Annotated in this window: 26 protein-coding genes and 1 tRNA gene (1 of these 27 only partly in view); 5 read left to right on the plus strand and 22 right to left on the minus strand. The window is 52.1% G+C overall.

Annotated features, from left to right (window positions below):
* The 9 genes from AC1931_RS02840 to AC1931_RS02880 form a co-directional block, all read right to left on the minus strand.
* Positions 1-777 carry the 5' portion of a class I SAM-dependent RNA methyltransferase gene (locus AC1931_RS02840; protein ID WP_483875712.1) on the minus strand. Its footprint begins 540 nt before the window's first position, so 777 of the gene's 1,317 nt are visible here — the first part of the coding sequence; its start codon is at positions 775-777; its stop codon lies off the left edge, out of view.
* A gap of 8 nt (positions 778-785) precedes the next feature.
* A complete protein-coding gene (gene lysA, locus AC1931_RS02845) occupies positions 786-2,054 on the minus strand; it encodes a diaminopimelate decarboxylase (RefSeq protein WP_483875713.1) in 1,269 nt (422 codons plus the stop codon).
* 120 nt (positions 2,055-2,174) lie between these two features.
* Positions 2,175-3,143: a calcium/sodium antiporter gene (locus AC1931_RS02850; RefSeq protein ID WP_483875714.1), complete on the minus strand. Its 969-nt coding sequence runs from the start codon at positions 3,141-3,143 to the stop codon at positions 2,175-2,177.
* Positions 3,144-3,412: 269 nt separating this feature from the next.
* Positions 3,413-3,595, minus strand: coding sequence for a hypothetical protein (locus AC1931_RS02855; protein ID WP_483875715.1), 183 nt, complete (start codon positions 3,593-3,595; stop codon positions 3,413-3,415).
* Positions 3,596-3,935: 340 nt separating this feature from the next.
* Positions 3,936-7,841 (minus strand): translocation/assembly module TamB domain-containing protein, encoded by a 3,906-nt coding sequence (locus AC1931_RS02860; RefSeq protein ID WP_483875716.1) that lies wholly within the window; start codon positions 7,839-7,841, stop codon positions 3,936-3,938.
* Positions 7,835-9,580: an autotransporter assembly complex protein TamA gene (locus AC1931_RS02865; protein WP_483875717.1), complete on the minus strand. Its 1,746-nt coding sequence runs from the start codon at positions 9,578-9,580 to the stop codon at positions 7,835-7,837. The genes AC1931_RS02860 and AC1931_RS02865 overlap by 7 nt, the downstream gene beginning before the upstream one ends.
* A gap of 147 nt (positions 9,581-9,727) precedes the next feature.
* Positions 9,728-11,101, minus strand: coding sequence for a sodium:solute symporter family protein (locus AC1931_RS02870; RefSeq protein WP_483875718.1), 1,374 nt, complete (start codon positions 11,099-11,101; stop codon positions 9,728-9,730).
* A gap of 39 nt (positions 11,102-11,140) precedes the next feature.
* On the minus strand, positions 11,141-13,570 hold the full coding sequence (locus AC1931_RS02875; RefSeq protein WP_483875719.1) for a methionine synthase: 2,430 nt from the start codon (positions 13,568-13,570) through the stop codon (positions 11,141-11,143).
* On the minus strand, positions 13,567-14,490 hold the full coding sequence (locus AC1931_RS02880; RefSeq protein WP_483875720.1) for a homocysteine S-methyltransferase family protein: 924 nt from the start codon (positions 14,488-14,490) through the stop codon (positions 13,567-13,569). Before AC1931_RS02880 ends, AC1931_RS02875 begins: the two co-directional genes overlap by 4 nt.
* 231 nt (positions 14,491-14,721) lie before the next feature.
* Between AC1931_RS02880 and AC1931_RS02885 the strand changes: the two genes are divergently transcribed.
* The 5 genes from AC1931_RS02885 (at position 14,722) to AC1931_RS02905 (ending at position 19,956) form a co-directional block, all read left to right on the plus strand.
* On the plus strand, positions 14,722-16,260 hold the full coding sequence (locus tag AC1931_RS02885) for a sensor domain-containing diguanylate cyclase (protein WP_483875721.1): 1,539 nt from the start codon (positions 14,722-14,724) through the stop codon (positions 16,258-16,260).
* Between the two features lie 116 nt (positions 16,261-16,376).
* Positions 16,377-17,510 (plus strand): MlaE family ABC transporter permease, encoded by a 1,134-nt coding sequence (locus AC1931_RS02890; protein WP_483875722.1) that lies wholly within the window; start codon positions 16,377-16,379, stop codon positions 17,508-17,510.
* Complete coding sequence (locus AC1931_RS02895) at positions 17,510-18,259, plus strand: ABC transporter ATP-binding protein (RefSeq protein WP_483875723.1); 750 nt, start codon at positions 17,510-17,512, stop codon at positions 18,257-18,259. Before AC1931_RS02890 ends, AC1931_RS02895 begins: the two co-directional genes overlap by 1 nt.
* Positions 18,260-18,285: 26 nt before the next feature.
* Positions 18,286-19,368 carry an MlaD family protein gene (locus tag AC1931_RS02900; RefSeq protein ID WP_483875724.1) on the plus strand — a complete coding sequence of 361 codons (1,083 nt, stop codon included), beginning with the start codon at positions 18,286-18,288 and terminating at the stop codon, positions 19,366-19,368.
* Positions 19,369-19,956, plus strand: a complete 588-nt coding sequence (locus tag AC1931_RS02905) for a PqiC family protein (RefSeq protein WP_483875725.1) — start codon at positions 19,369-19,371, stop codon at positions 19,954-19,956.
* Between the two features lie 80 nt (positions 19,957-20,036).
* Here the strand turns inward: AC1931_RS02905 and gltX are convergent, their stop codons facing one another.
* The 13 genes from gltX to AC1931_RS02970 all read right to left on the minus strand — a co-directional run.
* Positions 20,037-21,440, minus strand: coding sequence for a glutamate--tRNA ligase (gene gltX, locus AC1931_RS02910; RefSeq protein WP_483875726.1), 1,404 nt, complete (start codon positions 21,438-21,440; stop codon positions 20,037-20,039).
* Positions 21,441-21,479: 39 nt separating this feature from the next.
* Complete coding sequence (amrB, locus tag AC1931_RS02915; protein ID WP_483875727.1) at positions 21,480-22,280, minus strand: AmmeMemoRadiSam system protein B; 801 nt, start codon at positions 22,278-22,280, stop codon at positions 21,480-21,482.
* Positions 22,281-22,306: 26 nt separating this feature from the next.
* The gene (locus AC1931_RS02920; RefSeq protein WP_483875728.1) at positions 22,307-23,125 is read right to left on the minus strand and encodes a sulfite exporter TauE/SafE family protein; all 819 of its coding nucleotides are present in this window, start codon (positions 23,123-23,125) and stop codon (positions 22,307-22,309) included.
* A gap of 55 nt (positions 23,126-23,180) precedes the next feature.
* Positions 23,181-23,254 (minus strand) — tRNA-Cys (locus AC1931_RS02925).
* Between the two features lie 102 nt (positions 23,255-23,356).
* On the minus strand, positions 23,357-24,736 hold the full coding sequence (locus AC1931_RS02930; RefSeq protein ID WP_483875729.1) for a PQQ-dependent sugar dehydrogenase: 1,380 nt from the start codon (positions 24,734-24,736) through the stop codon (positions 23,357-23,359).
* A gap of 36 nt (positions 24,737-24,772) precedes the next feature.
* Complete coding sequence (locus AC1931_RS02935; RefSeq protein WP_483875730.1) at positions 24,773-25,495, minus strand: 4'-phosphopantetheinyl transferase family protein; 723 nt, start codon at positions 25,493-25,495, stop codon at positions 24,773-24,775.
* Positions 25,496-25,538: 43 nt separating this feature from the next.
* Positions 25,539-27,002 carry a sensor domain-containing diguanylate cyclase gene (locus tag AC1931_RS02940; protein ID WP_483875731.1) on the minus strand — a complete coding sequence of 488 codons (1,464 nt, stop codon included), beginning with the start codon at positions 27,000-27,002 and terminating at the stop codon, positions 25,539-25,541.
* A gap of 276 nt (positions 27,003-27,278) precedes the next feature.
* Entirely contained in the window at positions 27,279-28,271 is a 993-nt protein-coding gene (locus AC1931_RS02945) for an NAD-dependent epimerase/dehydratase family protein (RefSeq protein ID WP_483875732.1), read from the minus strand.
* On the minus strand, positions 28,268-29,938 hold the full coding sequence (locus AC1931_RS02950) for a fatty acid CoA ligase family protein (protein ID WP_483875733.1): 1,671 nt from the start codon (positions 29,936-29,938) through the stop codon (positions 28,268-28,270). The genes AC1931_RS02945 and AC1931_RS02950 overlap by 4 nt, the downstream gene beginning before the upstream one ends.
* Positions 29,935-30,852 (minus strand): alpha/beta fold hydrolase, encoded by a 918-nt coding sequence (locus tag AC1931_RS02955; RefSeq protein ID WP_483875734.1) that lies wholly within the window; start codon positions 30,850-30,852, stop codon positions 29,935-29,937. The genes AC1931_RS02950 and AC1931_RS02955 overlap by 4 nt, the downstream gene beginning before the upstream one ends.
* Complete coding sequence (locus tag AC1931_RS02960) at positions 30,846-31,889, minus strand: 3-oxoacyl-ACP synthase III (protein WP_483875735.1); 1,044 nt, start codon at positions 31,887-31,889, stop codon at positions 30,846-30,848. Before AC1931_RS02960 ends, AC1931_RS02955 begins: the two co-directional genes overlap by 7 nt.
* Before the next feature lie 153 nt (positions 31,890-32,042).
* Positions 32,043-39,005 (minus strand): beta-ketoacyl synthase N-terminal-like domain-containing protein, encoded by a 6,963-nt coding sequence (locus AC1931_RS02965; protein WP_483875736.1) that lies wholly within the window; start codon positions 39,003-39,005, stop codon positions 32,043-32,045.
* 2 nt (positions 39,006-39,007) lie between these two features.
* A partial coding sequence (locus tag AC1931_RS02970) for an SDR family NAD(P)-dependent oxidoreductase (RefSeq protein WP_483875737.1) occupies positions 39,008-41,667 on the minus strand: 2,660 nt, incomplete at its 5' end.

Consider the following 41,667-nt stretch of genomic DNA (forward strand, 5'->3'; position numbering starts at 1 on the left):
TGGAGGATTATCGACATGAATCTCAAGCGTGCCGTCACCACAAATCGTTTGGAGGTTTTTTTTGGAACCAAACTGAACCAGCACATCGGCATTCAGGCCGGAATGGCGTAAGCGATCGATCAGACCGGATCGTTGCTCGCCAAAATAGTGCACAACTACTGCACATTTGCCGGCATCATCAACCGCCAGATCGATCTGGGGAATTTTATCAGCATAAACGGAAGCGTTGATCAGAACCCTGAGGTCAGCCAATAATTGGTTAAGGCGCTGATCCATGATCGGGCATTGATCGACAGAAACGACATAACGACTGTGTGAACGATAAAAACCGGTGATAAAACGATTGCCACGGTTAAAACATTTTACCTGAACTCGACTACGGTAATGCCACTGATCTGCAGAAGGGATGATTGGTTTGATGGCGGATGCGGCAACCTGGCACTGGTGACTCAAGGTTTCAACAAACAGCTGATGTTTCCAATGCAGTTGTTCGTCATAAGTGAGGTGTTGCCACTGACAACCACCGCACTCGCCGGCGACCGGGCAAACAGGAATGTGGCGGCCAGGGCCGGGTCGCAGCACCTCAAGCAGTTGCGTTTCCAGGTAATTCTTTTTGGAGCGCACGACCTTGGCGCGTACCAGATCACCGACACTGGTGTGGGGAATAAAAACAACGCGCCCGTCAAAACGTGCCAGACCGGAACCGCCATTGACCAGGGTTTCTACTGTCAATGGCGGCAAGATCTGATGTTCCAGCTGGGTGCGATGCTGTACCAACGACAAATCTATGCCCGGTTCGGCGAAAAATGGTCAGCGGCAAACTTCAGGGTAGCAAAGTAATCCTCAATCGTTTCGGCCCGACGGATCAGTTCAACGGTTCCATCAGTTTTGAGCAACAGCTCCTGTGGGCGCAAGCGGGCGTTGTACTGAAAACCCATTGAGTGACCATGGGCACCGGTATCATGAATTGCCAGGATATCCCCTTCTTCAATCCGTGGAAATGCACGCTGTATAGCAAATTTATCGTTGTTTTCGCACAAAGAGCCAACGATATCGTAGACCTGATCGGCCGGTTCGTTTTCTTTACCGATGACCTCGATATGATGATAGGCGTCATACATGCCCGGTCGCATGAGGGAAGACATACAGGCATCAACGCCAATATAGTCGCGATAGATATTTTTATGATTAATAGCGCTGGTCAACAGACAACCATGGGGACCGGTCATAAAGCGGCCGCTTTCCATGTACATTTTCGGGACATAGCCATGTTTGTCCTTGAATTCAGCAAAAATATCGCCAATCTCATGGGCCAAGGATGTAAGGTCAAGAGGCTTCTGTTTAGGTCGATAAGGGATACCGAAACCACCGCCGATATTGACAAATTCAAACCTGATATTGAGTTCATTGCTGACCATTTCAACCACATCCAGCACCATGCGCGCAGTTTCCACCATGTAGGTGTAATCCAGTTCGTTGGAGGCAACCATAGTATGCAGGCCGAACCTACTGGCCCCACGCTGTTTGGCCTGGCGATAGGCATCGACAATCTGCTCGTAGCTGACCCCATATTTAGCTTCAACCGGGTTACCTATGATAACGTTGCCCGATCTTCTCGGGCCCGGGTTGTACCGGAAACAAATCAGCTCGGGAAAGTCTTTGACTTTGTCGATCAGGGAGATATCATCCAGATTTAAAATACTACCACCATCGGCTAGAGCAGTTTCGAACTCTAATTGATTGGTGTTATTCGAGGTAAACATGATGTCTTCACCGCGCGCGCCAACCTGACGGCTTTGCAGCAATTCAGCAATGGAGCTGCAATCGAAACCAAAGCCCATTTCGGCCATTATTTGCAGGATGCGCGGGTTGGGCAAAGCTTTGACGGCATAATATTCGCGAAAACCATCCAGATGAGAAAATGCCTGTTTAAGCTGCTCACCGGTCTGGCGGATACCGACTTCATCATAAATATGAAAAGGCGTACCATAATGTTGAACAAGTTGCGCCGCAATGGGATACAAACGCGATTTAAAATCTGCAGAAACAGGCATGATGACTCCTTTATTGTTAATTTCTTGCGACTAAAATTTTAAGTGATAGAAAAAGTAAATTTATAATCCACTAAAATCATTCAAATTTAACGATGTGTCAAGGGGTGAGTCACTGATTTTTCACAGATAGCCAAGAATCTGCAATCCCAGCAACCCCAGATAGGCGACATAGCTCAACAACAGCATACTGCCAAACAAACGAGACAAACAATAGCGTCCGCGCCAGGCAGTACCAAAAAGGCAGCAGGTCAGAATACCCATAATCAGGCAGTCGCGGTAGAGAACCTCACCGCCGATATCAAGGGGGTGAATAAGACCGGCAATGCCGACGACCGCAAGGGTGTTGAAAATATTGGAGCCGATAATATTGCCCAACACCAGGTCGTGAGCTTTTTTGCGCGCGGCTGCAACAGCAGCAGCCAGTTCCGGCAAAGAGGTGCCTACCGCCACAATGGTCAAACCGATCATCAGATCACTGACTCCCAGAGAAGTGGCAATTTCTACCGCTCCCCAAACCAGCATACGGGAACTTGCGACCAACAGGATTAACCCGACAATCAACCAGAAAACTGCCGGTTTTAACGGCAAAAAAACATCATCGTCAGACTCTGATGCTGCCAGCAATTTCTCGGTATTCTTATGACGCAAAGCGATGATGATCCACCAGACAATGACCGCAGCAAAAGCCACCAGTAATATAATGGCATTAAATCGACTGATGGACAGGTTCCATAACAGCACAACTGTCAACAGAGTAATTGCCGCCAGCACCGGCAGTTCAGAACGCAGAATTTTGGCGGGAACCGGAATCGGGCTGATCAACGCTGTAACGCCAAGAATCAGGGCAATATTGGAAATATTCGAACCATAAGCATTCCCCAGCGCCAGGCCGGGATTCCCCTGGGTTGAGGCAATGGCCGAGATCAGCAATTCAGGTGCTGATGTGCCGAAGCCAATGACTACCATCCCGATCAGCAGCAGCGGCATACCGGCATGGCGCGCTGTCGCAGCGGCACCATCAACAAATCGATCAGCACTCCATACCAGCAATACCAGACCACATATCAGAGCAACAACAGGAAGGATCAAGGCAGTTTATCTCCAGAACAAAAGAAGAACAGGTTTACATATCAGATCAATACCAAAAGAGACCGTGGCATTGTCACCTCCCCTGCTCTGACGGCAGCATGCCCAGAAACAAACCAATCAGTGCTCCAAACAATGACCCTGACCAGGGACTGACAAAGGCACCTCAGGTACTGCCTGCACACTGGCCGAGATAACCGAAGAACGCTCCACCCAAACATCCACCGACAAAAAATATCAGCAATTTTATCATGCGATTTTTCATGGCTTAATTACTGGTATCCTTTTTTGGCGTTCGGACCCAATGGCAGCAATGCCACAATCAGGATGGCAAAAGGTCCGATCATCAACCCGATCGCAAACCAGAGACGACAGTTGCGCCCCCGGCTTTTGGCTACAGCATAAGCCCCACACGCCATGACAACCCATAAAACGAAAAAGGGTAAACTGTTCACACTAAAAAACCTTTCATTTCGAATCTGCCATTGAACCACGGCTGTTCAACAACCCATTCTTTTGCCGGTTGAAGGTACAGTAAAAAAAAAAATCGGTAAAGAAAAACCCATATTTTTCACTGGCCCCCCTCTTTGATTTTTTTTTGAAGTTCGCTATAATAAAAACAAATCAGAAAGGAGGAATGCCTATCGAAGACGACTCACAGCAGTTGAGAAGGTTTTCCACCCCACCGGTGTTATCAGACACCGGTATTTCCCGTGACAGGGATGATTCTGAAGTTAAAACACAGTAATCGTTGAAGGCCCGCTCTCTGTAGCGGGCCTTTCACTTTTTAAGCAGTTAATCCATTTCCAGGCGGTAAAAAAGATCAACGCCTGATTCCTGACCAAAGTTCGATTCCAGTTCCAGTCGGGACGAAAGCCGATAACGTATTCTGATTTCGTTACTATTATTAAACAGTGAATAACCGAGGCTCACATAAAGATCGGGGGTAATATATTTGCCGGTCGTAACAACGGCGTCATTGGTATCACCATTCCCGGCATTAAATTCAAGCACATCCAGACCCAATCGCCCCTTCAGGCGTTCCTGCAGAATAATGGATTCCCCTTGCGATAATAGTGCTCCTGTGGCGACCATCAACAGATCAGTATCGCCGCCACGGTTATCCAGGGGACGACCGAGCACGACATAAGACAACACATCCGCATCGGGCATAGCCGGCTCTGAATAGAGACTGATCTGTGGTTCCTGGGGTGTCCCGGTTACTCGCACTCCAGCCCGGATCTCACCGGCGCGACGTATCGCCAGGATGTCGAGGGCAGGGTACCGCAAAGGGACGCCGGCAAAATACAGATCACCACGCTCTATATCCAGGGAAACACCGTAGGTCGAAAAGCGCCCACGTTCTACAAATAATTGTCCCTGCGCTGCAAAATCCTGCTGCGCATCACTGTACAGACGCAAGGATCCGGCAATCCGCGCCTGTAACCCCGCAAAATTCAGCAATACCTGCTCCCCCAAAATAAGGCTTACATCTATATCGTGACGAAGGGTTGCTATTCGTCGTTCGGGTGTCTGACGATCAACAATAACCAGGTCCGGGCTGTTCTGAACCGCCTGGGAACGGGTTTGATCCTCGATCATCACCTGCGGGAATTGTAAACTGCCACGCACACGAATTGTATCAAAGTTACCATCAATTACCAGATCCGGGCTGACCTGAACTGCCAGACCACTTAAATTGATCAACTGGAAGTCGCTGCCCGACAAGGTAAAATAGTAACTGTCGGGGGACCATCCTTGCAAAGCCAACCGTCCCTGGCCGCTGACCGTCCCGGCTGCAGAAGTCATTCGCAGGGTCGATATGTTAAGCTGTTGTCTATCAAGTTGCGCTGCAGCATGAATGTCGGCAATACGAATTCCGGCAGCAGGCACATATAGTTCCCACCCTTGCAAGCCGAGAGATCCGGCAAACAACGGCTTACCGACGGTACCACTGATGGCTGCCGTCAGCTCGATTTCCCCTTTGCTGTCGTATACATACTGAGGGAAAAACACCGTCAGCAAGCCGCTTTCCTGCAGCAATAAACCGATATCTGCGGCAATCGGCGCGTCATCCAACAGATTGATAGGCACTTGAGCTGGAACTCCAACTTCAAGGTGGCTGTTGATATGGCCGAAATCATGGATCAGAGTCCCCTGAGCTTGAAGGATATTCTCCTGCCAGGACAATTCTAGTCCGGCTTTTTCAACAGCAACTTCCATTTCTTGTTCATCATCATACCAATACAGAGAACCAGCGCTGATGTCCGCTTTGCCATTCAGGGCAAACGCCTTGTCTGCGGACCACCAACCCTCCATATCGCAGGTAAAAACTCCCTGGGCAATGATATCCGCCGGCAACCAGGGCTGGATCAACTGCAAGGGCACCTGCCGGCACGCCAATACCATGTTGGTTATATCCGGCAGCACCAGTCCTGCCGGATCAGGAGAATCAAAGTTAAGCGTCAGATGGGCCGGTGAGCCGATATCGATACGGACATCGCCGGCCAGGCCATCCATCCCCCAATCCAGGGTCAATCTGGTGCTGGTATCCTGCAGATGCAACTGCCGATAATGAAGATCGGCATTTAATTGTGCAGCAAGGTGAAGTTGAGTGTTTTCTGGTTGATGAAGCACAGACAAGGATCCACCTGAGACCCCTTGCACTAAAGTGGGATCGAGCCAAAGACTAAAAAGGCTCAGGGGCAGATTCGACCAACCAAGATCCACCTCGAGGGACTCTTCCGCGGGCAAAAACACCCCCTGCAGACGGATGGACTGTTGCAACCCCGCATCGAGTAATACCTCGGAAACCCTGATAATCTGTGGTCCAACGCTAAGGGATGCAGGCTGATTAAGGCGCCATTGGCGCCCTGATGCATCAATGTTCAGTTGCTGCAGCAACGCCGTCCACAAGGATTCTGACCAGCTTGCCTGCAGGGTGGTTTTCATCCTGGTGTCTTGCGCCCGGGCGCTGATGTCGATCTGATGGCTGATCAGTGTTCCGTCCACCTGCAGATCTATCCCATCAATCAGCAGTAATTGGGCCTCGGAACCCAGTTGTCGCAATTGAGCCGTCGCAAAAAGGGTTTGATCGACATCTAGGAGTAAGTGAGAACTCAGTGCATCCAACTGCCACTGATCATAGACGAGATCTGTGCCGACAATCTGGAGATCTGCTGCACTGCCTTTGTTCCCGTGGTTAAACCATCCTTGCACCGACAGAACTCCTGCTACCGGTGGATAAAAATCGGCAACTTGCTGGAGTGTCAGGGTAAGATTGATGTTGTTCTGCAAATCGCCCTGCGCCTGCAGTTGGGCACTGTTACTAAGCAGAATCAACTGATGTAGAATCAGATTATGATTCTCGTAGTCTGCCGCAACAATACCGGACAGGGGGTATTCGTAAAGGGTTGAATCGTACAGTTCGATATGAATATTAGCCTGTGGTGATTGCACATCATGTCGGTAACTGGTCGACAGATTGGCATTGAGCAGACTGCTGCTGTCAGGGATAAAAGGTTCCAGGGAGAGATGTTCAACCCGCAGTTCCGCTGCCAGTTCCAGGGTTTTTGACCAATCGAGGTCAAGATTGCCGGTGATCTGTGCTGCCAGCCAGGAGGCATTGATCTGCTGCAGTTGCAGGTGCTGGTGATCACCGGAAACGCTAGTCGTCAGCGCAGACGCTACCAATTCATCACCCCGAGTCGTCAACTCAATCCGGCCCTGATACTGCATCCGGGCATACATCAAACCGATTTCTCCGTTCACCACCAGCGGCAGATTTGCTTCCTGACTTAAATCCAGATCCTGAGGGAAAACGTTGACGGTCAGCGCCGGCCCATCCTCATCAAACCGCAACTGTCCTGACGCTTTAACGGAACCCGACCGCCCGGCCTGGCGGAATAAAAGGTTTGAAAAAGCCAGGCTATTATCACCTAGCCTGACTTCCGTCTGCAGGAAAAAGGGTTCAAGTTCGACCAGCTGCAACTGCAGATCGATTGTCCCGGCGCTGGTGTCAGCAGCGACAGCGGCCAGTGAACATGCAACCATGATGTTCTCCCAGGATTGATTGGTCCTGGTATTTTCGACGGTTGCCGCCAGATCCAGGACCGAATCATTCATATCCAGAGTCAGGGTTGCAGTAACAAACAGATCATCTACACGTAAGCTCAGGTTGCTGACTGATAATCGTCTCTGGTGAAAACCTATAGCCGCATTCACTTCTTCTATCACCCTGGTATCATCACCCTGGATGATTGACATATTTTTCAAATCAAGTTGCGCGATATCGACGTTGAACAGATCGAAGATTCCCGGCAGCTTCGGAATCTGCAGCGCAAGATCGGGTTGTTGCCCGGTTGGTTCAGTCTGAGGCAAGCTCAGCCGAATATCTGCCAGAGCAAGGACAGGGAAGGATAAATGGAGAGGATAAAGGGATGAAACATCCGTGCCCAGTTCGATGTGGCGAGCTTGCAGGCTAACATCTGCGTGTTCGATCACCAGGTCCTTGATGCTGAACCCGCGCGCCAAAGAGCCGCTCAGCTGAGATATTTCAATCCGGGCATCAAGCTGCTGCGCTAAACGACGCAACGTGAAATCCGCGCCGGCTGAGGTAAAGAATAGCCAGATCGCAGCCCCGACGATCAGGCCGGCAACCAGACAAAAAACCACAAAGGTGACGGTCAAACTTCTTACCATGCCAACCCCAGGCTGAAATGCAGACGATAACCGTTGTCCCTTTCCCCCAGCTGCCTGGCCAGGTCAAGACGTATCGCACCGATCTGGGTGAAATAACGCAAACCGACCCCGGTCCCCTGCTTGAGTTGATAATCGTTGAAGGAATCAAAGGCATTACCAACATCGTAAAAGATGGCGGCTCCCCATTGTTGCAGAAACCGTTTCTCCAGCTCTACACTGCCCACCAGAAGATGCTTGCCACCGACAACTTCCCCTTCTTCATTGACGGGTCCGAGGGAATTGTATTTAAACCCTCTGACACTACGATCGCCACCGGCAAAATACCGCAACGAAACCGGCAGGGTGTTAAATTCATGACGGTGCCAGGTCGTCCCTCCACGTAAACGGATAAAAACGGAAAAACGCTGAGGCATGGGTATCAGTGTCGCGGCATCAACGGTGAGTTGCAGCAAGGAGGTATCAGAAAACCAGTTTTCATCAGCGCCCTGCACTTCAATCTGAACTTTGCTGCCGCGTTCCGGGGTCAAAGGATGATCCAGCTTTTGCCAGTCCAGGCGGAATCCCTGCAGTAATAATTGAGTACGTTTGTCGTTATCAGCAATGCGCGATTGTTCTGAGGTCATGCGTACAAACAATGATCCGTGGTAGCGTCGGCCAAAAGACCGCCGATATTCCGCTTCACCAAAAACCTCACGCCGATAATAGGTATCGACATCTTCCCGTTCAGTACCGATGGTCAACAGAGTCAGACTGTCAAGACGACGGCGATCAGGAATGATGTAGGTCGTCTCAAGCTGCTGGCGCCATTCAGCAATAAGCATTTTACCCACCAGCTCATGAGCCGCTCCCCATAGGTTCAAGTGGCGATAATCAAGAGAGATCCTGCCTCCGGTATCAGTGCCGTAGCCGATTCCCGGACGCAGACGATGGCGTGGCATTGGCAGCAACTCAATTTCCACCGGCACCTGAAAATTTTCGTGATCTTGCGAACTGGCCAGAACCGACACGGAGCGAAACAGATCAGCATCAATCAGATTTACCTGGGTTTTACCCAGCAGACGGTAAGAGAAAATATCGCCCTGGTTATAGCTGAGAAAACGCTTAAGGAATCGCTCAGGATAACCCGCCCGATCGACAAAATGGGTCGCGCCGAAATGATACCGCTCACCAGTTGCAAACCGCAGGTCGATCTCGGCCCGCCGTTCTTGCAGATGAATTTCAATCTTGTGGACGTCAAAGGAGGCATCCAGATAGCCAAGGGCAGCAGCTTCCTGACGCAGGCGGGTTTTCCCCTGCTCATAAAGATCCTGCCGTAAAATATCATTCACCTGTAAAGGGAACTGATTCAATAGCTTTTTCAGACCTGGATGTTCTGATCCTGAACCCGATATTTCCAGATTGAATTTGGTGATGTGCAACGGCTCCCCGCCGTCCACGTCGAGAATGATACGAAAGTGGTCTGCTGCAGGTTGCTGCAGGCGTGTTGTGACCGTACTGTAGAAATAACCGTAGGGTTCGATTATATCTTTAACCAATCGCGGCAGCTGGCGCTGATAAGATCCCAGACGTTGACGGTTAAGACGCTCATCGCCTACGGACAGAATCGGCGCATTCAGGGCATCTTTGACGATCTGCTGCAGAGTTGGCTCGCTGCTGCGCACATCCAGTTCAAGACGCGCAGCATAAGCTATTGACGTAGTGATGATGAAAAAAAACAGAAACAGATTAACAAGACGCATCAGGTGTCGAAAGCTCAGAGCCGAAATCGTTATTAGAATCGTCAGATAGCAGAATGAAAACCATTACTCAATATTATAACATTATTATGACCGGACTGTTGTGTTTCCAGGAAAAGGAGTTCATCGCTGCCTGCATGTTGGCAGGTGTTATCTCTTTGGCCCAGGCAAGAGCAGCGTCAACACAAAAACCGACAATGACAAACCCAGACCAGAAAACAAAGGAGGCAAGCCGATTATTGGGAAAAAGCCCAACAGCACAACAGCCGTGGGCGCAAACATAATCGAGATTAAACCGGCCTGACGCCAGTTGGTTTTCGGTAAGAACACGGCAAAAAGCAAAGGGAAACAGAGGGTGGCGCCGCGCAGTCCCATGGATAAAAAGCTCCAGTCCATAATCGCAGAGCCCATGTTGCTCAGCAAAAGGAGAAAAGCTGCGAATAAAACTGCCAGGGTGATTAACCGAAATATCAACAATTCTGATGGCTTGTTGTGCAGCCAGTAACGTAACAGATCGACTTTCAGGGTTGTCGCCACACCCAGGGCAAGGCCTGCCGCTGTTCCCACTGCTGCAATCAACAGGGTAGCAAAAGCAATGCCGGCAAAGCCCGGCGGCAAGTGCTGCAGGATAAAGGTCGGCAGCGCCAGGGCGCTCTGGATTTCCGGCATGGTCTGGCGCATAAACAAACCGACCAGGATACCGAACAGCCCTAAAGGGGGAATCAGCGCAGCACTGAGCAGGGCACCGCGCCGCGCCGCGCTGCTGTTGTTGGCTGAAAAAATTGCCTGCAGATAGGTCTGGGTCGATATAACACCTACCAGCATCGACACCAGATCAGAGACCCCCTCTTTTACCCCATAACCAAACAGGCTGAACCACGGCCAGGCGGAAAAACCGGCAGTCAAATCCCGCCAGCCACCGGCCAGTTTCAGGGCAACCAGGCCCGCCACTGCCATAGTCAGGTAGATCAGGAACATCTTGATTAAACCAGTAAAGCCGGCAGATTTCATCCCGCCACCAAGGGTAAAAAAAGCCACCAGCAGCCCGGAGATGATGGCACTGGCCACCATCGACAGGTCAAAAAGAACCGCCAGCACAGCACCACAGGCCAGTAGTTGGGCAACAATCTGGATAAACATCCCGGCGGCGGTAAAAAGACTGGCAGCAGTGCGTACCCGTTCACCATGGTACAGGGCAATAAATTCAGGGATGGTCTGGGCCTGACTCTGACGTAGAGGGACGGCAATGAATAATCCAAGGAATAAACAGGCCAATCCGGCGCCAAGGGTAAACCACCAGGCTGACAGGCCATACATAAAAGCCAGCTGGGCGGTACCGATGGTAGAGGAGCCACCAACGAGGGTGCCGGTAATTGCACCAAACACATTGAGGCTCGATGCCTTACGTCCGCTTAAGACGAAATCAGCACCGTTGATTGCCTTGGCCTTGCCACCCCAGGCCAGGTAAAAAATTCCGGCCAGGGTTGCAAAAAAAGCGAGAAGAAACGACAGATCCAGGGTCATGAGTCACCCAGAACCATCTCGTCGTTAACAGCAGGCAACTCAGACGGCAAAATATTTAGCCTGGGGGTGATAAGCAACAATCGCAGAGGTGGTCATCTCCGGCACCATTTCATATGACTCGGTTAAACTGACCCCGATCCGCTCGGGATGCAGTAAGTTAAACACGGGAACATGGGCAGCCAGGTCCGGGCAGGCCGGATAACCGAAACCGTAACGTGAACCCTGATACCCTTGAGCCACGTAGGACGCCATGTCGGTGCTTCCTGCCTGAATTCCCATCTCGATGCGCATCTGTTCATGCCAGTATTCGGCGAGGGCATCGGTCAGCTCGACGCCCAATCCATGGAGCATCAGATAATCGTGGTAACTGTCAGCAGCATAGAGTTCGCAAGTGACCCGCGCCAGCTTTTCGCCAATGGTCACGACAAAAAAGCCGGTCTTGTCCCCCCCCTCTTTCTCGCTGTGATAGAAATCGGCAATACACAAACCGGCAGCGCTTTGTTGGCGCGGAAAGTCGAATCGGTAGTCCTGGCCGTCATGCTGAACGATCAGCTGATTTTCCCGGCTGAAACAATTGAAGTAACCATAAGTTACCTTCGGCTCGAACCAGCCTTCATTTAAGCCTTCACTTTTGAGCCGCTCATAGAGGGGCAGCACCGTTTCTCGCTGCAGATGCTCGTAGTCTTCCTTAGCCATCTTCCCCCGCCGGTAACCCCAGCGGCCCCGGAACAGGGCCGGCTGATTGAGGTAATCAAAGAGTTTCTCCGGGTCAATGTCGAGCACTTGACGGTCACCGATAAAAGGAACCGCTGGAGATTCCCACCGGCGGTCAATGACGGCAATCTGCGCACCGGGGCGATTGGGTGCGACGGTGCTGTCGGACCAGCTTGTTGACGTGAGCTCCCCGGCTTCAAAAGCACGAATGGCCTTGAGGCCATCGAAAGCATCGGCACAGTAAACAACCGGAGCCTGATATTGTGGAACACAATCTTGAGCGACATATTTTCGGGTCAGTGCGGCACCACCAAGGAGCACCGGCAGGTTGAGGCCGACATCACCGAACTGGGTCAGATTATCTTTCATTAACAGGGCTGATTTGACCAGCAGTCCCGAAAGACCGATAACATCAACCTGATACTTTTTGGCTTTAGCGATGATTTCTTCGGCCGGAACCTTGATGCCGATATTGAACACCTTATAACCGTTATTCGTCAGAATGATATCAACCAGATTTTTACCGATATCGTGAACATCACCTGCAACTGTGGCAAGGAGCACCTTGACCTGCCCTTCCTGGTCGAGCTTTTCCATGTAAGGTTCGAGCAGAGCGACGCTGAGTTTCATGACCTCGGCGGACTGCAGAACAAAGGGGAGCAATAAATCGCCACGACCGAATAGATCACCGACCTCGCGCATTGCCGGTACCAGCAGGCGGTTAACAATATCCAGGGGTTTCCAGCGCCCACGCAATTCAGCAAGAAGATCTTCAAGACCATCTTTGTCACCCTTAAGGACCTTCTGACGCAGCTGTTCTTCGAGCAACAGCTGCGGGGTATCCTCCTCCTGATCTTTATCACCGGCCTGCTCAAAATAGTCGATAAACGTCATCAATGCATCAGGATGACGATCGAAGAGCAGATCAAAACAGATCTCGCGGTCTTCTTCACTGATGGCCGAATAAGGCAGCACCTTGGCGGCATCAACGATGGCGGTATTGAGCCCTGCCGCAACCGCCTCATGCAGAAAAACAGAATTGAGAACTTTGCGCGCTGCCGGGCGCAACCCGAAACTGACATTGCTGACGCCCAGAGTAAAGCCAACGCCGGGAAGCTCGCGGCGCACCAGTTTGATCGCTTCAATGGTTTCGATCGCTGAGCGACGCATCGTTTCATCGCCGGAGCCGACAGTAAAGGTCAACAGGTCAAACAGCAGATCCTGCGGCCGCAGCCCGTGGACAGTTACCGCGCGCTGATAAATTTCCTTGGCGACCGTCAGCTTCCGGGTCGAGGTCAAAGCCATCCCTTCCAGATCGATCACCAGAGCGACAACTGCTGCTCCATATTTTTTTGCCAGTTTGCAGATGCGATCGAGACTCTCACCGCCATCCTCAAGATTAATCGAATTGATGATGGCACGTCCCGGATACAACGGCAGTACTTTTTCAAGGGTATCGGGACTGGTAGAGTCAAACATCAGGGGAGCTTTGCAGGATCCGGCAAACAATCGTGTCAGACGCCTCATATCACTCAGCTCATCACGGCCGGCATAAGCAACACACAGGTCAATCACCTGGGCCCCACGTGCTTCCTGATCCAAAGCAACTTTCAGGCAGGCGTTATCATCTTCAGCGATCAGCGCTTCTTTAAACGCTTTGGACCCATTGGGATTGCAGCGCTCACCAATCAGCAACGGCGGTATCTCCTGGTTCAACTCGACGGCCTGATAAAGGCTGGCAACAGAAGCTTTCATTGATTCACCTCCCGCCGAGCCGGACTAGCGCCGTGAAGCCGCTCTGCCAACGCGGTAATATGGGCCGGGCTGGTGCCACAGCAACCACCGACAATACTGACCCCCTGTTGCGTAACAAAGCGCCACATCTGTTCAGCAAAATCCTCAGGGGCTAATGGATAGTGGGTTTTACCATCGACAACCTCGGGCATTCCCTGATTGGGAATCACCGAAATCCGTCCCGGCCAGTGCTGACTGAGATAATGAACGTGTGACACCATGTCCTTGGGACCAGTGGCACAATTAATTCCCAAAGAGAACAAAGGGAAGGGTTCCAGGGTCGCTACAACCGCGGCAATGTCGCTACCGACCAGCATCGTCCCCTGCTGTTCAATGGTCACTGAAGCCAGTACCGGTAGCGACAATCCGGAAACTTCAAGCATTTCAAATGCGGAAATCAAAGCGGTTTTGGTCTGGAGCATATCCTGGCAGGTTTCAATAATCAGACAGTCAACCCCGGCATCAAGCAGGGCAGCAATCTGCTCGCTCGTTGCCGTTTTGAGACTGTCAACATCAATGTGCCCCAGGGACGGCAGCTTGGTTCCCGGCCCTACAGATCCGGCAACGAAACGACCTTCCCTGCCGGCGATGGCCTTTCTGGCAATTGCTACTGCCTGCGTATTGATTTCCCGCACCTTGTCCTGTAAGCCATATTCAGCTAATACAATGCGTGAGGCTCCGAAGGTGTTGGTTTCAAGTACCATGGCACCGGCATTGAGCATCTCACAATGCAATCGCGCGATCTGGTGAGGTGCGCTGAGGTTGAGAATTTCGTTACACCCTTCGCAGTCATGCCATTGCGCCGGTAAAATATCAAAGAGTTGCAGATTGGTTCCGCAGGCACCATCAAATATCAGAACAGGACATTCCGTCAGTTTCATCAAAAGATCCATGGTTATGGGTGAAATTAAAAAAACACAGGAGAAGAGTTAGACAAAACTTTTTGCCGAACAAAATTGAGCCTGTATAGTAACCAGAGCCTTTACGCCTGTCCAGCATCAAGATTTATTCTCTTGACATATATTGATCAATTATTATTATTAAAACCTAACTATCTATGATATACTGCTGGTGATGAACTCCCGGAACCTCATAAGATTGGCGGAACTATCATGCAAGCAGGATTGCAGTACAAAAATATCATCAAGCTGATTGAAAATAATCTTCAATTGCCATCTCCTCCCGCCATTGCTGTCAATATCCTTAGCACCGTTCGAAAAGACGAGGCGCCACTCACGGCGTTGGGTGATGTGATTGCCAAAGACCCGGCATTAACCGCAAAGATGCTCAAGATTGCCAATTCAGGGATGTTCTGTTCAAAAGGCAATATAGCCAATATTCAACGAGCCATGATTGCTCTGGGAACCGATGTTATCAAAAACATTGCGCTCTCATTTGTGATCACTTCAAACTGCCGCAGCACTGGAAATGCCGGATTTAACATGGACCGGTTCTGGCAACAATCGGTCGCCGCGGCTGTGGCTGCAGAGCTTTTGGCACGTGCAGTGAATCAACAAAATGACAGTATTTTTGTCACCGCCCTGCTTCAAGACATCGGCATCCTGGTTATCTCCCAGGCAAAAGGCGACATATATAACAGGCTGATCACGGAAGTTAATGATAATGATAACCTGGTCGAAGCCGAAAACAACCTGTACGGATACAACCATGCCCAGGTTGGCTATGCACTACTGAAACACTGGAATCTGCCGGACAATGTCTGTGAGCCGATTTTATACCATGTCTGTCCGGATCGTGTTCCTGAAGAGAGTCAGCAAACTACTAGAATTCTCCATTTTGCCACCCAGATAGCTTCCTTGTGTCATGATTACGGTGCGCTGACTACCGCACCGGCACTTCAGGAACAGCTTGAAAATGATTACGGCCTGACAGACCAACAGACCTACCGGCTGCTCGATGAAGCGGCGACTAAAAGCAATGAAATTATCGAGTTTTTTGAGATTAAATCAGAACAAATGGTGCCTTATTCAGTCCTTTTGCAACAGGCCAATGCCGAGTTGACACGCATCAATCTGACCAAGGAACAGATGGTTCTGGAACTCAACGTTGCCCGGACAAAATCAGAACGGATGACGCGCCAGCTTCAAGAGAGCAATGCGCGTCTGCGGGAACTTGTCTACCGTGATGGCCTCACGGGACTTTATAACCACCGTTATTTTCATGAAACCCTGGACAAAGAACTGTCGCGCGCAAGACGTTATCATTCATCCTTGTCTTTGATCATTTTTGATATTGATTATTTCAAGAAAACCAATGATCGCCATGGTCACCCTGTAGGTGATGTCATCTTGATGAATATTGCCAAGGCCGTTTGTTCTGCGGTACGTCCCTGTGACATTGTTGCCCGCTATGGAGGAGATGAATTTGCCATCATTCTGCCTGAAACCGGAGCTGAAGGGGCACGGGTCTTCGCTTCACGTTTACGGCGCTGCGTTGAAGGGATTGCGACCAATCATCTGGATCAGGTGATTTACGTCACCATGAGTGCAGGGCTGACCACGACAACTCCGGAGACCAATGAGGTGACTAAGGATGAATTGATTTTAGCAACCGATCAGGCCCTGATGCTGTCGAAAAGCAGCGGCAGAAATCAGATATCATCTTTGGATATGCGACAGATTGAAAACTGATGATTTCTTCTGAACCAACTTCATTTCACACCACCTAGTTCGAACCAGCTGGATACGCAACCAGTAACATGGTAACCTCGTGAAGATTGTGATTGAATCTCCATAACAGGGTTAACATGGCTGAGTCAGTACCTGCACAATACCGGTTTGAAACCACTGAAAATAGCCTGTTGCTTCATCTTGTCGGCAACTGGTCATACTCTGCCGGCATGCCGGCAGCACCTCCTGTTTTAAGTCAGATCAACAGCACCAAAGCTACGACTGTCAGTTTCAACACTGAGCAACTTCAGGCTTGGGACAGCGGCTTGATGACCTTTCTGATCGAGCTGATCGATCACTGTCAACACAACAATATCCTCATTGACAAAACAAATCTGCCCCAGGGAGCAAGGCGTCTGTTGAACCTGGCCTATGCGGTTCCTGAACGTAAGGGAGCGCGCCGCACGTTACTGGGGCAACCGGTTCTGGCGAAAATCGGTAATGTGACGATTGAGATGCATCGCTCATGGAATGATATGCTGACCTTTGTGGGGGACCTGTATAAAGCGGCATACAACCTGCTGCGTGGACGGGCACGTTTGCGCATTTCTGATCTGTTCTATCAGATTGAAGCGGCCGGACCTTCCGCCCTGATGATTATCACCCTGATCAGCACCCTGGTAGGTATGATTCTGGCTTTTGTCGGCGCTGTCCAGTTGCGCCTTTTTGGTGCCGAAATTTTTATCGCCAACCTGGTAGGTCTCGGAATGGCGCGTGAAATGGGAGCCATGATGACGGCGATCATCATGGCCGGCCGTAGCGGATCAGCCTATGCCGCGCAAATCGGCACCATGCAGGTTAATGAAGAAATCGATGCCCTGAAAACCATGGGAATCTCCCCCATTGAATTTCTTGTTTTACCGCGCCTCTTGGCACTATGTATCACCATGCCGCTTCTATGTATCTATTCAATTTTTATGGGTATATTTGGTGGAGCCGTGGTCAGCGCCGGACTCTTTGACGTTTCCTTTTATCAGTATTATTTACAGATACAGGACTTTGTTGAATTAAAACATTTCGTTATCGGAATCTTAAAAGCTGCTGTTTTTGGTGTGCTGGTGGCCGGTTCCGGTTGTTTTCGGGGTTTACAGTGTGGCCGAAGTGCCTCAGCGGTTGGTTTTGCAGCCACCAGTGCGGTCGTCACCTCCCTGGTGCTGATTATCGTTGCCGATGCAATAATCACTGTTATCTGCCAGGTTCTGGGGGTTTAATGTCGCGGGCCACTCATCTTCAGGTAAAAAACCTGACCATGGCTTATGCTGATACGATTATTCAGCAGAACCTCAATTTCTGTGTTAAACGCGGTGACATATTTATTATTATGGGTGGCAGCGGATGCGGTAAAAGCACTCTGTTGCGTCATCTGATCGGTCTGATGGCGCCGGCCGCTGGAGACATCCTTATCGATGGTACCAATATCTGGGATACCACGTTTGAAGAACGCACACGCATGATCAGCCGCAGCGGTGTCCTCTACCAGAGTGGTGCCCTGTTCAGCTCCATGACCCTGGCTGAAAACATTGCGCTACCTCTCTCAGAGCACACCTCGTTGATTTCATCCCAGATTGAAAAAATTGTTTCCTATAAACTGTCGCTGGTTGGACTTGCCGGTTTTGAAGACTATTACCCCTCAGAAATCAGTGGAGGCATGCGCAAACGCGCCGGCCTTGCCAGAGCAATGGCGCTAGACCCCGATATCCTGTTTATTGATGAACCCTCGGCCGGACTCGATCCTATCAGCGCGAAACTGCTCGACCGACTGATCCTTGAACTGCGGGACAGCCTGGAGACAACGATCGTGATGGTTACTCATGAGCTCGAAAGTATTTTTTCGGTTGGTGATACAGCAATTTTTCTTGATACTGATGAAAAAACCATGATTGCATCGGGTCCGCCAAAACAACTTTTAAAAGAATCTGCAGATCCCAGAGTCCGCAATTTTCTGACCCGGAGCATTTAATGCGAAACAGAGGTTAAAGGAACACCATGCATACGAGAAAAAAAGTTGATCCGCGTACGATTGGAATCTTTGTTATCGGTGCAGTTGTCCTGATTGTTGGGGGGTTGGTTTTTTTCGGCCCCGGTGGATTTTTCACCGAAACCAGTCGTTACGTGATCTATTTTGAGAGCTCGGTGAAAGGCTTAAACGTCGGCTCACCGGTGCGTTTTCGCGGGGTCAGGATCGGCCAGGTCAGAGAAATCAGCATCAGGGTTCGTCCCAGCGATCTCGAATTTCATATTCCTGTGGTGATTGAACTGGATCCTAAAAAAATCCGGGCAGAAGGATCCGAGCAGGGACTTTTTGAAACATTAAAAACCAGCGTTCAGGGGGGAGACCCTATTTTACCCCTAATAGACGAGGGGTTAAGGGCTCAGCTGCAACTTGACAGCCTAGTGACCGGTCAGCTGTTTGTGAATCTGGATATGGTTCCGGAATCACCGGCCTCAAAAGTTGACCTGCCCGGCGACTACCCGCAGATTCCTGCTATCAGCTCAAGCCTGGCAGAGCTGACAAAAACTTTTGAGGATCTTCCCTGGCAGCAACTTGTCGATAAATTGATGCAATCTGCTGATGGTGTACAGCGGCTGGTCAACTCTTCACACCTTCACAATGCCGTTGAACAGTTTGATACCACCACCGTATTGCTCAATGAGCTTCTCATCGAGATGAATGCCGGTCTTCCAAGACTTATTGATAACGCCGAAGAGACCCTGAACCGATCGCAAAAAACCCTGACCGGCATCGATGCCAGCCTGGAGAGCGCGTTCAAAGATATTCAGCTCACCCTTGAGTCGGCCAGACTCTCCCTTGCCGCCATTGAGCAACGAGTTGACCCGCTGGCGGAAACCTTTGATCGCGGCATGGTTGCCTTTACCGAAGCGTCGGACAAAGTCACCGCGACCATGGGTCAGCTCGAATCCCTGACCACCGAAGACTCTCCCCTGCTACAGCAGTTCAGCATCACCATGCAGGAACTCAATCGTACCTTGCGCAGTCTGCGCACCCTGGTTGATGAAATTGAACGAAATCCGCAAATACTTTTGCGCGGCCGAACGGCGGAGGAATAAATGAAGATAAGTCGTTACCTGATCCTGACACTGCTGCTGGCATCAACATCGGCCTGTATCCAGTTGGGAGAATCCGTTGTTCCCAGCCAGTATTATGTTCTCGAATCCATGGACTCAAGCAGCGAAGAATTTTCAAATAAAACTTTAATTGTTGATATTGAATTGACTGAATTTCCAGAATATTTAAAGCGCCCCCAGGTTGTTCAACACCGGCAAAATGTGATTTATTTTACTGACACAAAACGTTGGGCGGCACCGCTCGAAGAACAGCTACTGTCCCAGCTGACCAACAATCTGGAACTATTACTGCCCCGGGCCACCATCGTGATCCGCCCCTGGCTGAGTCATCGTCAGCCAGATTTTTATCTGCAGTTATCAGTAAAAAAACTATCAGGGATATTGGGGCACCAGACCGATATTGATATTCGCTGGAACACTGTCAACAAGAATGGTGAACACCGCAGCGGTCAATTCATTGACCACCGAACCATCAATAACAGTTATGAGGAACTTGTCGGATCATTGAATCGTAGCCTGGAAGAATTGAGCAAAACATTGGCACAGGAACTGGCGGAGCCGGAAAATTGAAAGTTCCGGCTCCGCGCATCAACAAAACTGATATTGTGTCCGCACGTTAGAAAAACGAATCCTGGTCAGAATAACACGACTCAACCATTGGCGATCAACGTCAACGCGCGTTCCAGCCGCTTGATTGAGCGCTCCTTACCAAGAATCTGAAGAATGTCATAGATGCCGGGACTGGCCGTTCCACCGGTCAACACCACCCGCAGGGGCTGACCAATCTTGCCGAACTTCAGCCCGGTGGCTGCCATCACGTTGGCAAGGGCTTTTTCGATGGCATCGTGATCAAAAGCATTTTGTTGCGCCAGCTCATCCCGCACACTGGTCAGCATGCTTTGTTGCTCTGTCGAAATAAATTTAATTCTGGCTGCCTCGTCAAAGACAACTTCATCACGATAGTAAAAAGCAGCCCCGGCTGCCATTTCAACCAGCGTGGCAGCGCGTTCCTGCAAGCTTTTGACGGCCCCAACCAGATCGGGGCCACCTTCAACGCTGACCCCTTGGGCAGCAAGGAATGGGAGCAACAGTTTTGCCAGGCGCTCGGGATCACCGGTTTTAATATAATGGCTGTTGAGCCACAGCAGTTTTTCCGGGTTGAATACGCCGGCGGAGCGCCCTACCCCATCCAGACTGAATTTTTCAATCAGATCGGTCATGCTGAAGATCTCTTCATCACCCAACGACCAGCCCAGGCGCACCAGGTAGTTAACCAGCGCTTCCGGCAGATAACCCAGGTCTTTGTAGGCCATCACCGAGGTCGCACCGTGGCGCTTGGACAGCCGCTTCTTGTCGGAACCTAGAATCATCGGGACATGAGCAAACTCAGGAACCTGGTAGCCCAGTGCCTGATACAGCAGAATCTGTCGTGGGGTATTATTGAGATGATCATCACCGCGGATCACCAGGGTGATCCCCATCTCCGCATCGTCAACGACAACAACAAAATTGTACGTAGGACTACCATCGCTGCGCTGAATGATCAGGTCGTCCAGTTCTTCATTGCGGAAGGTCACTGTGCCCTTGATCCGGTCAGCAACAACCGTTTCACCTTCCGGGTCGGGCAGCTTGAAACGGACAACGTGTGGGGCATCAGGATGATCGCTGCGTTTGCGACAGGTACCGTCATACTTGGGTTTATGTCCCTGTGCCAGCGCCAGTTCACGCTTGGCATCGAGAGCTTCCGGGGTGCAATAGCAACGGTAAGCCTTGCCTTCGTTCAGCAACTGCATGACTTTTTGCTGGTAAAGTCCAAAACGTTCGCTCTGATAATAAGGGCCCTCATCACAGCGCAAACCGAGCCATTCCATGGCATCGAGAATAGCCTGCACCGATTCTTCCGTTGAACGCGCCAGATCGGTATCCTCAATTCTCAAGACAAAGGTACCCTGCTCTTTTTTTGCCAGCAGATAGTTGAACAGCGCGGTTCTGGCGCCACCGATATGCAGATATCCAGTCGGACTGGGAGCAAAACGTACACGCAATATTGACATGAAATCTCCTTAAGTAGATGACCTTGAAATAGTCAAAATCTAATTCATTAACAAACCCGCATAGCCGACCACCCGACTGTTATCACCGCTCTTTTCACCGGAATGGTGGTAGCGGACCAGTTCACAATTCTTGGCACCCAACAGTTTGGCTGCAGCCATCACTGCAACCACAGCAAACACACCACACATACTGATCTGCTGATCAACCACCACCTGATAGAGCCGCTGCGGATCAAAGGCGGTCATGGCATCAATGGCCAGGGCATCAAGCCGGATATTTTCCGCAGCCGGCAGGAAATGATTCATATCGCTGCTGGCAACCAGCAGGACAGGTTCCTTCCAGTTCTTAATAGCTCGGGCAATACCTGCCCCCAGCTCAATTAACTGTGTCGGGCCGGAATGTTGTAACGCGACGGGGACAACTTCCACCTGCGGCTGTACATATTGAAGAAAAGGAAGCAGCACTTCAAGGGAATGTTCCTGCTGATGTGCACGGTCATCGAGTTCCAGCTGTGGTATCTCGTCCAGCAGATGAGTACGCAAATCTGCTGCCACAGGAACGTCCCCCAAAGGGGTGGTCCAGGCATCAGCGGCGCTGACAGCCATCTGTTTTCCTCTGCCGTGATGATTGGGACCAAGCAAAACTATCTGTTTCGGTACTCTGATACGGGAAATCACCGCGCCGGCAACATCACCGGAATATACATAACCGGCATGAGGCAACACCACTGCTGTCGCCTGTTGCTGATCACCATCTGTAATTAAGGCCGCTAACTGGCGTTTTAGTTCAACAGCACTGGATGGATAAAAAAGTCCGGCAACAACGGGTTGACGAATCATGACACCTCCAGAGAATGATGATCTTGTTATAGATTGAAAACGATTTTAACGCCGATCAACATCAGTACTACGGCAAAAATCCGAATCAGTTTGGTTTGACTGGTCTTGCCGGCAAAGCGTACACCCAGGCGTGCGCTGATCATCGTCACCGGTGCCACCAGCAGCACTACCAGCCAGTTGACATAGCCGATGGAATAGGGGGCAACGGTTAACTGCTGCATGCCATGCCAGACATAACCTGTAACCGCAGCCAGGGAAGAAACGACAATCAAAGCGCTGGAATTGCCTACCGCCAACCGCATCGGCAGATGCAGCAACAACAGGAGCAACGGAACCGTCACAATTCCGCCGCCAATACCAAAAAAAGCGGAAAATGACCCCCCGATAAAGCCGACTGCAACAAATTGCCAGGGACGGGCACAGTCAATACATTCCGGCGGCAGATAGGGTTGTTTAAAAAACAGCAGTCGTACACTGATAACGATCTGCAGCAGACCAAAGCAGATTTTGAGGATGCTGCCGGAAACCAGGGATGCAATGGTGGCGCCAAGCAGACCACCAATAACCCCACCAATAGACAGGTACAGTATCATCTCACCGTGGATATTCCCACGTTTGCGATGACCGAGGGTACTGCTGACAGCCGTTGGCAGGATAATCGCGAGGCTGGTGCCAAAAGCGGTATGGACAACCAGCTCCGGAGAAAATCCGGCAATCGGAAAAAGCCACAAGAATAACGGCACCAGAATAACGCCGCCACCAATGCCCAGCAACCCGGCCAGAAAACCGGCGATTATGCCGAACGTGATGGTCAGACTGATAACCTGTGGAGTCAGAATATCCATGGAAAACAACCGAAAAAAAAGTGCCAGCCGTTGAAGGCTGGCACTTTTGAGTTACTGGAGGCCCCGAGCAGATTCGAACTGCTGATAAAGGTGTTGCAGACCTCTGCCTTACCACTTGGCGACGGGGCCGAAATGCGCCGATCCGGCGTGCAGATTGAAGTACCAAATAGACCGTAGAGTGTCAAGGAGAAAATCCTTCCGTTTACACCAAGTCGTGGATAACAGGTCAACTTAACGTCCTTGCTCTCCACCCTGATTCGACGCCACCGGCCAACCAACACGATAGATGGCTTGAGTTCTTTCATCACTGATAAATAAATCCCCCTGTTCTGAGACGGCCAGAGCAATCGGTGCCCCCCATTCGGGATCCCAACCACGTAAAAAATCCATCACTTTCCCGCTGATGTTACCCTGGTCATAGGGTAAACGGATAATTTTCGGGCCGGGACGGTTTGAGCGATCACTACTGCCACGACACAAAATGTAGATGCTGCTCTGATACTCCTCGGGGGCTCTCAGCCTGGAACCGAAGATGAGCCCCATGGGCCGGCACAGGGGGGGAAGATCAACGTTAGCCGGCACGGTATCACGACATAATTTTTCCGAACCCAGTTGCAGATCGGGCGTCTGTTGACCATAGCAATAAGGCCAGCCGTAGTGCTCCCCCGCTCTGATACGATTCAGTTCAGCGGGTGGAGAACCTCGTCCCTGCAGCTCACGGCTGATATCGGTTGCCCATAACTGACTGGTATCCGGGGCCACCGCCATGCCCACGCTGTTGCGTAAACCATAGGCATATTCACGAGCTTCACCGGTGTCGGGATCAATCCTGATAATGGTCGCCCGTCGTTGATCTTCCTCTTCGCAGGCATTGCAGCGTGAGCCGATGGAAAGATAAAGAAATCCGTCACTGTCACTGGTAAGTGTGCGCATCCAGTGACCACCATCATCCGGCAAGCCATCAAGCAGAATATCTTCTGCATCAACCAGCAGATCAAGATTGCTGTCGATCAGTTCAAGCACCTGATAAGGTTCAGCGACAAACAGTCGCCCGTTACTAAGGGCCAAACCGAAAGGGCGATCCAAACCGGAATGATAAAGTAACGGGTGATCCCTGGACTGCCCTGTGCTGATCTGATCAATCAGATAGATTGCACCAAGGTCCGACAAGGTCACATACATCCGGTCATCTACGATCAGCATCTGACGGGCCGGGGCCGGCAGCCGGGCAATCAGCTCGATGGTAACGGCTGATGAACTTTCAAGGAAACGTTCCGTCATGAACTCTGACAATTCATCAACGACAGGCACCTCAATGCTGACCGGAAAGAAGTCAGGACTTGTTCCCTTAAGAGCGGACAGGCGCGGAGTGTGTTGAGGAAAAAACTGATTGAGCAGCGCCAGGGCGGCGATAGCTGTGACCGCGAGGGTCAGTACGGTAGCCCGGATATGAGTCAGCTTGAGCATTAACCCCATCCCGCTGCCAAGCAGAAAAACCGGCAACAGCAGAGAGAGTGAGGCACGGCCAAACTGTCCAGTCACCAGAAAGGCACTGAGCCAGCCTAATAACAGCAGCAGAAACACCATCAGCCGTTGTAGCTGTTTTATCATAAATATGGCCTATGGAATCAGGTGATGATTTTAAGGTTAGCACAAAGGCGGGTTTAATAAAGGGGTATCTGCAATAGAAACAAGCTCATCATGATAGCGAATAATCCGTGATACATGACAAGCAACCGCAACGGCAGCGACATAGCCCTTTGCCGGAACAAAAAAACACCCGAACTCCGGCATGAACACTGTCTTCATCTCGCCCAGCCCGATTCCCAGCATTTTTAATCTGGCCTCTTTAGCTGTCCACAGGCGGTAAAAACCGCGATGTTTGCGGGTTACGGGAAACTCAGAAAATAATGTCATTTCAGCTTCATCAAAAGCATAGTTGCCTAGCTGCTGCAGATTGTCTTTCATCACTACTTCTTCGATATCAACACCGACATCAGGCCCGGAGGTCACAGCGAGGACGGCCCAGTCCCCCGAGTGGGATAAATTAAAACTGATTTCCGGACGATGCTCCCTGTCGAGGAAGGGTTTCCCCAATTGGCTGTAGGCAAAACGAACCGTAACAGGCGAGCACTGAAGATACCAACCGAGAATCCGCCGTAAATTGGAGCGCGCGGCAATGAATCTTCGCTGATGCAGAGGATTTATAAACCGATCAGCGCGTACAGATTCCTCTGCTGACAGCGATTGCCGCAAAACAGCCGCAGCTTGAACAGAAATGTCGATGCGAAAACGCCAGAGATGCAGTTCATCAGCCTTTATCAATAGCGACGTTGTTGGCGACTGCCAGAGTGAAATGTCAATGGTCACCAAACGCCTCCTGCTGTAACTACTTAGCGTTTAAACAAGTCTTTTAGCCATTTGCAGCCTCAGGGTCAACCGCTACGCGATTGCGTCCATCATTCTTGGCCCGATAAAGTGCCGCATCTGCACGATTTATGGTCTGATCCAGGGTTTCTAGACCATCATACTCACTGATGCCAAGACAAAGCGTCAGGGTTACTGTTCCGCTGTCCGTCTGCAAGCCGTATCCTGCGACCTTTACACGGATATCCTCAGCCAGGCGTTTAGCCTCCGACAAGGTACAACCTTTGAGCAGCAGCAGAAACTCTTCACCGCCCCACCGCACTGCCAGGTCCGATTCACGCAAACTGCTGCTGAGCAGGTTGGCTAACTGCCGCAAAGCCTCGTCACCACAACGGTGGCCAAAACGATCATTGATCAGTTTGAAATGATCAATATCGATCAACAGAATACTAAACGGACGCGGTTCACGGCGATAATCTTGCAGCAGTTTTTTAAAGAGGATTGATGATGCATGGCGATTAAGCAGGCCGGTCAACTCATCGGTGGAAGCCAGTCGCTCCAGCCGTTTCTGATAACGCACCAGTACCAGCTGGGTGATATAGACAACCACCAAGGTCACCACAAAACTGAATGCCAGATTAAAATAAAGGGTATTTCGGATGCCACTTAAGGCAACGGACTCATTCTGAATGACAAAGAGATGCCAGTTGAGTTCGGGCAAAAAATTAACGTGGAGAATAAAACGGTCTCCATCCACCTGATATTGATAGTGCCCGCGCATTTTACTGAGAATCTGATCCATCAACGGACCAAGACCGGCTGTAGCACGCAGGTCGACCTTCTTGATATGATCGCCAAAAACCACCATCTCGCCGGAGTCGTCAACAAAGTAGATGGTACGGTCAAAACGCGCCTGATATTCGTTAATCAGGCGTTGCACTGCCTCCACCGTCAAACCGACACCGGTTGCACCAATATATAGCCCTTCGTAATCAAAGATCCGGTAATTGATAAAAATTGTCAGGGCATCGGCATTGGCCAGATCAGGATCAACGTTGATCTCGTAGTCCTCACTCATTGAGCGTACCCGATAGTACCACTCATCCCGCAGGTCCTCGGGTGAAACCTGTTTCAGAATCCCCTCGCCGGTGTAATAATTACCGGTTTTATCCGACACCAGAAAACTGCTGAAGGCGCCGTGACGAGCCCGAACCTCCTGCAGGTAACGGACAATGTCCTGGGGATCCAACTCGCCACGCAGAATCCAGTCACGAACAAAGGTATCGTGGGCCATGGTATTTGAAATCAGCACCGGGCGAACCAGATCCTTCTGGATTTCAGAGTAAATATTACTTGAGGTTAAAGGTAGATCCTGATCAATGATGGTTGCTCGAATCGCCTGGCGGGAAACCTGGTAGCCCAGTAAAGAAATAGCCACAAACCCGATAGTCAGGAGTACCCACATGATGATGATCAGGCGATTGCGATCTTGCTGATAGGGATTTACCATGGCTGAGAACCTTGGAAACAGAAAAAAGTATTTTCACATGTTAAAGTCGGAATCTATAACGATCAGGTTGATTAATACAAGTCAAAGCTGACGTTGATAAAAACACCATCCGGCGCTATTGACTGAGTTGGATAGGATGATAATGACCTGGTGAATGCAAAAAATTCGGGACTTTATCTCAATGATTTTATCATGGCTGCCGAAACCCGACAGCTCCGCTAAAATCCGAAAGCCCGGTCGCATCTCGGCCGTGAATCCTTGACTGTGATCAAATGATCAAGCCCCCTCTTGCTGCAACCAGCGCCGTAAACGCTCCATCCCCTCTTTAATGCTGATTTGTGGTTGGTAGCCGAAATCACGTTGGGCGGCGGAAAGGTCAAACCAGTGAGCGGTGGCAAGCTCACGAGCGATAAAACGGGTCATGCGGGGCTCGCCCGCCAGGCGCAGGTGTTTGTAGATTGTCTCCAGCACAGCGCCGGCCAGATAGGCGAGCTGCGGTGAGATGGTTCTGGTGACCGGCGACAGATTACCGGCGGCGAGGATCTGATTAACCAGGTCCCACAATGGAATCGGCTCGTTGTTAGCGATAAAATACACCTTACCTGCAACGCGGGACCCGATCGACAGTTGTTGCGCTGCCTGCAGGTGGGCCACAGCTGCATTATCAATGTAGACTGCATCGATCAGATTATCCCCTTTACCGATGCGCCGCAGGTGCCCGCCACGTCCACGTTCCAGAATCCGTGGCACCAGATGATTGTCCCCCGGACCCCAGATCAGATGGGGACGCAGCGCCACGGTCGCCAGCTGATCACCATTAGCCGAAATAACCAGTTGTTCCGCTTGCGCTTTGGTCTGCGGATACGGGGCGTGAAAGTGACGCGGATAAGGAGCCGACTCGTCCACCCCTTCCATGTCGGAACCATCAAAGACAACACTGGGGGAGCTGGTATAAACCAGCCGCGTTACGTCTTGTTGGCGACAAGCGGCAATGACATTACGGGTACCAACCACATTAGCGTTGTAGAAATCCCGATAGTCTCCCCAGACCCCGGCTTTGGCTGCGACATGATAAACCAGCTCACACCCGTTAACGGCCCTGTCAACCTGCACCGGATCACTTAAGTCGCCGATAAACTGCTCAACTCCGGCAGTTGCAAGCCGTGGACAATGGTGGCGCGCCAGCGAACGCACCGACTTGCCCTGTTCAAGCAACATCTTGACGATCGCGCCGCCAAGAAAACCACGCCCCCCGGTGACGAGAATCATTGGGACACCTTCTGCTGCGCCCAGACCGCCAGTTTTTCCCGGAAAATCTTGGCATTGTGACGGATATCTACGGGGAAGGACGGATGAATCAGAAATCGCTCAATCTGCGCGGTGTGCGGGAATCTGCAGGCCAGATCGCGCAGATCGGCAATAATCCGCTGATGCTGTTTTTGATCAACTCCCGGTTCCAGCTCAATGCAGATAAGCGGGACTGTCTCGCCGGCAATCTGAACCCCAACCAACGCCGTGCGAAACACCAATGGATGGGTATTAAACACCCCTTCGCAGGGGATAGAGAACAGGGTTTTTCTTGCAGTAATGATGCGGTGAGATTTGCGCCCGCAGAACCAGATCCGCCCCTTTTCGTCATGGTAACCAAGGTCCCCCATGCGATGGAAAAAACGGTTATTGTCGGGATCTTCGATTTTAGCCAGCCGGGTTGATTCTACCCGGTTGAAGTAAGAACGGGTGACCTGCTCACCGGCAACGATGATTTCACCAATCTGCCCCGCAGAAAGCAACGACCCGGGGTCAAACTGCGCTATCGGCTCATCACTGATGGGGATGATACCGACTTCGACACCTGGCACCGGCAACCCAACGCATACGCCTCGGCCCTGATCAGTTAACTGACGGGTTTCTCCAAGAATCGTGGCACCGTCAATGGAGCAGACCGGCAAGGCTTCAGTAGCACCATAGGGGGTGAAAATACGTGCATCTTCAGGCAGCAGATGCCTGAACTGTTCAAGCGTTACAGCAGCTACCGGAGCACCGGCAGAGATCGCTCGTTTGAGGGTCGGCAATTTGACCCCGTGCTGGATACCGTACCTGGCGACCCGGCGAATCAAGGCTGGAGAACCAAACATGGTTGTCACCCCAAACCGCTCAATGGCCGCGATGATTTTTTGCGGGTCAACCTCCCCGGGACGGGTAAAGTCCATCTGCGGAATGACCGCGGTCATGCCAAGGGCAGGAGCAAAAAGGGCAAACAGGGGAAAAGTCGGCAGATCAATTTCACCAGACTCAATCTTATAGATATTCTTTAAAGCTTTAACCTGGGCAATAAAATTTTGATGAGTATAAACTACCCCCTTGGGCACTCCGGTGCTGCCGCTGGTAAAAAGAATAGCGGCAGTTTCATCCGGATCGGGCTCGATCGGCGCATATGAGACTTCCTTAGCTATTCCGGCAAGCAGGCGTGACAAGGAATATTCGTCAAACCACAGACGCGGACCGGTGGTCAATCGCACCGTCAGAACAGCGCGCGCCCAACCCAGCAGTCGGCGTGCCAGATGCGCTTTAGGAATACCGATAAATGCCGTAGGGTGCGCTTCTTCGAGGCAGATTTTCAAGTTTTTTGTCCCCATCCCGGGGTCAACCAGCACCGGCACGGCCCCTACCTTAAACAAGGCGAACGTCAGGGCAAAAAAAGCCAGGCCGGGGGTCACCATCAACACCGTCCTGACGCCTCGGCCAATCCCGAGATCACGTAGAACGACCGCGATGCGATTACTTTCCAGCTCGAGCTCAGCGTAGGTATAACAAGAATAGTTTTGCTGCGGCGAGAAACGCCCGACCGGACAATAGACCGCCACCGTGTCCGGTTGACGTTTAGCCATCGCAGGGAGATAGGCGGCAATATTACCGAAGGATTCGGTGCTCATCATGTCGCGGGTTGTTGTTCCAGCGGGTTTTTCCGTAGAAAATCACGAATGATCGGGATGATTTCTTCGGTTGCATCTTCAAGGACATAGTGGCCACAATCAGGAAAACGGTGCACTTCAGCTTGAGGAAAACGTGTTTCCCACTCACGCAAAAAATACTGATCAAAAACGAAGTCCTTGTCCCCCCAGAGAATACAGACCGGTACCTGGGCAAACTGGGTCAGTCCCTTCTCAACCTCGTTAACCAGTGCGTAGCTGGGATCATCAGGTTGTAGAGGAATGTCCTGAACGAACCGTAAGGTGGCGATCCGGTGCTGCCAGTTGTCGTAAGGGCTGCAATAGAGTTGTCGCAGTTCCGCCGGCATGGGATTGCGCTTGCACCCGATCTTGGCGGCAAAGCGGGCAAAGAGGTTAAAACCCTGCACCAGAAAAACACCTAACTGGGAGTCGCGACAGATTTTCAAAGCCGGCGGCAGTTTTTTTCCGACGGGCAGATGAAACGCAGCGGTATTCATCAGCACCAGCCGCGCCAGGCGCTGCGGGTGGCGAATCGCCCAGGCCATACCAATCATGCCCCCCCAATCATGAACAACCAGAGTAATTTTTTCCGGCAACTCAAGATGATCAATCAGCCGTTCAAGATCGTCAACGCGCTGCTTGAGGTGATACTGATAAAGAGAATCCGCCGGTTTCATCGACAGTCCACAGCCGATATGATCCGGCACAATCACGCGATGACGCTTGCTGAGTTGCCGCGCCAGGTTGCGATAGTAAAACGACCAGCTCGGGTTACCATGAAGCATGACAACCGGCGAACCCTTGCCTTCATCAATATAATGATAAGCCAGACCATTCAGGTCGAGAAAATGACTTTTGAAGGGGTATTCGGATTTAAACAGCGGAGAATCAATTACCATTGAATAGCCATCATCAGACAGTTCAGGCCACTGCCGATACCAAGAAAACCGACCAGGTCACCAGGACGCAGCAGGTCGCGTTCTTTCGCGATGGCTGCGGTGATCGGCAGGGACACGGTGCCCATATTACCGAGAAACTCAAAGGTTTGAAAATCTTTTGCGGGATCAATACCAAGATTCTTGAGAATCAGGCGCTGATGTGCTTCCCCAACCTGATGGCAGATAACCTTATCGATTTTATCAGCCGTGATACCAAGCTTACTACTAAATAACTCCCAGGTGCGTTTGCCCAGCTCAACCCCGTGTTTCATAACAGCTACGGCATCAGTCTGCATGAACGGCTGCTGACAGGCAGCAGACTCCTGGGTCAGACCCCAGCGGCACAGTTCATGATACTGAGGTTCAGCGACGTTGACTCCGCCCAGCAGTTTTGGTCGTCGTGAAGGAGAAAAAGAACCATCGGTCAACAACACAGCAGCAGCACCGGAGCCACCGGTCAGGGTCGCCAGGGATTGGGTAAACAGGGGCATGGTCGGATTGTCGAGCATCTTCTGGATCATGATCTCGTTAATTTCCCGCGAACTTTCGCAGGCAACCACCAGTCCGGCGCGGATCTGGCCCAGTTCAATCCGGTTAGCAATATCAAGCACTCCATTAAGAACACCAAGGCAAGCATTTGACAAATCGTAGATAGCAGTATCTCCACGAACACCAAGAGCCGAAGCAACGAGACAGGCGGTGGCGGGTTCAAAATGCTCACGGCAGACCCCTGCATAAACCACCGCGCCAATATCTTCAGCAGCAATATTACGCTCCTGCAGTGATTTTTTCGCTGCCGCAATGGCACCGTAAGAGATTGGCGTCCCCGGCTTCCACCAGCGCCGCTCACGGATCCCGGTCAGCGCTTCGAGCTGCCCCGGAGAGATGTGCAGCGCTTTATAAACTGGCGCAATCCGATTTTCCAGCTCGGTTGTGGTGACGACAATGGGAGCCAGTTCGTAACCGACCGATTCAATATGGACACGGGTATATCTCATTGATGAATAAACTTCACTGTTTTCAATAACCTCTTAGGCAGCAACGAGATTGTTAAATGCAAGTATTCAGAATACAGAATCCTGAAGAAAATTTCAGGGCATCTTGTAACATAATTTACCCGGAAGGTGAAGCAGCTGAAGTTTGACCGCAACTTACTTGTGAAGCCGCAAAGCAAACTGTTTCATCTGGTAGATAATTTTACCATCAACCAGCAACAGCCCATCTGCTTTAAGAGACTGATGGTCTTCATCAATCTCTGTGATAATTGCTTCAATCTCGACACGCTGATTAGTGGGGATAATCTGACCACGGTAATTCCAGCGATGTTCTTCCCCCAGCGTCATGGTTTCAAAACGGCTGTCAGCACTAATACCCCAACGCTCACTGACCACGACCTTGAGCAGTTGCAAAAAGGACTCAAGTCCTAGCGAACCGGGACAAACCGGATCCTGATAAAAATGGGCCTTAAAGAACCATTCATCGGGATCGACCACTTTGCTGCCACGAATAAACCCGAGTTGTTGTGGTCCACCGTCAGGGATATAGAGATCAATAGTGTCAACCATGCGCAGCATCGCATCGGGAAATGGTGGCCCAACCGGATACCCAAAGGTTTTGGCCCGACTGATCTGCTCTGGCGCCGGTTGCCAGCTTGTGGCCCCGCGGACTCCGACCTGCTGGGCCAGTGCGGCAGCTGAAAAAAATCCAAACACAGTGGTGCCCGTGTAAACCGGACCACCGCTGTCACTTACATTAAAATTGAATCCCTGGATGATCATCCCGCCGCTGCTGGCGATCCTGGTAATCTCCACGTTGATAGTGAGTGTGCCACTAGTTGACGTCACCGCTTTGTGCTGAATGGCCTGACCATCGAGATTGCGGAATGACAGATCGGTATCGCTGGTCAACGCCGAACCCAGGTAGGCCGCCAGCCAACCACAGGGTTGCAGACCGATCTCAAGCAATACGCTAAAGGGCATTTCCGGCTGCCGCCCGGCCCTAAAGTACCAGGCATCCGGCGGCACATCATATTCCGCCACTACAGCGGCCCCCTCAACCAGCTTCCACGGCTCTCCCTTGACATCAACAATCCGGTCGAGAAACTGGAAGGGCGGTCCGGGCAGGCGGGCTATTTTGCGCTCCTTATCAAAAATCCGGTAGGGTTCGCCGAATGCGTCGGAGGGGTTGCCGATGGCGAAAGCGGTGATCCGCTCACGATCGTAGAGAACCTGCTGATTTTGTTGCTTTACTGATGGGGTCTGAGGCTGCCAGAGGACCTCGACCTTTGTACGATCAAGGCCACTCAATCGAACCGACATGTCCGGGATTTCGACGATCGGGTGATCATCTGCAAACATCAAGGCATCAACAATGGCATAGGGCTCCGGAGCGTAACCCAGCTCTTTAATGCTTACCTGGTAGGTGACGGTTTTCGTCGTCTCAATGACCTGACCGCGACACTTCAAACCACTATGTACTCCGGGAACAGGTTCGCACCAGGTAGTATCACTCTCACCGATCCACCCCATGCGCAGCAGATAGATCCGCAAGGTGTGCATGCAACATTCGTACATCAAGGTCCCAGGCATGACCCGATCATCAACAAAATGACAGGTTAAAAACCAGGCATCCGGCTGAATGTCCATCTCCGCCCGGATCTGGCCGAGGCCGTAGCGTCCACCTTCAGGGTCAAGCAGAGTCACCCGATCAACCAGTTTCAACTTGTCACTAGGCAGCGTATAGGGCTTGTTCAAGGGCAAATGTGCAAACCCAGGACCGAAACAGCCGGCCAGATCTCCCGCATAAAGAGCCGCAACCTGGGCATCGTTGTAGGATTCAACCGTCAGCGGTACCAGTTCGCGCCAATCAGCGGGCATGCGGCCCGGCTGCGGCAGCAGATCAAGACGGGTATGAACAATCCCCTTGCCTGCAGCGAGTTCTGCCGCACTGAAGAATCCGGCACATCCATCCCGCATACTCAGTAAGGGTTCACCATTAACCGTCGCTTCGAAATGAAAACGGAACAGGTAGGTCTGATCCTGACGGAAAAATTTATCGATATGAATATCATAGCGGATTGTTTCACCGACCGTCGGCAAGCCGCGATGAAAGGTAACCACGGCATCGAGCAATCGATATACCGCCAACCCCCTGGTGATAAAATCGATTCCGAGATAGCCAGACAGAAACAGATCAGCCTGACCGGCTTCGACCGCAACACAGGTAGGGATGCGTCCACCATCAAGATACCAGCGATCAGCCGTGACATCATGTTCGGTAACCACGCGTCCGCAGGTCATCGAGCGGGGCTCCCCTTCCAGGGCAATAATCCGGTCAACCAGCATCAGTGGTTCATCGGGCAGTCGCACGCGGGTTGGAAATGTATCAATCTCGGCAAATTCCTTGCCAAGCACCCTGGCCGCCGATCCGACCGCAAACTCCATACACTGATGGCGATTAAAAACCGGGGCAACTCTAGTACTTACCTGCTCTGCAGGTGTCCCTTTAATAACCGACGCTGAAAGCAGATCGGCATGGTGCTTATCATCGACAGGTAACTGATCCAGATCAAGGAGCCCCCCATCCCCCTGCCGCAACAGTTGCTGCTGGTAAGCGATCTGCTCAGCCAGAGAGCGTTCAAGATCAGCCGACAGTTCCAGAAAGGCCGCATGAGCCATCGCTCCAGCGGCATGAGCATCACGAAATCCTGTGGTTAACTGGGTCAGCACTGTGCCATCAATACTGACCGGTTGCAGGGATTCGGGGGTTTCTTGTGGTTTCGGTGACAAACAAGGAATTGCGCTGGCCGCTGCCGCCAACGACGGATCAACCTGCGGTGCCGAACCATTTTTAACCGGTAGCGCTGGCGTAAAAGCAGCACTGCCGGTGGTCGTAAGAATCTGCGGACGTCGGCCGGACCTGTCGAGCAATTCGACCTTGTCGGCGGGGTAAAGTGGTGACAGGTCCAGTTTGATCCCTTCAGCCAGACAGTGCCCTAACAGCCGCAGGAACGGCACTGACGCATCCTGTCCCGCCACACAGAAAGAACGGGCCAGATGTGGGCGCTCACCAAGAATACTGGAAATCATCCGCGTACAGGACGAGCCGGGCCCAACTTCAAGGAAGATTCTGGCACCGTCAGCATAAAGGCGTTCAATCACCCGTGGATAGTCAATCGTATCGATAGCCTGCGCCAGAATCGCATCGGCGGCATTGGTAGTGGTCAGGGGATATTTGCCACCGAAAGCGCAACTGTAAAAATCGATACCTCGCGGCGCCCTGACATCGAACAAGTGAAGATTACGGTAGGCATCCGCCACGGCCCTGGTTACTTCGCAATGAACCGTTGTGACGCCCTGTAATGGGATAAAATGGCAGCCCAGTTCCTTAACCGCCAGGTCAACCTGCTGACGCTGGCCGCCAATTACACACTCTTTGTAGGTATTGATAATCAACAAGTAGACCTGTTTTTTGCCGGCAAGAACCTTTTTGACCTGATCAGCCGAGACATTAACAATACCCAGACACCAGTCAACCTGCTGGCCGGGCGGCAAACCCCAGGTCCGGCGGGCGGCACGACACTCACCAGCCAATTCGCTGGTAAACAGGGGGGAATCCTTAAGGCGCTGCAGCATGGCATCGCGCTCTCGCCAGGCACCGGTTGAAAATAAACCGGAAGATTCCCCGAGGCTGTAACCACTGACCATCTGTGGCCTGATGGCGAATCGGCAGAGCAGATCGTGCAGGGCGGTGCACAGAGCCACATGGGAAATAACCAACGCGTTATGATCCTCCAGCAGCGCGTCGCTCAGAGAACCATTCCAGAAATGCTGTGGCTGATACTGATCGGCAAGACGGGCATTGACAGTTTCCTGAACGCTATAGACTTCCGGCCAGCGCACTCCCAGATCGCGCCCCATCCCGGCAAAATGATTGCCGGAACCGGGAAATATAAAAGCTATTTTTCCTTTGTCTGCAAGGCGCTCACGGCTGAAAAACACCCGTTCACGCTGTGCTGGAGACAACAAGTCAGCGAATTTCAGAGACTCATCGGCAGCTAGACGTTCGAGCTGACGAGCTACCTGATCAAGTTGTGCATTCAGTTCCACAGGGCTTTCTACTACCAGCGTCAGACACAGTGAGACTTCAGCTAAAGGGGGGTGGTTGTGATACCAGCGTCGGGCCAGCTGATCACAGCATTCGTCGCGATACTGTGCCGCAAGCTGTTTCAGCTCGGTTAATCTTTCGCCCACACCACCTAAACTGTCAGCGTATAGGGCAAACAGCCCGGCGGCTAAATCACCTAGGGGGCGATCAACGCCCGGAGCAGGCAGATTTCCCTGATGCTCCTCGACAATCAGGGCAGAATAACTGCCGTCGTTGCCCAACGCCGTGACCATTGCACGACGCATCCCTTCCGCGTGGTTGGTTAACCAGTACTGGGGCGTATCAACTACCCGAAACAGTGGGGGCGAAGTTATCCATTCAGAGCGCAGCGCTGTCAGCCGCCGGACAGGTGGTAACAGCCGTTGTTTTAAGCACAGAATGGCCTTGATCACCGCAGCCATTCCCGCAGCACCGCCGGCATGACCGATATCTGCCTTGACACTGCCAAGCCAGCAAGATGTGTGGCGGTGTCGGTTGCCGAGGACCTTGGACAGAGTCGCCGCCTCAAGGGCATCGACTTCGGGGTCACCACTGCCATCAACCTCCAGGTACCCGATGTCTGCCGGCTTCACACCGGCGCTGCTGCACGCTTGGGTCACAGCTTTGTGCAGAACCTCGGCCACCGGCAACAACTGATCAGGAGCACCACCGATGGCGGTACCGATACCACTGATAACAGCATGGATCTGATCGCCATCCTGGCGGGCATCTTCCAGGCGTTTAAGCACCAGTGCCCCCGCCCCTTCACCCAGATGAACACCCTGACTCTCACGGTCAAGAGGACGTGACTGATCAACACTGACAAAAGGAGTCAGATGCTGACGACTGACTACATCCCGCAAATCAGCGGCGAGATCGACAGCGCCGACCAGTGCACGTTTGATGGAGCCTTCCTGGAGAGCATGAATGGCCACCTCAATGGCGCGCAAGCTGGAATTTTCTTCACTGGAAATGGTGAAACTCGGACCGCCGACACCGAATTCCCTGGCAATCCGGCTGGCGACAACGCTACCCAACGCACCCATGGTTCGGTTGGCTGTCAGTGCCGGCCCGGCGGCATCCCGTAATTGATCTATCCAGGCAGACAGTTCGTCCTCAGTTAATGTGAGCCCCAGCTCCTGGGCCCAGAGGTGTGCCTGCTGCGCCAGTCCCCAGCGAAAACTGAAGTTGGTAGCATTCAGGTCAAGGCCACAACCGATAAACACCCCGGTAAACAGATGATCGTCATGGTCAGCATTGGCATCCCGCAGGGCGGCTGCAGCGACCTTGAGCATCAGCAACTGGCGCGGCAGCATTTCTGCCATCTCCGTTGGCGGAATGCGAAATTCCCCGGCAGCTGCACTGATCGGCCCAAGGCAAAAACCTTGGGGCAGGCCCTGCGGAAAAATCTGCTGCAGCCAACGACTTTCACCTGCTCCCCACCAACTTATGGGAGTGTCAGGAACGACCTTGTCATCAATGCCGAACAGCCGCTGTCGCAGCCCCTGCGGCTCAAACCAGGGGCCGTAATGAGCGGCCAGTCCGACTACGGCAATTGGGGGCTGACGGGCCGAGAAGGATGGATGGAGGGTCACCTTCTTGCGCGTTGCACGCTCCGGTTGCCATTCTTCAAGCAACATATGGGCATTGATGCCACCAAAACCAAAGGCGCTGACAGCAGCACGACGCGGCACTTCTGCACGACGCTGGTGCCAGGAACAGGCCTGGCCAAGAAGCCTAAACGGACTCTTGTCCAGATCAACCCCGGCCGGTGGCTGCTCAAAATGTGTCTGTGGCGGCAGCGTCTGATGGGACAAGGCGAGAATGGTCTTGATTGACGCTGCGGCACCAGCTGCGGTCAACAGGTGACCGATGTTGGCCTTTACGGAACCGATAACACATTGGCCACTACGCCAACCACTGCTGCCCCACAGTTGCTGTAGACTGGAAAATTCAACTGCATCGCCTACTGGAGTGCCGGTAGCATGGCATTCAATCAGGTCAACATCACTGGGCTGCCAACCGGCTTGTCGATACGCGGCGCGCATCGCCCGTAGCTGTCCTTCAGACGAAGGTGCCAGCAGATTACCCTGCAGGTCATTGGAAAGTCCGATACCACGAATCACCGCCAGAATCTGATCGCCATCGCGCTGCGCATCGCGGGTCCGCTTGAGCAACAACAGGCCGCACCCCTCCCCGACCACCAGACCGTTACCGGAACGGTCAAAAGGCGCACAACGACCTGTCGCCGAAAGGGCACGCAACTGGGAAAACCCCATCTGGGTATAAAGGGAATCAGGACGCGACAAACCACCGGCGAGCATCAGGTCGGCTCGGCCGGACAACAGTTCATCAACAGCCAGCTTAATCGCATAAAGGGAAGAAGCGCAGGCAGCGTCAAGGGTAAAACAGGTACCGCCAAAACCTAACCCACGGGCGAGAACGGCGGCCGGCAATCCGGCAACATGGTGGTTTTGTGTTACGATCGGACACTCACCAACCATTAAAGGCTGATCCGTGAGTTTTTCAACAAAGGTTTTACCCAGCAGTTGACGCGTCAGAGCAGAGGATGAATCACTGGGCAACGCCAGATTGCCGATAATGACGCCGGCACGGGCCGGGTCAAAAGACGGTGCGCCGGCACTGGTCATGGTTTGCTGCCCGACCCGCAGCAACAAACGGAACATGGGGTCCAACTGACGGAGGAACCCGGCATCGATATCAAGCCCGGGAATCTCGGCTGAATCTGCTGGATCAGCAAGAAAACAGGCTTTGTCCGAATACACCCGGTCTGCAGCGCCAACTGCCGGATCGTAAATTTCTTCCGCCGGTAACAGCCAGCGCCCGGGCGGCGGACAACGGGCACAGTTTCTTTTTTTGAGAATCAGGTCCCAGTAATCATCAAGATTTGCCGCGTCCGGAAACTCCCCCCCCATGGCAATAACAGCAACCGATTGGGCATAAGCCATTATCAGGCAACTCCTGTGAGCTTATTACGCTGAAAGGTGGCATTAAGGGAGGCATCGATCACGCATTCATAATTCTCCAGTCGTGCAACCAGTTGTCCATCAGCCGGATCAACAAAATCAATATCCGCTGTCGCACGATGTTGATTGTTGCTGATAATCCGGGCACGAACCTCCACCCCGTCAGCGGGAAAACGCTCCCGATATTGGCGGTAACGCCCGGCGAAAACCGGCAGGGAACCGGCCTGATACTGTTCAAAACTCCATAAAATCAACATCTGGAAACTGCTGTCCAGAGCCAGCGGGTCGGCAAACCAGCTATTACGCAAAGGTTGTTCGATCCATTCCTGCGGTTGTGGTGCCGGGCTCACCAGGGCATTAATCCCCTGCGCCGAACAACCCAGAATTTCACGCAATCCCTGGAAGGCCTCACCATGAAACAGCTTCTGGTCGGCGTAAATGCCGGCTGAGGCATTGGCATACCCATCAAGATCCAGCCTTGAACGGGGCTGACGCGCAGGACCGTAGCCAGCAGCAAGCACCACCCGCGCCCGGACATGGGCAACGGTGCGCCCCTGTTCATCACGACCGGAAAGTTCCACCGGCACCACATGCAAGCCATCACTCTTGATCGCCTTGCCGGTCATTGCTTGCAGATTGTAGGTCTGTCCCGCCTCAAGAATAATTCCTTTAAGCACCCTTAAATCATTCAACCCCTGAAATTTAAGACCCGGATGATTATGCCCGGCGGCATGGGCCAGCCATTCTACCATCAGGGCCACGGGCACGACAGCTTTACCATCAATAACATGGGATTTGAGCAGGGGAAATTGATCGATATTCAGATCCAGATCAAAAGCGTTTGAAAGGTACAGGTTCTGCGGCGGTTCAGGATCATCAGTAACAGCATCCTGAGCATGCCCACCGGCAATCACCAGCTCAACTGTCTTGTCTGTCGCGGTCAATTCCTTGAGCAGATAAGCCGCACCAGCCTGCAGATCGATAACCTCGACCCCTTCACGCGCAAACATTTTTTTCAACGTAGCGGTCACCATGCCGCCATCCCAGGGGCCCCAATTCATTGATAACACCCTGGCATGGGGATGACCCTGCGCAAATTGCTGGGCTATTTTGTTTAACACCTCATTAGCGGCGGCATAATCGGCCTGACCAATACGACCGAAGCGGCCGGTTGATGAGGAAAACATGACAAGGAATGCGAGTTCGTCGGAGTCGATGGCGGCCAGCAGATGACGACATCCTTTGACTTTGGTGTCATAGACCGCAAGAAACTGTTCACGGTTTTTATCCGCAATCAACTTGTCTGCCAGTACCCCGGCTCCATGAATCAACCCTTTAACCGCGCCGTACTGTTCTTGCAGATTGGTTATGGTAGCGGTTACCGCCTGCGCATCGCGTAAATCCACGGGCAGATACAAGGGCGTGGCGCCCGCGTTGAGAATATCATCGAGGGTGGAGCGAATCTCGCGACCAGCCAGGATCTGATCACACTGGTGTTGCAATTCTTTCGGCGCCGGAGGTGTTTCGCAATGATCCAGCAACGCCTTTTTAATCTCTGCCTCCGTATCGCAGCTCTTCAGCCAATCAGGCTCATCTGCGGGTAGCGGGCTGCGCCCCAGCAATGCCAGGGTAGGACGATATTTGCGCGCCAGGGCGACGGAAACCGCCGCAGTAACACCGCGAGCACCGCCACTGATGACAACCAGATCACCTTCTTCCAGCGCGAACTCCCGGGTATCAGCAGAAACATCTTTAGACACCAGTTCCAGAGTGGTCAATCCGGTTGACGACACCCCAATCTCAACCGGGGTGGTCGTAAATATCTCTTCGATCAGGGTCGTTGCTGCCGGAAGCACTTCCATCCCCATGCCCAGATCCAGCGCCTTGCAGTGAACTTCAGGCCATTCCAGAGCAGCCGATTTACACAAACCGGCCAAACCTCCAGAGAGAGGATCACCAAAACCGGAACGTGCGGGCAAACCAAAGCTGCCATTAAGGCGCGAAATTGTAGCAAAAAAGGCTCCCTGACCACGTCCCTGCTCGCGCAATTGTGGCGCGGCCAACTGCAACAGTTCAAAACTATCAGCGATAAAACGATCATCGCAGCCTTTAAGGGGCGCAACAATCAGCAGGCCACACAGATTTGCCGGAATATTCAAGTTAGTGATTTCCACCAGTTTGATCTTACGCGCAATCAGGTTGTGTCTGGTCAGGGATGCCGCCAGGGCATCAATCAGAGCGGAACCGTCATCGGTAATCCAGACCTGGGCCCCGGCGCCAAAGGAAAAGCCTTTAACGGGTCTTTTCTTGGGCAAACTGGCTAATCGCACTTCCTGCCGCTTGATGATCGGTAACGGTTCAGGCTCCTGGCCTTGAACAGCGACAGCCGGTTTTTCCGAGCCTGACACACTGCTGAGGAAATCGACAATCTGATCGATGGTCTGCAACGTGCCCAGATGCTCCGGTTTAACCGCCGGCAATTCAGGCAGACGTTCCTGCAGAGCCGAAAGAATTTCCACCCGCTTGATCGAGTCGATCCCCAGATCAGCATCCAGGGACATCCCCAGCTCCAGCATCTCCACCGGATAGCCGGTCTTCTCAGCGATGACATCGAGCAACGCGGTTGTCACCTGCGGGCCGTCTA

The sequence above is a fragment of the Pelovirga sp. C15f genome (genome assembly GCF_057178085.1).

Bases quoted from the DNA above. Each gene is read 5' to 3' on its own strand.
- lysA (WP_483875713.1), bottom strand. From the start codon at position 2,054: ATGCCTGTTTCTGCAGATTTTAAATCGCGTTTGTATCCCATTGCGGCG.
- AC1931_RS02860 (WP_483875716.1), bottom strand. From the start codon at position 7,841: ATGGTAAGAAGTTTGACCGTCACCTTTGTGGTTTTTTGTCTGGTTGCC.
- AC1931_RS02865 (WP_483875717.1), bottom strand. From the start codon at position 9,580: ATGCGTCTTGTTAATCTGTTTCTGTTTTTTTTCATCATCACTACGTCA.
- AC1931_RS02870 (WP_483875718.1), bottom strand. From the start codon at position 11,101: ATGACCCTGGATCTGTCGTTTCTTCTCGCTTTTTTTGCAACCCTGGCC.
- AC1931_RS02875 (WP_483875719.1), bottom strand. From the start codon at position 13,570: ATGAAAGCTTCTGTTGCCAGCCTTTATCAGGCCGTCGAGTTGAACCAG.
- AC1931_RS02880 (WP_483875720.1), bottom strand. From the start codon at position 14,490: ATGAAACTGACGGAATGTCCTGTTCTGATATTTGATGGTGCCTGCGGA.
- AC1931_RS02885 (WP_483875721.1), top strand. From the start codon at position 14,722: ATGCAAGCAGGATTGCAGTACAAAAATATCATCAAGCTGATTGAAAAT.
- AC1931_RS02890 (WP_483875722.1), top strand. From the start codon at position 16,377: ATGGCTGAGTCAGTACCTGCACAATACCGGTTTGAAACCACTGAAAAT.
- AC1931_RS02895 (WP_483875723.1), top strand. From the start codon at position 17,510: ATGTCGCGGGCCACTCATCTTCAGGTAAAAAACCTGACCATGGCTTAT.
- AC1931_RS02900 (WP_483875724.1), top strand. From the start codon at position 18,286: ATGCATACGAGAAAAAAAGTTGATCCGCGTACGATTGGAATCTTTGTT.
- AC1931_RS02905 (WP_483875725.1), top strand. From the start codon at position 19,369: ATGAAGATAAGTCGTTACCTGATCCTGACACTGCTGCTGGCATCAACA.
- gltX (WP_483875726.1), bottom strand. From the start codon at position 21,440: ATGTCAATATTGCGTGTACGTTTTGCTCCCAGTCCGACTGGATATCTG.
- amrB (WP_483875727.1), bottom strand. From the start codon at position 22,280: ATGATTCGTCAACCCGTTGTTGCCGGACTTTTTTATCCATCCAGTGCT.
- AC1931_RS02920 (WP_483875728.1), bottom strand. From the start codon at position 23,125: ATGGATATTCTGACTCCACAGGTTATCAGTCTGACCATCACGTTCGGC.
- AC1931_RS02930 (WP_483875729.1), bottom strand. From the start codon at position 24,736: ATGATAAAACAGCTACAACGGCTGATGGTGTTTCTGCTGCTGTTATTA.
- AC1931_RS02940 (WP_483875731.1), bottom strand. From the start codon at position 27,002: ATGGTAAATCCCTATCAGCAAGATCGCAATCGCCTGATCATCATCATG.
- AC1931_RS02945 (WP_483875732.1), bottom strand. From the start codon at position 28,271: ATGATTCTCGTCACCGGGGGGCGTGGTTTTCTTGGCGGCGCGATCGTC.
- AC1931_RS02950 (WP_483875733.1), bottom strand. From the start codon at position 29,938: ATGATGAGCACCGAATCCTTCGGTAATATTGCCGCCTATCTCCCTGCG.
- AC1931_RS02955 (WP_483875734.1), bottom strand. From the start codon at position 30,852: ATGGTAATTGATTCTCCGCTGTTTAAATCCGAATACCCCTTCAAAAGT.
- AC1931_RS02960 (WP_483875735.1), bottom strand. From the start codon at position 31,889: ATGAGATATACCCGTGTCCATATTGAATCGGTCGGTTACGAACTGGCT.
- AC1931_RS02965 (WP_483875736.1), bottom strand. From the start codon at position 39,005: ATGGCTTATGCCCAATCGGTTGCTGTTATTGCCATGGGGGGGGAGTTT.